43 protein-coding genes and 1 rRNA gene are annotated in these 51,780 nt (G+C 71.2%); 24 read left to right on the forward strand and 20 right to left on the reverse strand.

The genetic code is table 11. The annotated features are described in order from the left end of the window. The 5 genes from rrf to VF647_20780 all read left to right on the forward strand — a co-directional run bounded on the left by rrf (position 1) and on the right by VF647_20780 (position 3,157). Positions 1–117: ribosomal RNA gene (rrf, locus tag VF647_20760) — 5S ribosomal RNA — on the forward strand. Between the two features lie 314 nt (positions 118–431). Then, a complete protein-coding gene (locus VF647_20765) occupies positions 432–1,436 on the forward strand; it encodes a S41 family peptidase (GenBank protein ID HEX8454525.1) in 1,005 nt (334 codons plus the stop codon). Positions 1,437–1,464: 28 nt separating this feature from the next. Then, complete coding sequence (locus VF647_20770) at positions 1,465–2,052, forward strand: RNA polymerase sigma factor (protein ID HEX8454526.1); 588 nt, start codon at positions 1,465–1,467, stop codon at positions 2,050–2,052. Then, positions 2,049–2,498 carry a hypothetical protein gene (locus VF647_20775; GenBank protein HEX8454527.1) on the forward strand — a complete coding sequence of 150 codons (450 nt, stop codon included), beginning with the start codon at positions 2,049–2,051 and terminating at the stop codon, positions 2,496–2,498. The genes VF647_20770 and VF647_20775 overlap by 4 nt, the downstream gene beginning before the upstream one ends. An 11-nt stretch (positions 2,499–2,509) precedes the next feature. After that, positions 2,510–3,157: a hypothetical protein gene (locus VF647_20780; protein HEX8454528.1), complete on the forward strand. Its 648-nt coding sequence runs from the start codon at positions 2,510–2,512 to the stop codon at positions 3,155–3,157. A 27-nt stretch (positions 3,158–3,184) separates the two neighbouring features. On the opposite strand, the gene VF647_20785 is transcribed toward VF647_20780, so the two are convergent. Then, a complete protein-coding gene (locus tag VF647_20785) occupies positions 3,185–4,300 on the reverse strand; it encodes a sensor domain-containing diguanylate cyclase (protein ID HEX8454529.1) in 1,116 nt (371 codons plus the stop codon). Positions 4,301–4,545: 245 nt separating this feature from the next. Between VF647_20785 and VF647_20790 the strand changes: the two genes are divergently transcribed. After that, positions 4,546–5,976, forward strand: a complete 1,431-nt coding sequence (locus tag VF647_20790; protein HEX8454530.1) for a sigma-54 dependent transcriptional regulator — start codon at positions 4,546–4,548, stop codon at positions 5,974–5,976. A gap of 278 nt (positions 5,977–6,254) precedes the next feature. Here the strand turns inward: VF647_20790 and thiE are convergent, their stop codons facing one another. The 7 genes from thiE to VF647_20825 form a co-directional block, all read right to left on the reverse strand. Beyond that, the gene (gene thiE / locus VF647_20795) at positions 6,255–6,902 is read right to left on the reverse strand and encodes a thiamine phosphate synthase (protein HEX8454531.1); all 648 of its coding nucleotides are present in this window, start codon (positions 6,900–6,902) and stop codon (positions 6,255–6,257) included. Further along, positions 6,899–7,906: an endolytic transglycosylase MltG gene (gene mltG, locus VF647_20800; GenBank protein ID HEX8454532.1), complete on the reverse strand. Its 1,008-nt coding sequence runs from the start codon at positions 7,904–7,906 to the stop codon at positions 6,899–6,901. Before mltG ends, thiE begins: the two co-directional genes overlap by 4 nt. Beyond that, positions 7,903–8,352 carry a Holliday junction resolvase RuvX gene (ruvX, locus tag VF647_20805; protein HEX8454533.1) on the reverse strand — a complete coding sequence of 150 codons (450 nt, stop codon included), beginning with the start codon at positions 8,350–8,352 and terminating at the stop codon, positions 7,903–7,905. The genes mltG and ruvX overlap by 4 nt, the downstream gene beginning before the upstream one ends. A gap of 467 nt (positions 8,353–8,819) precedes the next feature. Beyond that, positions 8,820–9,356 (reverse strand): hypothetical protein, encoded by a 537-nt coding sequence (locus VF647_20810; GenBank protein HEX8454534.1) that lies wholly within the window; start codon positions 9,354–9,356, stop codon positions 8,820–8,822. A 26-nt stretch (positions 9,357–9,382) separates the two neighbouring features. Beyond that, on the reverse strand, positions 9,383–11,584 hold the full coding sequence (gene ligA, locus VF647_20815) for an NAD-dependent DNA ligase LigA (protein HEX8454535.1): 2,202 nt from the start codon (positions 11,582–11,584) through the stop codon (positions 9,383–9,385). Then, complete coding sequence (locus VF647_20820) at positions 11,581–12,567, reverse strand: diguanylate cyclase (GenBank protein ID HEX8454536.1); 987 nt, start codon at positions 12,565–12,567, stop codon at positions 11,581–11,583. The genes ligA and VF647_20820 overlap by 4 nt, the downstream gene beginning before the upstream one ends. Next, positions 12,564–12,959, reverse strand: a complete 396-nt coding sequence (locus VF647_20825; GenBank protein HEX8454537.1) for a response regulator — start codon at positions 12,957–12,959, stop codon at positions 12,564–12,566. Before VF647_20825 ends, VF647_20820 begins: the two co-directional genes overlap by 4 nt. A gap of 530 nt (positions 12,960–13,489) precedes the next feature. On the opposite strand from VF647_20825, the gene VF647_20830 reads away from it, so the two are divergent. Next, on the forward strand, positions 13,490–15,004 hold the full coding sequence (locus VF647_20830) for a trehalose-6-phosphate synthase (protein HEX8454538.1): 1,515 nt from the start codon (positions 13,490–13,492) through the stop codon (positions 15,002–15,004). Here the strand turns inward: VF647_20830 and VF647_20835 are convergent. Beyond that, positions 14,966–15,181 (reverse strand): DUF3343 domain-containing protein, encoded by a 216-nt coding sequence (locus VF647_20835; GenBank protein ID HEX8454539.1) that lies wholly within the window; start codon positions 15,179–15,181, stop codon positions 14,966–14,968. The two genes, VF647_20830 and VF647_20835, sit on opposite strands and share 39 nt — an antisense overlap. A 91-nt stretch (positions 15,182–15,272) precedes the next feature. On the opposite strand from VF647_20835, the gene tyrS reads away from it, so the two are divergent. The 9 genes from tyrS (at position 15,273) to VF647_20880 (ending at position 27,322) form a co-directional block, all read left to right on the forward strand. After that, complete coding sequence (tyrS, locus tag VF647_20840) at positions 15,273–16,514, forward strand: tyrosine--tRNA ligase (GenBank protein HEX8454540.1); 1,242 nt, start codon at positions 15,273–15,275, stop codon at positions 16,512–16,514. 401 nt (positions 16,515–16,915) lie between these two features. Next, entirely contained in the window at positions 16,916–20,041 is a 3,126-nt protein-coding gene (locus VF647_20845) for a SusC/RagA family TonB-linked outer membrane protein (protein HEX8454541.1), read from the forward strand. 8 nt (positions 20,042–20,049) lie between these two features. Then, positions 20,050–21,621: a hypothetical protein gene (locus tag VF647_20850; GenBank protein HEX8454542.1), complete on the forward strand. Its 1,572-nt coding sequence runs from the start codon at positions 20,050–20,052 to the stop codon at positions 21,619–21,621. 169 nt (positions 21,622–21,790) lie between these two features. Further along, positions 21,791–22,330 carry a 2-amino-4-hydroxy-6-hydroxymethyldihydropteridine diphosphokinase gene (gene folK / locus VF647_20855; GenBank protein ID HEX8454543.1) on the forward strand — a complete coding sequence of 180 codons (540 nt, stop codon included), beginning with the start codon at positions 21,791–21,793 and terminating at the stop codon, positions 22,328–22,330. A gap of 88 nt (positions 22,331–22,418) precedes the next feature. After that, entirely contained in the window at positions 22,419–23,003 is a 585-nt protein-coding gene (locus VF647_20860) for a hypothetical protein (protein HEX8454544.1), read from the forward strand. A 101-nt stretch (positions 23,004–23,104) separates the two neighbouring features. Continuing rightward, positions 23,105–24,268 (forward strand): YbdK family carboxylate-amine ligase, encoded by a 1,164-nt coding sequence (locus VF647_20865; GenBank protein ID HEX8454545.1) that lies wholly within the window; start codon positions 23,105–23,107, stop codon positions 24,266–24,268. After that, on the forward strand, positions 24,265–25,386 hold the full coding sequence (gene aroB / locus VF647_20870) for a 3-dehydroquinate synthase (protein ID HEX8454546.1): 1,122 nt from the start codon (positions 24,265–24,267) through the stop codon (positions 25,384–25,386). Before VF647_20865 ends, aroB begins: the two co-directional genes overlap by 4 nt. Positions 25,387–25,490: 104 nt before the next feature. Further along, positions 25,491–26,414, forward strand: coding sequence for an RluA family pseudouridine synthase (locus VF647_20875; protein ID HEX8454547.1), 924 nt, complete (start codon positions 25,491–25,493; stop codon positions 26,412–26,414). Positions 26,415–26,563: 149 nt separating this feature from the next. Beyond that, a complete protein-coding gene (locus VF647_20880; GenBank protein HEX8454548.1) occupies positions 26,564–27,322 on the forward strand; it encodes a TonB-dependent receptor in 759 nt (252 codons plus the stop codon). Between the two features lie 97 nt (positions 27,323–27,419). Here the strand turns inward: VF647_20880 and VF647_20885 are convergent, their stop codons facing one another. Then, positions 27,420–27,845, reverse strand: a complete 426-nt coding sequence (locus VF647_20885; GenBank protein HEX8454549.1) for a GNAT family N-acetyltransferase — start codon at positions 27,843–27,845, stop codon at positions 27,420–27,422. A gap of 347 nt (positions 27,846–28,192) precedes the next feature. Further along, positions 28,193–30,397 carry a UvrD-helicase domain-containing protein gene (locus VF647_20890; GenBank protein ID HEX8454550.1) on the reverse strand — a complete coding sequence of 735 codons (2,205 nt, stop codon included), beginning with the start codon at positions 30,395–30,397 and terminating at the stop codon, positions 28,193–28,195. 304 nt (positions 30,398–30,701) lie between these two features. Here VF647_20890 and VF647_20895 point away from each other — a divergent pair, with 304 nt between their 5' ends. The 5 genes from VF647_20895 (at position 30,702) to VF647_20915 (ending at position 39,774) form a co-directional block, all read left to right on the forward strand. Then, a complete protein-coding gene (locus VF647_20895; GenBank protein ID HEX8454551.1) occupies positions 30,702–32,303 on the forward strand; it encodes a class I adenylate-forming enzyme family protein in 1,602 nt (533 codons plus the stop codon). 172 nt (positions 32,304–32,475) lie between these two features. Beyond that, a complete protein-coding gene (locus VF647_20900) occupies positions 32,476–35,538 on the forward strand; it encodes an NYN domain-containing protein (protein ID HEX8454552.1) in 3,063 nt (1,020 codons plus the stop codon). Beyond that, the gene (locus tag VF647_20905) at positions 35,538–36,194 is read left to right on the forward strand and encodes a DNA-3-methyladenine glycosylase (GenBank protein HEX8454553.1); all 657 of its coding nucleotides are present in this window, start codon (positions 35,538–35,540) and stop codon (positions 36,192–36,194) included. Before VF647_20900 ends, VF647_20905 begins: the two co-directional genes overlap by 1 nt. A gap of 236 nt (positions 36,195–36,430) precedes the next feature. Further along, on the forward strand, positions 36,431–38,869 hold the full coding sequence (locus tag VF647_20910; GenBank protein HEX8454554.1) for a TonB-dependent receptor: 2,439 nt from the start codon (positions 36,431–36,433) through the stop codon (positions 38,867–38,869). A gap of 128 nt (positions 38,870–38,997) precedes the next feature. After that, complete coding sequence (locus VF647_20915) at positions 38,998–39,774, forward strand: inositol monophosphatase family protein (GenBank protein HEX8454555.1); 777 nt, start codon at positions 38,998–39,000, stop codon at positions 39,772–39,774. 420 nt (positions 39,775–40,194) lie between these two features. Here the strand turns inward: VF647_20915 and VF647_20920 are convergent, their stop codons facing one another. The 8 genes from VF647_20920 to VF647_20955 form a co-directional block, all read right to left on the reverse strand. After that, complete coding sequence (locus tag VF647_20920) at positions 40,195–40,896, reverse strand: ATP-binding cassette domain-containing protein (GenBank protein HEX8454556.1); 702 nt, start codon at positions 40,894–40,896, stop codon at positions 40,195–40,197. Beyond that, positions 40,883–41,848: a hypothetical protein gene (locus VF647_20925; protein HEX8454557.1), complete on the reverse strand. Its 966-nt coding sequence runs from the start codon at positions 41,846–41,848 to the stop codon at positions 40,883–40,885. Before VF647_20925 ends, VF647_20920 begins: the two co-directional genes overlap by 14 nt. Further along, positions 41,838–43,148 (reverse strand): gephyrin-like molybdotransferase Glp, encoded by a 1,311-nt coding sequence (gene glp, locus VF647_20930; protein ID HEX8454558.1) that lies wholly within the window; start codon positions 43,146–43,148, stop codon positions 41,838–41,840. Before glp ends, VF647_20925 begins: the two co-directional genes overlap by 11 nt. After that, positions 43,138–43,695: a molybdopterin-guanine dinucleotide biosynthesis protein B gene (gene mobB / locus VF647_20935; GenBank protein ID HEX8454559.1), complete on the reverse strand. Its 558-nt coding sequence runs from the start codon at positions 43,693–43,695 to the stop codon at positions 43,138–43,140. Before mobB ends, glp begins: the two co-directional genes overlap by 11 nt. Then, positions 43,682–44,332: a molybdenum cofactor guanylyltransferase gene (locus tag VF647_20940; protein HEX8454560.1), complete on the reverse strand. Its 651-nt coding sequence runs from the start codon at positions 44,330–44,332 to the stop codon at positions 43,682–43,684. Before VF647_20940 ends, mobB begins: the two co-directional genes overlap by 14 nt. Further along, positions 44,320–44,676, reverse strand: a complete 357-nt coding sequence (locus VF647_20945) for a YraN family protein (protein ID HEX8454561.1) — start codon at positions 44,674–44,676, stop codon at positions 44,320–44,322. The genes VF647_20940 and VF647_20945 overlap by 13 nt, the downstream gene beginning before the upstream one ends. Positions 44,677–44,679: 3 nt before the next feature. Beyond that, on the reverse strand, positions 44,680–45,708 hold the full coding sequence (aroF, locus tag VF647_20950; GenBank protein HEX8454562.1) for a 3-deoxy-7-phosphoheptulonate synthase: 1,029 nt from the start codon (positions 45,706–45,708) through the stop codon (positions 44,680–44,682). Positions 45,709–45,925: 217 nt separating this feature from the next. After that, the gene (locus tag VF647_20955) at positions 45,926–46,954 is read right to left on the reverse strand and encodes a hypothetical protein (GenBank protein ID HEX8454563.1); all 1,029 of its coding nucleotides are present in this window, start codon (positions 46,952–46,954) and stop codon (positions 45,926–45,928) included. Positions 46,955–47,127: 173 nt separating this feature from the next. On the opposite strand from VF647_20955, the gene gpmI reads away from it, so the two are divergent. From gpmI to VF647_20970, 3 genes are all read left to right on the forward strand, one after another. After that, positions 47,128–48,714: a 2,3-bisphosphoglycerate-independent phosphoglycerate mutase gene (gene gpmI, locus VF647_20960; GenBank protein ID HEX8454564.1), complete on the forward strand. Its 1,587-nt coding sequence runs from the start codon at positions 47,128–47,130 to the stop codon at positions 48,712–48,714. A gap of 464 nt (positions 48,715–49,178) precedes the next feature. Then, complete coding sequence (locus VF647_20965; GenBank protein ID HEX8454565.1) at positions 49,179–49,898, forward strand: hypothetical protein; 720 nt, start codon at positions 49,179–49,181, stop codon at positions 49,896–49,898. Positions 49,899–49,915: 17 nt separating this feature from the next. Further along, on the forward strand, positions 49,916–50,404 hold the full coding sequence (locus VF647_20970; GenBank protein ID HEX8454566.1) for a BON domain-containing protein: 489 nt from the start codon (positions 49,916–49,918) through the stop codon (positions 50,402–50,404). Positions 50,405–50,847: 443 nt separating this feature from the next. Here the strand turns inward: VF647_20970 and VF647_20975 are convergent. Further along, the coding region (locus tag VF647_20975) for a BON domain-containing protein (GenBank protein ID HEX8454567.1) at positions 50,848–51,780 on the reverse strand (933 nt) is incomplete at its 5' end.

Consider the following 51,780-nt stretch of genomic DNA (forward strand, 5'->3'; position numbering starts at 1 on the left):
GCCGGTGGCCATGGCGTGGGGGATCACCCGATCCCATCCCGAACTCGGAAGTTAAGCCCCACTCGCGCGGATGGTACTGCCGGGGCCACCCGGTGGGAGAGTACGGCGCCGCCGGCCTGCACATCAAGCCCCCCGATGCTCAGCACGAGCGTCGGGGGGCTTCTGTTTTGGAAATAGCCTCACACAGAGAACACAGAGGGAACCGCAAGAGGAAAACCTCTTCCTGTTCTTTCCGTGCCCCCTCTGTGGCTCTGTGTGAGGCCCTGCAGGTAAACGCAACGGGCTCAGCTCTCGTCTCAGGGCTGTTCACGTTGGTTCGGCCCCCTGCACCGCGAGCGATCATGTTCTCCTCCACACTCCGCATCCCCGCACTTGCTCTAGCCGCAGCACTCTCCTTTTTCAATCCAGCGAGCGCGCAGGAGCGGCAAGACATGCCGGTGGCGCCGGCCACGCGCGACTCGGTGGCGCTTGCCGCGGCGCTTGCGGTGGACACCGGGTACGTGTTCCCTGACACGGGCGCCGCCGCCGCGAGGGAGATGCGGCAGGGGGTGCGCGCCGGGCGCTACCGGCGGCTCGAGACCGCTTCGGCGCTGACGGACACGCTCACCGCCGACCTGCGCCGCGCGACAGGCGACAAGCACATGCGGGTGCAGTTCAGCGTCGCCCCGCGCACGGCGGCCCCCGATGCCGGACTCACCGCCGCCGACTCGGCGCGCGACCTGGAGAACGCGCAGTGGCGCAACTTCGGGCTTCATGCGCTCGAACGGCTCGACGGCAACGTCGGCTACCTGGAGATCGGGCGCTTCGACAACCCGGCGCTGGCGGGCGCCGCGCTCGCCACGGCGATGTCGTTCCTCGCGCAGACGGACGCGCTGATCGTCGATCTGCGGAACAACGGAGGCGGGTTCGCGACGATGGAAGCCCTGTTCGCCTCGTACTTCATCGCACAGCCGAGGCTGCTGAGCACGCTCCACCGGCGCGGAGGCGACACCGCGCAGATCTGGACGCCGGCGCAGGTGGCGGGGCCGCGCTACATCGACAAGCCCGTGTACCTGCTGGTCAGCGGGCGCACCTTCTCTGCCGCGGAGGGGTTCGCGTACGACCTGCAGGCGCTCGGCCGCGGCGTGGTCGTGGGCGAGCAGACACGGGGAGGCGCCAACCCGGGCGGGTGGGTCATGCTCGGGTCCCACTTCGGGGTGATGGTGCCCACGGCGCGCGTGGAGAACGCGGTGACGCATGGCAACTGGGAAGGAACCGGTGTGCGCCCGGACCTGTCGGTCGCCGCCGTCGGCGCCAAGAAGGCGGCACACCGCGCCGCGCTGCAGCGGCTGATGGCCGACAACGCATCGTCTCCGCGCGCGCCGCGCTGGCGCGAGGCGCTGGAGATGCTGCGCGCCGACGATGCGCGGACCGCCAGCGCGGCCACGCCCCGGTGAGCGCACCGTCCTCGCGGCCGCAGCGGGCGTGACCGAGCCCGCGCCCGGCGCCGACGCCGTCGACCGGATGGTGCAGCGCGCGCGCGCCGGCGACGAGGGCGCGTTCGCGGAGCTGGCGACGGCCGTGCGCGCCCAGGTGCGCCGCTGGGCCCTCGCCCGCACCGGCGACGCGGACGATGCCGAGGATGTGGCGCAGGCGGTGGTCATCCGCATGCACCGGGGCTTGCGTGGCTTCGAAGGGCGCTCGCGCTTCACCACCTGGCTGTACCGCCTGACCGCCAACGCCGCGGTGGAGTGGGCGCGAGGCCAGTCGCGGCACTGCCAGGCGCTGGACGAGCTCGCCGTGGCGGGCGAGCCGCGGGCCGGCACGGCGGACCGCATCGACGCGATGGAGAACCGGCGGGCGGCGGAGCTGGTGCGCGCCTTTTTGGCCGAGCTCCCGGGACGCCAGCGCGAGATGCTGGATCTGGTGGACCTGCAGGGCTTCACCCCGACGGAGGCGGCCGAGATGCTCGACATCGAGCCCCCCACCGCGCGCGTGCACCTGCTGCGCGCCCGGCGCGCCATCCGCGAGCGGATCCTGGCGGCGCATCCAACCCTGGCCGACGACCGATGACGAACGACTGCGAGCAAGCGCGCAGCTGGATGCTGGAGGCTGACCTGGCCGAGCTGCGGACCGCGGGAGGCTCACCTATGGCGGACCACCTCGCGGGATGCGAGGAGTGCCGCCGGCGCGCGGCGGCGATCGTGGCCGGAATGGCGGAGCTGGACCATGCCCTTGCCGAACTGGCGCGGCCGGCGGAGCCCAGCCGCACCGCTGTCCTCCGCCTCCGTCCGGCGCGGGCGTGGCGCTGGGCGGCCCCACTGGCGCTCGCCGCCGGGATGGCGGCGGTGATGCTGGCGCGGCGCCCGGCGCCCGCGGAGGAGCCACCCGGCGTGACGGCCGAGCGCATCGCGCGGGTGCTCTTTGCCCCCGCCCCCGTGGCGCGGTCGGTAGATGGGCGCGGCGTGGCCGTGCTGGAGACGAACGATCCCGGTGTAACGGTGGTCTGGTTCTACTAAAGGGGATGATGATGAAGCTGAAAGCGATTCTGGTGCTCGCCGCCATCCTGCTGGCCGCGGCGTGCGACAGCCGGCGGGGGATGGCCGTGCGCACGTACGAGCTGCACCGCCTGGACTATTCGGAAGCCGAGACGCTGGTAACGCCGTACGTGCGTGAGGGCGGGTTCATCAGCGGCAAGGGGCGGCTGCTGACCGTTCGCGAGTCGCCCGACCGGCTGGACAGCATCACCGCGCTGCTCAAGCGCTACGATGGCGTGCCGGCGGTGGTGACGCTCCGCTTCCAGGTGATCGAGGCGGGCGACTTCGAAGGGGGCGACTCGGCGATCGCTCGGGTGGAGGCGCCGCTGCGTGACATGTTCCGCTACCGCGGCTACCGCCTGCAGAACGAGCTGCTGGTGACGGCGCTCGAGGGCGTTCCCTTTCGATACCAACAGGGCGTCGTGCGCCTGTCCGGCACGGTACGCGCCGGCACCGCGGCGGGGGCACAGGCGGGCCTCACCATCCAGGTCGACTTCGAATCGGGAGGGGACGCGCTGAGCACGATCATCAACGCCACGCCGGGTAAAACCATGCTGATCGGCGTGCAGAGACGAACCGGTGGCGGGGGGCTGATCCTGGCGGTTCAGCCTACGCTCGGGGCGAACGCGCCGCAACCGTAGCGGGCGCGCTCCGCGTCCGGAGCCGGGTTACGGCGCGGCGGCCACGCGGTCCTTTCCCTGCGCCTTCGCCGCGTACATGGCGGAGTCGGCGTGGCGCAGGAGGATCGATTCGCGGTCGTGCACCGTGCCGCCCCAGTCGCCCGCGTGGTACGCCGCCACGCCCAGCGACGCCGTGATCGCGCCGCGCAGGAAGAGCGGCGGAAGGTCCGGCCCGTACTCGCGGTCCAGGTACGTCGCCTCGGCGATGGCGGCGCGGACACGCTCGGCCACCTCCGTCCCCTCCGCGAGCGTGGTGGAGGGGAGGCCGATCACGAACTCGTCGCCCCCGTAGCGGCAGAGGATGGCGCTCTCCCAGTCCACCACGCGGCGCAGGAGGAAGCCGATCTCCCGCAGGACGCGGCTCCCGGCCAGGTGGCCGTAGCTGTCGTTGACGCCCTTGAAGTGGTCCAGGTCCATGAAGACCAGGACGCACTCGCCCCCCTCCTCGTCGGTTTCCGCGATCATCTCGCCGATCCGCACGTGCATCCAGCGGTCGTTGTACAGCCCGCTCAGGTCGTCGCGCTTGGCGAGCTCGTTGGCGCGCTTGGCGTCGAGCGCGTTCTGCAGCGTGGACGAGGTGTAGCCCGCGAAGATCTCCAGTACCGCCAGGTCGTGCGGCGAAAAGGGGCAGCCCCCGTCCCGGTTCGCCAGCTCGATCACTCCGCACACCGTGCTCCCGATGGTGATGGGAACCGCGACCACGGACTCCGCCTCCCCCGCGCCGCCGGAGAGGTGCGGGCGCCCTGACCGGTACACCTCCCCCACCGGCGACTCCGCCCCCGCCGGCCGCCCGGGGAGCGTCTCCGCGTCCGCGCCGAACGCGGCCACCACGAACAGGTCGTTGGCGGCGCGGTCCTCCACCTTGCGCAGCGGATCGTCCAGGAAGACGGCGCCGCACTCCGATGGCACCAGCGCGCAAGCACGCTCCAGGATCTGCCCGAGCTCCGCCTCGAGGTCGATCTCCAGGAAGCGGCTCCCCGCCTTCTGGCGCTGGAGGAAGCGCTCCAGCTCGCGTCCCGCCAGCGCGTGGATCCCCAGCGCGGGGGCGTTGTGCGCGGCCTCCACCTGCGGCGCGTGGGACGTGTCGGACCGGACTTCGGTCATGGGGCGGGGCAGGGGAGCACGGCGGGCACACGCAGGCTGTGGAGGGGGCCGCGGAAGTGATGGCAGCGGAGGGTCGCGTTAATGATGTGCACAGCGCGCCTTTTGCGCGAGAGCCGCACGGGGCCGCACGAGCGGGGGGCTGTGGCGTTGCCTGGGAGGCGCGGGGCGCGTATACTGCTACCACCGCAAACATAATTGTCCGGCTTCGCTCCCGCTCCGCCCACGCACTCCCCCCGCTTTTTCCGATGAGCGACACTCCCGACAACGCTCTTCCCGTCAGCGTGCTGATCGTCGATGACGAGGAGCTGCTGGTCAAGAGCTGCGGCCAGATCCTGTCCAGCGAGGGGTACGCCGTCTACAGCGAGGGCCGCGGCCGCAACGCGCTGGAGGTCGTTCGGCGCCACCACCCGGACGTGGTGCTGACGGACCTGATGCTCCCGGACATGGACGGGCTCGCGCTCCTCAAGGAGATCAAGAAGCTCGCCCCCGAGACGCTCGTGGTGATGATCACCGGCTTCGCGACGGTCGATTCGAGCGTGGAGGCGATCCGGGCGGGCGCGTACGACTACATCCCCAAGCCGTTCACGGCCACGCAGCTGCGCATCCTCATCGGGCGCGCGGCGCAGCAGGTGCGCCTGGTGCGCGACAACGCGCAGCTCCGCGACCAGCTCAAGCGCCACTACAGCTTCGACAACATCGTCGGCACCAGCGAGGCCATCCAGAAGGTCTTCTCCGTGGTCAGCCGCGTGGCGCCGACGGATGCCAGCGTCTTCATCTCGGGCGAGAGCGGGACGGGGAAGGAGCTGATCGCGCGGGCCATCCACACGAACAGCCGGCGCTCGGCGCGGCCGTTCATGGCCATCAACTGCGCGGCCCTTCCGGACCACCTGCTGGAATCGGAGCTCTTCGGCCACGAAAAGGGCGCCTTCACCGGAGCGGACGTGCAGCGGCGCGGGCTGCTGGAGGTGGCAAGCGGTGGGACGTTCTTCATGGACGAGATCTCGGAGATGAGCATGGAGCTGCAGGCCAAGCTCCTCCGGGTGATCCAGGAGCGCCGCATCCGCCGCGTGGGTGGCGAGAGCGAGATCTCCATCGACGTCCGCTGGGTCTCCGCTACCAACCGCGATCCGGACCAGGCGGTGCGCGACGGCGCGCTGCGCCAGGACCTCCTCTACCGCCTCAACGTCGTCCCCATCCGCCTCCCCGCGCTGCGCCAGCGCAAGGAGGACATCCCCGCGCTTGCGCAACACTTCCTCCGCCGCTTCGCGCAGGAGTACGACCGCGACAACCTGCGCTTCTCCGCCGAGGCGCTGCGGGAGCTGTCCGAGTACGACTTCCCGGGCAACGTGCGCGAGCTGCAGAACGTGGTGGAGCGCATCGTCTCGATGTGCCTCCCCGGCCAGGAGATCGGCCTGGAAGAGATGCCGGAGGAGCTGACGCAGCGGGGCGGGGGCGGGGCGGGCGGGGTGCGGCCGATGAACATCTTCAACGCGGACCAGCCGTTCCACGACGCCAAGACGGACGCCATCACGGTTTTCGAAAAGGAGTACCTTCAGGACCTTCTCAAGCGCCACAACGGCAACATCTCCCAAGCCGCCCGCACCGCCGGCATCGACCGCAAGACGATCCACCGCATGCTCTCGAAGTACAACCTGGAGAGCCGCGTTCGGGAGTAGGGTCTGAGTGTGGGGATGAAAAGGGGTGGACACCGGCTGGGTGTCCACCCCTTTTTGCACAGGCCCCTGGTCGGGCGAGTGAACTCGCTGCAACAAAAGCACAAAGTCCGCCTGCGCGGACTCGCGGGCGAGATCCGCGCTTCACGAGACGGCTTCAGCCGTCTTCGCGTTGTTCCAGCCGGGGGATTCATCCCCCGGTTCCGCGCCGGTGCCCGCCCCCCGAACCTGCGAAGGCAGGTTTCCCGCGGTTGTTGCAGCGGTTTCAACCGCCGGCTCCACTAGCGCCAACCATCCTGCCCCTTCACCGCCTCCATCAACGCCCGCGCCGCCGCCTCCGCATCATTCGCGTGCATCACCGCGCTGATGACGGCCACGCCCGCGGCCCCCGCATGCACCACCGGGGCCGCGTTGCGCGCGTGGATGCCGCCGATGCCGACGATGGGGATGCGGACGGCGGCGGCCACCTCCGCAATGCGGGCGGTGCCGATGGGCGAGCCTGCGTCGGCCTTGCTGGCCGTGCCGTACACCGGCCCCACGCCCAGGTAATCGGCCCCGTCGCGCTCGGCCTGGAGGGCGAGCTCCACGCTGTCGGCCGACATCCCCAGCAGGAAGCCGGGGGGAACGATGCGGCGCGCGGCGGCCAGCGGGAGGTCTTCGTCGCCCAGGTGCGCGCCGTCGGCGCCGACGGCAAGGGCGACGTCGACGCGGTCGTTGACGAAGAGGAGGGCCCCGGCGGCGCGCGTCTCCACTAGGAGCTCGCGGGCGAGGAGGGCGGCATCGCGGGCGGAGGCGTCCTTGGCGCGCAGCTGCACCGCGGGCGCGCCGCCACGAAGTGCCGCGCGCACCACGTCCACCAGCGTGCGCCCGGCGGGGACGGCGGGGTCCGTGACGACGATCAGCCCCAGGCGCGCGGCGAGCGCGCTCATCGGGCCGGGGCGGCGGTACGGGCGCGGGCCTCGGCCTGGGATGCGCGCTTGGCGGCGTTGTGCTCGGCGAGCGAGCGCGTGAACACGTGCGTGCCGTTGGGACGCGCAACGAAGTACAGGAAATCGCCCGGCGCCGGGTTGAGCGTCGCCTGGATGGCGCCCGCGCTGGGGGAGGCGATGGGGCCCGGCGGAAGGCCGGCGTGGGTGTAGGTGTTGTACGGGTTGTCCTTGACGGCGTCGATGTCGCGGTACAGCAGCCGCGCGCGGTTGCCGCCGAGCGCGTACTGCACCGTCGGGTCGGCCTGGAGCCGCATCCCGACCCGCAGCCGGTTGTGGTACACGGCGGCGATGGTGGGACGCTCGCCCCACACCTTTGCCTCGCGCTCCACGATGGAGGCCAGCGTCACCACCTGCCGCTCGTCCATCTGCAGCGCCTGCGCGCGGGCACGCATGGCGGGGGTCCACACGCGGCGGTACCGGCCGACCATCGCGTCCACCATGCGGTCCACGGAGGTGCCGAGGGGGAAGACGTAGGTGGCGGGGTAGAGGTAGCCCTCCAGCGTGGGCCCGGGAACCTTGCGCCGCTTCGCCGCCTCGTCGATCGAGAGTAGGTTCAGCGCGCTGTCCGCGGGGATGCCGGCGGCCTTGGCCAGGCGCGGCGCGACCTGCATCACCGTCCATCCCTCGGGGATCACGATGCGCGTCTTGACCACGTCGCCGGTGGTCAGCTTACGGAGGATCTCGGCCCACTCGGTGCCGCGCCGCACCTCGTAGACGCCAGGCTGAATGCGCGCCGCGGCGCGCTTGCTCCGCGCGTACAGCTTGAACCTGCCCGCAGACTTGACGATCTGCCGCGCCTCCAGCGTATCCGCCACGACGGAGAGCCCGCTGCCGGCCGGGACGGTGAAGCGAATCGGCGGGCCGGACGGTCCGCCGCCTCCGCAGGCCGCGAGCAGGATCAGGGCGAGGAAGGCCGCGCAGTGGCGGATGGGTGCGTGCGTCACGGTTCGGGCTGCTGGGCCGCCTGGTTGCGGCGGAGGGTGAGGAAGCCTTCCAGGATCAGCGCGGCGGCTTCGGCGTCGATGCGCCCCTTCTCCTCGCGCTGGCTCTTCTTGAGTCCGCTGCCGCGCACGTTTCGCTCGGCGATGATGGAGGTCATCCGCTCGTCCATCCAGTGCACGGGAAGCTGGGTGCGACGCTCCAGTTCCGCGCCGAACGCGCGCACCTCGGCCGTCCACGCGCTCTCCTCGCCGCTCAGCTCCAGCGGCAGCCCGATCACCGCCTCGTCCACCTCGCGCTCCGCGATGATCCGCTGGATCTCGGACCACGGCGGCCTCTTCCCCATGCGCCTTTGCAGCGTGGGAAGCAGGGTCGCGATCGTCCGCGTCGGATCGGAGACCGCGACCCCGATGCGGCGCTCGCCGTAGTCCAGGGCAAGGGTGCGGGGCATGGTGGCGGCGGTGCGGGAGAAAGGGTGGTGGATGAGTGCGTTAGTGCGTTAGTGCGTTTGGATGCTGGCCGTCCGTCCGTGCGTCCGTAAGCGCCGACGGGCCCCCCCTTCTTGTCATCCTGAGCGACGCGCCGCACCGATCCAGCCTTCACGCTATCCTTTGGCGCGTAGCGAAGGATCTACTGTGCGTGGCGAGAGACCCGTGGGTGAACGCAGGCCTCCTGTTTCGCCGGCTAGATCCTTCGGTCGCCGCGCAAGTATGGTGGCACGGCGGAGTCCCGGTGGGCGGCTCCCTCAGGATGACAAAGGGTGGGGGCGCACTCACGCACTCACGCACTCACGCACTCACGCACTCACGCACCCACGCACTCACGCACTCACGCACTTCCGTTCCAAACTACACCGCGCACCGAAAACACGCACGGCCCGCCGGGTGGCGGGCCGTGCGCGATCCCCGTCCTGTCGGATCAGCCGAGGCGGGCGAGGGCGTCGTCGAGGGAGGCGCCGGTGCTGAGCGACTGGTAGACTGCGCCAAGCGTCTCGCCGGCGCCGAAGAGGAGGCGCGTGAGGCCGCCGCCCATCGGCACCTCCATCACCACCACGGCGCCGCCCGCGATGCGCCCCAGCAGGTCGGTGAAGATGCCGGTGGAGATGTGCGAGCCCTGCGGGCCGCCGTCCGCGCCGTTCTCGATCCACTCCACCAGGTCCAGCGCGCCCACGCCGGGGTGTATGCGCCGGTGCTCCACGCGGCCCCAGCCCAGGCGCTCGAAGTACGCGCTAGCCGTCTGCCAGAAGCGCTCGGGGTCCAGCGCGTACGGGTCCGCGCCGCCGCCGGCGTGCGACACGTGCTCGCGCAGCCCCGAGTCCACCGCGCCGCCCAGATCGAAGCCGACCTCGCGCAGCAGCGTGACGGCTTCCAGCGGCTCGCGGTCGCGGACCAGGGCCCGCCGCACGGACGAGAACAGCTCGGCGGGGACGTGCACGAAGCGGGCGGTGGCGTTCATGGCAGGTCGCGTGTGGCGGGTGGACTTCAGCCTTCGGTCTGTGCGTCCTCGGCGGGCTCCTCCGCCGGAACGGCCTTCGCCTTCTTTGCGCGCTTCGGCTTGACGGGCTCGAGCAGACCGGCGGCCGCGGAGGCTTCCGCTGATTCGGCATCGGCGGCGGCGGCTTCGGCCCTGGCCACGGCGGCGGCGGCGAGCTCCTCGGGAAGCGCGAGGAGACGCGCCTCGTCGATCTGCGGGATGTTCAGCTCCTGCGCCTTCGTGGCTTTGGAGCCGGCGTCGGCGCCCACCACCACGAAGCTCGTCTTTTTGGTCACGCTCCCCGTCACGCGCCCGCCGCGGCTCTCGATGAACTCCGTGGCCTCGTCGCGGGTGAGCGTGGGAAGCGTTCCCGTGATGACGAAGGTGTAGCCGGTGAACTCGCCGGTCAGTGCCTCGCCGCGTTCCTCGGTCAGCACCACGCCGGCATCCCTCAGCTTCCGCACGAGCTCGAGATTCGACTCGTGCTGCGCCCAGCCGTGCAGCGCCTCCGCGGTCGTGCGACCGATGCCGTGCACCGCCACCATCTCGTCCACCGAAGCGCCCAGGATGCGGTCGATGTCGCCGAAGTGGCGCGCCAGCAGCTCGGCCGCGTGCTGCCCCACGTGGCGGACGCCCAGGCCGAAGAGGACGCGCGCCAGACCGCGCGTTTTCGACTCCGCGATCCCGTCCAGCAGGTTCTGCGCGGACTTCTCCTTGAAGCCCTCCAGCGCCAGCAGCTGCTCGGGCGTCAGCGTGTACACGTCCGCCACGTCGCGGATGAGGCCCTGCTCCAGGAAGAGGCGGATGCGCTCCTCGCCCAGCCCGCGGATGTCCATCGCGGAGCGCGTGACGAAGTGAACGAGGCCCCAGTAGATCCGCGCCGGGCAGGCGGAATTGGGGCAGTACACCATCGCCTCGTCCTCCGGCCGCTCCACCGGGGTGCCGCAGGCGGGGCAGTGGTCGGGGAGCCTGTACGGCTCGCCGCGCGCCTGCCCCTCAGTCACGACGGCGGCCACCACCTGGGGGATCACCTCGCCGGCGCGCTTCACGATCACGCGGTCGCCGGCGCGGAGGTCCTTGCGCTGGATGTCTTCCTCGTTGTGCAGCGTGGCGAGCTTCACCACGACGCCGCCGATCTCCACCGGCTCCAGCACGGCGTACGGGTTGAGCGCGCCCGTGCGGCCGACGTTGATCTCGATGGAGTTGAGCGTCGTCTCGGCCAGGTCGGGCGCGTACTTGTACGCCGTCGCCCAGCGCGGCTCGCGTCCGCCCACCACGCCCAGCTCCTCGTGCAGGCGGAACGGCTCCACCTTCACCACCACGCCGTCCACCTCGTAGTCCAGCGTTCCGCGCGTGGTCTCGAACTTCGCCACGTACTCCAGCACGCCGTCCAGGTCGTCGCGATGCTCGGTGAGCGGGTTCACCGGGAGCCCCCACCCGCGCAGCGCGTCCAGCAGCTCGGTTTGCGTGTCTACCGGAAGGCGCTCGGCGGAGCGCGGGTCGAGCTGGACGGCGTAGGCGAAGAAGCGGAGCGGGCGCGTGGCGGTGACGCCAGGGTCGAGCTGTCGGACGGCGCCGGCCGCGGCGTTGCGCGGGTTGGCGAAGGTGGCCTGCCCCTCGGCGGCGCGGCGCACGTTCATCGCCGCGAAGCCGCCGAGCGGCATGTACACCTCGCCCCGCACCTCCATCCGCGGGGGAATCGCGACGCCGCCGTGCCGCAGCCGAAGCGGGATCTCGCGGATCGTGCGCAGGTTGCGGGTGACGTCCTCGCCGATGGTGCCGTTGCCGCGCGTGGCGCCCCGCACCAGCACCCCGTCCTCGTACGTCAGCGCGATCGCCAGCCCGTCGATCTTGGGCTCCACGTCGTAGCCGGCCGTGGTGACCTCGGCGGCCATGCGGGCGTTGCGCTGCTCCCAGGCGCGCAGCTCCTCGGGGGAGAAGGCGTTGTCCAGCGAGAGCATGGGGGCCAGGTGCGCCGTCTTCTCCAGGCGGCTGGCCGGCTCGGCGCCCACGCGCTGCGTGGGGGAGTCGGGCGTGCGGAGGGCGGGGTGCTCCTCCTCCAGACGCTTCAGCTCGTGAAAGAGCCGGTCCCACGCCTGGTCGCTCAGCGTGGGAGCGTCCAGGGCGTAGTACTCGTGGTTGGCTTGCTCGATCTGTTCGCGGAGCTCGGCGGCGCGCGCGGCGGCCTCCGGCGGAACGGGCGAGGTCATTCCGAGGCGGCGGGAATCTCCGACGAGCGGATCACGCGGTTGCGGCCGCTGGTCTTGGCGAGGTAGAGCGCCTCGTCCGCCTGCTTCAGCAGCCCCTCCGGCGAGTCCACCCCATCACGCGGCGCCGAGGCGACGCCGCAGGAAACGGTCATCTTGATCTCGTTTGACTCGTCGCGGAAGAGGTGCGCCTCCACCTCGGTGCGCACCCGCTCCGCGAAGGTGGCGGCGGCTTCCTCGTCCGTGTTGGGGAGGATGGCGATGAACTCCTCGCCGCCGTACCGGCCCACCATGTCGATCTCGCGCGCGGCCTCGCGGATAATGCGCGCGGTCTCGTACAGCACCACGTCGCCCGTGGGGTGGCCGTACGTGTCGTTGATGCTCTTGAAGCGGTCCAGGTCCAGCATGGCGACCCCGACCGGCTCGCCCCCGCGCAGCGAGCGCTCCCACTCGTCGCGCAGCAGCTCGTGCACGTGGCGGTGGTTGAAGAGCCCCGTGAGCCCGTCGGTGATCGAAAGCTTGCGGAGGCGCTTGTTGGCGTCCTCCAGCTCGCGGTTCTTCTGGTCGAGCTCGTCCTGCAGCCGCTTGATGCGGAGCATGGCGCGCACCCGCGCCTCCAGCTCCTTGAAGTTGTACGGCTTGCTGATGTAGTCGTCCGCCCCCGCCTCCAGCCCCTCCACGATGTCTTCCGCCGTGTCCTTGGCGGTCACCAGGATGATGGGGATGAAGGGAAGGGAAGCGTCGTTCTTGATGCGGCGCGACACCTCGAAGCCATCGATCACGGGCATCATCACGTCGCACAGGATGAGGTGCGGCGCCTCGCCGTGCACCCGGTCCAGCGCTTCCTGCCCGTTGGTGGCGGTTACGACGATGTACCCGCGCGACGAAAGGCGCGCATCCAGGATGTCGACGTTGTCCGGGACGTCGTCGACCACCAGGATGCGCGTGCGCTCCGGATCACCCGCCCCGATCGGCGGCTCGCTCAAGCGTTGGCCTCGCGCCCGGCGCCGATGAAGCGCTCCACCTCGGCCACCACGCGCCGCGGCTCGCAGGGCTTGGCCAGGTACCCGTCGCACCCCACTTCCTGCGCCTTGGCGCGGTCGGTGGCGAGCGCGTGCGCGGTGAGCGCGATGATGGGGATGGTGGAGGTCGCCGGATCGCCCTTGAGGATCCGCGTAGCCTCCCACCCGTCGATGAGGGGGATGGAGATGTCCATCAGGATCAGGTCGGGATGGTCCTCTCGGGCCATCCGCACACCGTCTTCGCCATTGCGTGCCTCGATCACCCGGTAGCCGAAGTGTTCGAGGATGGTACGGTAGACCGTCCGGTTGTCCTCGTTGTCCTCCACGAGGAGCACCGTCTTGCTGGAGTCGGCCATGCCGAGAGCCTCCTGGTGTGATTCGCCGCCCCGCGCGGCGCGCCAACGCGGGGAGTGGATAATGTATACGCCGCCGCGCGCGTGCCGCAACCCGACACAAGTGCCCGCGGGCCCCCTCCCCCGCTCGTTCCTCGCGGCCCCTCCCCCAAAACAACCTGGGGGAGGGGCGGGCGCGCGCATCCGCCCTCGCTCGCACCGATCCGGTAGGGGCGCGATTCATCGCGCCCACCCTCTCCCGCACCCCAACGCCCGCCCCGCGCACCGACACCCGTAGGGGCAGACCTGCGTGTCTGCCCGCCCTCGCCGCACCTCCGACGCCCGCCTCTTCGCACCCAAACCCGTAGGGGCCGCCCCGCGTGGCTGCCCGTGTCCGCCCGCGCGCCGCCCCATGCCCCCGCACGCAAAACACTGCGTCCCCGTTCCCGCACTCACGCACTCACGCACTCACGCACTCACGCACTCACGCACTCACGCACTCACGCACTCACGCACCCCTACCCTGGCACGCCCGTTGCCGCTCGCCCGGCCCCATGTCCATCTCCCCCGACGCCCTGGGCCCGCTCTTCCGCACCCTGTTCGGGGGGCGGCGGCTGGTGGTGGTCTCCAACCGCGAGCCGTACGAGCACCGCTGGTCGGAGGAGGTAGGCGAAATGGAGGTCGGCCGGCCCGCCGGCGGCCTGACCTCGGCGCTCGACCCGCTGATGCAGGCGCTGGGCGGGACGTGGGTGGCGTGGGGGAGCGGCGAGGCGGACGCCCAGGCGGTGGACGCCGGTCAGCGCGTGCGCGTGCCCCCCGAAGACCCGGGGTACACCCTCCGCCGCATCTGGCTCACCCACCACGACGTCAACCGCTACTATCTGGGCTTCAGCAACCAGTTCCTGTGGCCCATCTGCCACCTGCGCCCCGACCTCACCCGCGTCCGCTCGCGCTACTGGGAGCGCTACCGCCGCGTAAACCGCCGCTTCGCCGAGGCGGTGCTGGAGGAGGTGAGCGGCAACGACGCGGTGGTCTGGTTCCAGGACTACCACCTGGCGCTCGCGCCGCTCCTGGTGAGGGCGCGGCGGCCGGGGCTGGCGCTCGCCCACTTCTGGCACATCCCCTTTCCCCCGTACGACGTCTTCCGCCTGGCGCCCCAGGCCGGCTTCCTCCTGCGCGGGATGCTGGCCAACGACCTCATGGGATTCCACCTGTCGGGCTTCGCGGACAACTTCCTGCGCTGCGCCGCGGAGCTGGCCGGTGCCACGGTGGACATGGAGGCGCGCACCGCCACCCTCGAGGGGCACACCTGCCACGTGGGCGCCTTCCCCATCTCCATCGACGTGGAGCAGTTCCGCGCGGCGGCAACCGCGCCCGGCGCCGAGGCGGCGATGGAGCGGCTGCGTGCCCGCTACGCGCCCGGCGGCGGGATGGTGGGGGTGGGGGTCGACCGGATGGACTACTCCAAGGGGATCCCCGAGAAGCTCAAGGCGCTGGAGCTCCTCTGGGACCGCTACCCCGAGCTGCGCGGGCGCTTCACCTTCGTGCAGGTGGCCGTACCCTCGCGCAGCGACATCGCGGCGTACGACGAGCTGAGCCAGAAGGTGGACCAGCAGGTGTGGCGGATCAACGAACGGTTCGGCACCGCGGAGTGGCGACCCGTGCACCTCCTCAAGCAGTCGCTGCCGCCGGAACGGCTGGCGGTGCTCTACCGCATGGCCGACGTGTGCATCGTCTCGTCGCTGCAGGATGGGATGAACCTGGTGGCCAAGGAGTTCGTCGCCAGCCAGACCGACACGCGCGGGGTGCTCGTCCTTTCCCGCTTCGCCGGCGCGGCGGAGGAAATGGAGGGCGCCGTGCTGGTGAACCCGTACGATCCCGAGGCGTGCGCGCTCCAGATCCGCGACGCGCTCCTTCTTCCGCGCGAGGAGCGCGAGCGGGCGATGCGGCCGATGCAGGAGGGGATGGCGTCGATCTACGACTGGATGGAGTCGTACTTCACCGCGTGGAGCGCCCACGCGGGGGAGGCGTCAGCCGAAGAGGGCGAAAGGGACGCCCCCGGCGCGTAGCTCCTCCGCCAGCCACGGCACGTCCCCCGGCTGGGTGGCGAGCGCCAGGCTGCAGCGCGCCTGCGCGGCGGGCGGCGCGGGGATCACCTCCACCGGGATCCCCGCCTCCCCGGCGACCTCCTCGGCCCAGAGCGCGTGGTGCGTGGTGTCGAAGGTGAAGACGGAATCGTTCGCCATATGTTCCCCCTGGGGTTGCGCGCGCCGCACGGCACCGGCTACACTGACGGGCTCCATTCCAACCGATCAACCGCGTCTGACCCGGCCACCCATGTCCACCCACCGGTTCGCCCCGGCCAACGAGCAGATGGACGAGATCCGGCGCGACACGCTGGAGATCGTTCCCGAAAGCGAGCTGGCGCGCAAGGTGGAGCGCTCGGTGCGCGAGGGGAAGCCCATGGTGGTGAAGCAGGGCTTCGATCCCACCCGGCCGGACCTCCACATCGGGCACGCTGTCTCATTACGCAAGCTTCGAACGTTTCAAGAGTTAGGGCACGACGTGGTGTTCGTGATGGGCGACTACACCGCCCTCATCGGCGACCCCACGGGGCGCAACGACCAGCGCCCGCCCCTGACCGAGGAAGAGGTCCGCGAGAACGGCCTCACCTACGCCGAGCAGGTGCACCGCGTGCTGGACCCGGAGCGGACGCGCATCGAGTACAACTCGAGCTGGCTCCGCCCGCTGCGGCTCAAGGACCTGCTGGAGCTGACCGCCAAGTACACGGTGGCGAGGATGCTGGAGCGCGACGACTTCAGCAAGCGCTTCAACGAGGGGCGGCCCATCTCGGTGGTGGAGTTCATGTACCCGCTGATGCAGGGGTACGACTCGGTGGCGCTGCGGGCCGACGTGGAGTTGGGCGGGTCCGACCAGAAGTTCAACCTGCTGGTTGCGCGCGACCTCCAGGAGCGGTACGGGCAGGAAGCGCAGGTCTGCCTCCTGATGCCGCTGCTGCGAGGGACGGACGGGGTCCACAAGATGTCGAAGAGCTACGACAACTACGTGGGGATCGCCGACGACGCGGACAAGCAGTACGGCCGCACGCTTTCCATACCGGACACGCTGCTGGAGGAGTGGTGGCGGCTGGCGGCGGGGCTCCCCTCCGTGGAGCTGGAGCGGGCGCTGGCGGGGGTCAGGGAGAACCCGTACACCTCCAAGCGCGCCCTCGCGGCGCGAATCGTGGAGCTGTACCACGGCGCCGAAGCGGGGCGCGCCGCTTCCGACCGGTTCGACCAGGTCTTCAGGCGCCGCGAAGTGCCGGAAGACATCCCACTGCACGAGGTGGCCGCTGATGAGCCCTCGCTCGCGGTGCAGGACGGCCAGGTCTCGCTGTCTCGTCTCCTGGTGAGGGTGGGGCTCGCCTCCTCCAACGCGGACGCGCAGCGCCAGATCGAGCAGGGCGCGGTCCAGGTGGACGGCGAAAAGGTGACGCCCCGCGATGCCCGCGTAGCAGCCAGGGGGGAGGTGGTGTTGCAGAAGGGGAAGCGCCACTTCGCCCGGGTGCGCTGGAGCTGACCGGCAGGGCGCGCGCAAGTTCAACAATCCGTTTGCTTTGCGCGTCCGTGGCAAAACGTTTGTGTCGCATACTGCACGAGCGTCACGCAAATTGCGTGTGGGCGATTGACGGAAATCTGATACGGCGCTAACGTAACAGTAATCTGGATCATACAAAGCTTGCAGGACTCCCGGCAGGAACCCTTTCACGCTCGGCTTCGGTCATACGAACGTCCGCTCGAAAGAGGACCCCCACCCGCCGGGAGGCAGGTCGCGGTTGCAGGTGCAGGGCATTTGCGGGTCCCGTTCCCACTCTTTTGACAGGAGGTGTGCGCGCGGGGTCGGGCAGGTGAGTACGCGGGCGGGCCGCCCGGACACTTGGGTCAGGGTGGCCGCAGGAGAAAACGATCAGGAGGATACACATGGGTAAGCTTCGTACGCTTTGCGCGTCGCTGCTGCTCGCGCTGGTCACCCTCCCCACCCTGGCGCAAGCCCAGGGTCGTGGTGAGGTGACCGGGCAGGTGACGGCGGCGGAGAACGGCGCCGCGATCAGCGGTGCACAGGTTCGCATCGGCGGAACGGCGCGGCAGACGGTGACGGACGCCGCCGGCCGTTATCGGATCACCGCCGTGGAGCCCGGCTCGTACACGCTCACCGTGAGCGTCATCGGCCGCGCCGCGGGCAGCCGCTCGGTCACGGTGACCGCCGGCCAGACCACCACCCAGAACTTCTCGCTGGCGGCCTCGGCCGTGGCGCTCGAAGGCGTGGTGGTGAACGCGGTGACCGGCCAGGCCGAGCGCCGCCGCGAGGCCGGCACCAACATCACCAGCATCGGCGTGGCCGACCTCAACCGCGGCCCCATCACCAACGTCGCGCAGGTGCTCACCGGCCGTACCTCGGGCGTGACGCTGCAGGGCACCTCCGGCACCACCGGCACCGCCCAGCGCATCCGCATCCGCGGCGCCAACTCGCTGTCGCTCTCCAACGAGCCGCTGATCTACGTTGACGGCGTGCTCGCGAGCAACGGACGCGGCGGCATCGGCTTCGGCGGCCAGTCGCCGAGCCGCCTGAACGACCTCAACCCCGAGGACATCGAGAACGTCGAAGTCCTGAAGGGGCCCGCCGCCTCCGCGCTGTACGGGACGGCGGCCGCCAACGGCGTGCTGCTGATCACCACCCGCCGCGGGCGTGCCGGCAAGACGACGTGGCGCGGCTACGTCGAGGGCGGGCGCATCAAGGACGAGACGGACTACCCGGCCACGTACACCGCCGTGCAGGTGGTGAACGGCGCCGTTCCCGTCTACAACGACACGACCGGCCTGCTCAACTCGGCGGCCTACACCTTCTGCGCCAACGAGTCGCGCGCGCGCGGCCTGTGCCGCCAGGACCAGGCGTTCCGGTTCAACTCGCTGCTCGACCCGCGCACCCGGCCGTTCGACACCGGCAACCGCCTGAAGACGGGCGTGAACGTGTCCGGCGGAACCCAGGCCGTGACGTACTACCTGTCGGTGGACCGTGACGACGAGCAGGGCGTGATCAGCGTGAACACGCTCGGCCGCAACAACCTTCGCGCGAACCTGAACGCGCAGGTCCGCCCGGACCTGACGGTGCAGGTGAACGCCGGCTACATCCAGAGCCAGGCGTCGTTCAACCAGGGCGACAACTCGTCGTTCAGCCCCCTGATCGGCGGCCTGCTGGGGCCGGCGGTGTACACCGCCAACCTGCAGAACCAGGCGGTCGGCGGGCCGGGCAGCCGCCCGGGCACGCGCTTCGGCCTGAACACGGCCGACGTGACGCAGCTGACCACCAAGCAGGACCTGGACCGCTTCATCGTGGGCGCCAACGGCAACTACCGCCCGCTCTCGTGGCTGTCGGTGAACGCCAACACGGGGCTGGACTTCTACACCCGCTACGACCACGAGAACTTCGGTCCGGACGCGACGTTCGCGGCGATCAGCCCGAGCTACGGCCGCGGCTACCGCTCGTCGCAGCGCTACAACAACTACCAGTACACGGCCAACCTGACGGGCGTGGGCAACTTCGACCTGTCGTCGGCGCTGACCGCCACCACCACGGTGGGCACCAGCTACCAGCAGCAGCGCTTCGAGGGCACCACCTGCTACGGTGAAGGGTCGCTGGCCGGCACGGCTTCGTGCAGCGCCACCACGCAGCTCTTCAGCGTGAGCGAGACGCTCACGAACGACAAGATCTTCGGTGCGTTCGCGCGCCAGGAGTTCGCGTTCCGCGACCGGCTGTTCGTTGCCGCCAGCATCCGCGGCGACCAGAACAGCGGGCTGATCAGCGACTTCATCCTCTACCCGGCGGCGAACATCTCGTGGGTGGTGAGCGAAGAGCCGTTCTTCCCGGAGCTGGGCTTCCTGAGCAACCTGCGCTTCCGCGCGGCGTACGGCGAGTCGGGCCTCCGCCCGACGTTCGGCCAGGCGGAGACGTTCTTCTCCAGCACGCCGGTGCAGATCGGCGGGACGGACGTGCTCGCCGCGGTCATCAACCAGACCGGCAACGCGAACCTGCGTCCGGAGCGCACCCGTGAGTACGAGGCGGGCGCCGACCTGGGCTTCTTCGAGGACCGCCTTTCCGCTGACTTCACCTACTTCACCAAGCGCTCGACGGACGCGCTCGTGGCGCGCCCGCTGGCCGCTTCGCTGGGCGTGGGCGGCAGCGTGTTCGAGAACCTGGGCAGCGTGCGCAACTGGGGCACGGAGCTCGGCCTGAACGCGCTGATCCTGGACCGCGCGAACTCGCGCCTCAACATGCGCCTTTCGGCGACGACGCTGCGGAACAAGATCGAGGAGCTGGGTGCGGGGATCGCCCCCATCCTGATCAACCGCGGCGAGCAGGCGCACCGCGAGGGTTACTCGGTGGGCGGCTTCTTCCAGATTCCGTACCGCTACGAGGACATCAACCGCGACGGCCGGATCTCGCGGACCGAGGTGTTCGTGGACACGTCCGCGTTCAACGTGACCGAGCGCAACGCGATCACGGGCAAGCTGGACACGGTGGCGCTGCAGTACCTGGGGCCGCAGCTCCCCACGAACTCGCAGTCGCTCTCGGCCGACCTGACGCTGTTCAAGAACGTGACGATCTCCACGCTGTTCGAGCGCCGCGCGGGCAACAAGGTCGTCAACTACACCGAGTACTTCCGCTGTGCGCAGGCCGATCCGCGCCTGGGCACCTGCGCGGCCGTGGCCGACACGATGGCTTCGCTGGACGACCAGGCCCGCTACGTGGCGGCCAACCTGATCCCGGCGTCGAGCCGCACGCGTGAAGGGTACGTGGAGGACGCGGACTTCCTGAAGTGGCGCGAGCTCTCGGTGCGCCTCGGCACGCCGGAGGCCCTCGGCCGGAACCTGCCGTTCCTTCGCGGGGCCAGCCTTACGCTCTCGGGCCGTAACCTTCGCACCTGGACGAACTACACCGGGCTCGACCCGGAGGGCAACGAGGCGGGCGGTAGCAACTTCACCCAGGGTGAGTTCAACACGCAGCCGCCGGTGCGCACGTTCAGCGCGCGCGTCGACCTCACCTTCTAAGGATGCCAATGCGAAACAACTTCAACTTCCGGAAGGGGCTTCGGCCCCTTCCCCGGCTCCTTGCGGTGGGGGCGGTCGCCCTTCCGCTGGCTGCCTGCGACCTCGACGAGATCCTGGACGCTCCGGATCCGGCGCGCGTGACCCCGGAGCAGGTGGACAACCCGCAGTCGGTGCAGTTCCTGGTGGCGGGCGCCATCCGGCAGTTCACCGGCGGGTACAGCGGGCTGGGCGACGACTCGTTCCTCAGCTCCTCGGGCAACCTGACGGACGAGATGTACCACGGTGACACGTTCACCACCCGCCAGGCCGTGGACCAGCGCGAGATGCAGGCGCCGCTCGCGGGGAACACGTCGGACGCCGCGTACGCCCGGCTGCAGCTTGCCCGGGTGGCCGCGCGCCGTGCCGCCGCGACGGTGAACCGGGTGTTCCCGGACAGCGCGGGCACCTTCGCCCGCATGCGGGCGATCGAGGGGATGACGTACGTCACCCTGGCCGAGGGCTGGTGCGGCAACCTTCCCTTCGGCAACGTGCCGGAGTCGGGTCCGCTGGATCCGTCGACGGTGACGTCGGGCCCCGGCTTCACCACGGCGGCCACGCTGGACTCGGCGATCGTGCGGTTCAACGATGCGCTGGCGCGCAGCCCGAACGACAACCTCGCGCGCATCGGCAAGGCGCGGGCGCTGCTCGGGCGGGGCGGCGACGCGAACATCGCCCTCGCGGCGTCGACGGTGGCGGGCGTGCCGGACGCGTACGTGTTCTTCCTGGAGCACTCGTCCAACCAGTCGACGCAGTACAACCCGATCGCGTCGCTGCAGCAGGGCGGCCGCTACGGTGTGTCGAACCTGGAAGGCGCGGACTCGTCCGGCATCGCGATTCCGCCGCACAACTTCTTCCTGCGCACGAACAACCCGGGCGCCAACCCTCCCGGCCCGCGCGACTCGGCGACCGCACGCGTGACGGCTCCGAACGCGGAAGGGCTGAACTACCGCGGCGCGATGGATCCGCGCGTGTACTGGGCGTTCGGCGGTCCGGCGTTCACCACCACCCTCCCGAAGCACGTGGACCTGCGGTTCGCGCAGTTCCCGGACGACGTGCCGGTTGCGTCGGGCGTGGAGGCTCGCCTGATTCAGGCCGAGGCGGCGCTGCGCACGGGTGACGTGGCGGGCTACCTGACGTTCATGAACAACCTGCGCGCGAACGCGACTGCCCGCATCGCGACGCTGTACCCGTCCACGGCGGCCAACGTAACGGACAACCGCCGCCGGATGTTCGCCACGACGCTTGCGCCGCTGACGGACCCGGGGATCGGCGCCGCGACGCCGGCCGCGGCCCGTGACGCTCGCCTGCGTCTGCTGTTCCGCGAGCGTGCGTTCTGGCTGTTCAACACCGGACACCGCCAGGGCGACCTGCGCCGGATGATCCGCGACTATGGCTACACGCAGGCGCAGGTGTTCCCGACCGGCCCGTACTACCGTACCGCGGGCTCGTTCTACGGGGACGACGTGAACTTCCCGCTCCCGCAGCGTGAAGAGAACAACCAGGAGTACGATCCGACTGCTTGCCTCACGAACGAGGCGTAAGCTCGCGCGGGTCGTGATGGGCTGAGGAGAAAGGGAGGGCGCCGAAGCCGGCGTCCTCCCTTTTCTTTTTACGTTGCGGGCGGGCCCCTCTTTGCACCCGCCCCGCAAGGATGTATCGTGAAGAAGGAGTACGGGGCCGCGGCCCCGGCGCCGTCCACCCGGAAGCTGGATGAGCAGGATGTCGGCCGAGGGCGCCGCGCGCGCGATCGTGGGGCTCGGCGCCAACCTGGGAGACGCTCCGGGCCAGCTGCGCGCGGCGGTGCGCAGCCTGGCGGGGCACGCGAAGGTGGTGCGGGTGTCTTCCCTCTATCGCACCGCGCCGGTGGGCGGGCCGCCGCAGCCCGACTTCTCCAACGCCGTCTGCGTGCTGGAGGCGGGCGGCACCGCGCACGAGCTGCTCCGGCGGCTGCTGCGGGTGGAGCTGGAGCTGGGCCGCGTGCGCGCGGAGCGGTACGGGCCCCGGACGATCGACCTGGACCTGCTCGACTTCGCCGGCGAGGTGCGCAACGATCCCGAGCTGGTGCTGCCGCACCCGGAGATCGCGCGGCGGGCCTTCGTGCTGGTGCCGCTGGCCGAGGCGGCGCCGGAGTGGCGCCACCCGGTGCTCCACCGAAGCGCGCGCGAGCTCCTTGCCGCCCTTCCCGACGCGGGCTCCGTCCGCCGGCTGGGGCCGCTGCTCCCCGGCGGCGCGGACGACATGAACGGCTGAGCAGACAGTCTCCCGCGGCGCGCGGCGCCGCACCCCTCCATCCGCTGGATGGACCCGCAGAGATCCCCTTACCTCTCTTGGAGGCCGAATGCGTGTTTTTGCCCTTTTCCTGGCCGTGACCACCGCCACCGCCTGCGCGACCACGGGCGATCCCGGGACCACCACCTCCGTCGACCGGCGGACCACCAGCGTCAGCTACGGGACGGGGAGCGGGGAGACCTCCATCAACCTGGAGACCGCCAACACCATCCAGAAGCGGACCACGCCGATCGCCGCGAACGCCAAGACGCTGTGGGGGGTGCTTCCGGGCGCGTACCAGGACCTGGCGCTGGACCTGGCGGTGTACGACAGCACGCTGATGGTGATCGGCAACCCGGGGCTGCAGGTGAACCGCGGGCGGCTGGGCGAGGTCCGCGTGTCGCGCTACCTCAACTGCGGCACCGACCCCATGGGCTCGGCGCTCGCGGACCGCTACAACGTGCGGATCTCGGTGGTGTCGCGGGTGCGCGAGACGGGGGCCGGCGCTTCCGTGCTGGAGACGGAAGTCTCCGGCGACGCGGCCCAGCGCGCCGTTTCGTCCGTCGCGGTGAGCTGCGCCAGCACCGGCGTTCTGGAGGAGGCGGTCGCCAACGCGGCCAAGATGCGCCTGGCGGGAGTGCCCCCCCGCGGCTGACGTGCCGCGGCGCGAAGGTTGCTCGGTGGGTGCCGGTCGAGAGGGGGTGCGCGCGCTCCCCCTCCCGCACGGCACCGCGAACTCTCTGAAAGGCTTTCCGTTTGCTCCACCGCACCGCATCCGCAGAAGAGCTGACCGTAGGGGTTGAGGAGGAGTACCAGCTCGTCGATCCGGACTCGGGGGAGCTGAAGGGGCGCGCCCGCTACGTCATCGCCGCGGACTGGACGGACGACGTCAAGCCGGAGATGCAGGAGCACACGGTGGAGGTGGAGACCCGCGTGTGCGAGGGCACCAGCTGCGTGCGCGACGACCTGGCCCGGCTCCGCTTTCAGGCGGCCGTGGCGGCGGAGGCGGCGGGGGTGAGGATCGCGGCGGCGGGGGTGCACCCCTTCAGCCCGGCCACGGGGTACGAGTTCACCGCCGCGACCGTGTACCAGGAGATCCGCTCGGAGTACCGGGCGCTGGCGGAGACGCAGGCGATCTTCGGGATGCACGTGCACGTGGGGGTGCCGCCGGAGGTGGACCGGGTGCGGGTGGCCAACGTGGCGCGCCTCTACCTTCCCTGCCTGCTGGCGCTCACGGCGAGCTCGCCCTTCCACGACGGGCACGACACGGGGTACGCCTCGTTTCGCGCACTGATCTGGCGGCGCTGGCCCCGCTCGGGCCCGCCGCCGCGGCTGGAGGGGAGCGAGGAGATGGATCTCCTCCTGCGCTGGATGACGGAGACGGCGTGCATCGACGCCCCCGGCCGGCTGTACTGGGACCTGCGCCCGCACCACCGGTACCCCACCGTGGAGTTCCGCGTGACGGACGTGACGCCCCGGCTGGACGACGCGGTGGCCGCCGCCGCGCTGGCCCGCGCGATCGTGGCCGCGGTGGTGGACGGCACGCTGGTGGAGCCCGCGCTCCCGCCGCCGGTGGTGCAGGCGCTGCTCGGCGAGAACTCGTGGCGCGCCTCGCGAGACGGCACGGAGGCGGAATTCGTGGACCTGTGGTCGCCGGCGCCGCGGGCGGAGAGTGCCCGCGCGGCGATCGAGCGCCTGGTGGAGCGCGTCTGGCCCCACGCCGAGCGGCTGGGCGACGCCGCGGAGCTGGAGCGCATCGCCGCCCTGCTGGACCGGGGCTCCGCGGCGCACACCATGCGACGCGTCGCCGGGGAGAGCGGGGGCGACCTCAAGGAACTGGTCCGGTGGATCGCGGACGAAACGGTGCTGGGGGTGGGGCTGGACCGCCGTACCCTGCAGCGAGCGGAGACTACCGGATGAGCATCAAGCAGAGAATCGCCGTATCCTCCTCGGATGGCTCCGCCCCGGGCTACGAGGTCCTGGTGGGGCCGGGGATCTTTGGCTCCATCGGCACCATCCTCTCCAAGTTCTGCCCCGCGCAACGCTACGCGGTGGTGACGGACGACCGGGTGGCGGAGCTGTACGCCGTGCGCCTTTCGCGGATGCTGCACGCCGCCGGCTACCGCGCGGACGTCTTCGCCTTCACCGCCGGCGAGGCGCGCAAGACGCGCGAGACGTGGGCGCTGGTGTGCGACGCCATGATGGAGGCCGGGCTGGGGCGCGACACGGCGGTGGTGGCCTTCGGCGGCGGGGTGCCGGGCGACCTGGGCGGCTTCGTGGCGGCCACCTACATGCGCGGCCTCCCCCTGGTGCAGCTCCCCACCTCGCTGCTGGCGATGATCGACTCGTCGGTGGGGGGCAAGACGGGGGTGGACACGCCGGCGGGGAAGAACATGGTGGGCGCCTTCCACCAGCCGCGCTGCGTGGTGATCGACCCCGACCTGCTGCGCACCCTTCCCCCCGAGCACCTGCGCGCGGGGATGGCGGAGGCGGTGAAGCACGGCGCCATCGCGGACCCTGAGTACCTGGACTGGATCGAGCAGTCCGCGCACCGGCTGCTGGCGGGGGACCCCGAGGCGCTCTGCCGGATGATCGTGCGCTCGGTGGAGATCAAGGCCGAGATCGTGAAGCGCGACGTGCGCGAGGCGGGGCCGCGTAAGCTCCTCAACTTCGGGCACACGCTGGGGCACGCGGTGGAGTCGCTCTCCGGCTACACGCTGCTGCACGGCGAGGCGGTGGCGATCGGGATGGTGGAGGAGGCGCGGCTGGGCGAGCGCATCGGCGTGACGGCCGCGGGTACGGCGGCGCGGCTGCGGCGCGTCCTCACGCGCCTTGGCCTTCCCGCCTCGCTCCCGCTGGAGTACGCCGCGGCGGACGTGATCGGCTGGACGCGCGGCGACAAGAAGTCGCGCGACGGGCGTGTGGAGTACGCGCTGATCGAGGGCGTGGGCACCCCCGCCATGCGCGACGGCCGCTGGGGCGCCCCCGTGGCCGACGAGACCGTCGCGGCCGTTCTCGCCGGGGCCGGGCGCTCGTGAACCGCCGAACTGCGATCTCACGCGGAGACGCGGAGACGCGGAAGAGGGGGCGGAGTTCTCTCCGTGTCTCCGCGCCTCCGCGTGAGCCCTGCGGTTCATAGGACATGAGCGAAGAACGGAAGCCGGCGCCGCCACGCAGATGGGCGCAGCACACGGTGCGCGAAGAGGAGGCCGGGCGCACGGTGCAGGAGATCCTGACGGGGACGCTGGGGATCTCGCGGCGCATGATCCAGCGGCTGACGCGGGCCAAGGGGGTGCTGGTGAACCGCAAGCCCGCATACCTGGCACGGGAGGTGCGCGCCGGTGACGTGGTGGCGGCGAAGCTGGGGGAGCGGGAGGGCGCGGGCGTGGAAGCGGTGGAGATGGAGCTGGACGTGGTGCACGAGGACCGCGACGTCCTGGTGCTCAACAAGCCGCCCTTCCTCCTGGTGCACCCCACCTCGCCCGAGCACACGCGCACGCTGTCGCACGGCATCGCGCACCACTTCCTTACGCAGGAGATCGACGCGCGCGTGCGGCCGGTGCACCGCATCGACCGCGACACGTCGGGGCTCCTGCTGGTCGCCAAGAGCGCGTTCGCGCACCAGCACCTCGACCGGCAGTTGCGCGAGCGCACCCTGCGGCGCGAATATCTGGCGGTGGTGCGCGGAAGGGTGGCGGAGGAGGAGGGGACCATCGAGGCGCCGATCGGGCGTCACCCGCGCAACTCCAGCCTGCGCGCGGTGCGGCCCGGCGGCGAAGCGGCGCGGACGCGCTTCCGGGTGCGCGAGCGGTTCTCCGATGCGTCGCTGCTGGAGCTGGAGCTGGACACGGGGCGCACGCACCAGATCCGCGTGCACGTGGCGCACCTGGGCCACCCCGTGATCGGTGACCGCGCGTATGGCGGAGCCGCCCCGGCGCTCATCCGGCGGCAGGCACTGCATGCTTGGCGGCTCACCTGCGTCCACCCCGCCACCGGGGAGGCGCTGGCGTTCGAGGCCCCGCTCCCACCGGACATGGCCTCGCTGCTGGAACGCCTGCGCGGGTGAAACGGCGGGCCCGCGCTCCCCGCGGGCTCGCGCGAGGAGGTGCCGATGACGCTAGACCTCGTTCGCCTGTCCGACCTTCCCACGCAGTGCCGGCGAGCCTTCCGGATCCGGGCCGCCCGATCTCCGCTGTGCCCGCCCCAGGAGGACTCATGATTCGGAAACGTTTTCCGGTACTCGCCCTCGCGCTCCTGACGGTTCCCGCCGCTCTCCATGCGCAGAGCGTGAGCGGCCGCGTGGTGGACCGCGCGACGGAGCGGCCGATCCCGGCCACCTCGGTCGTGGCCGTAAACGGGTCGGGCAGGGTGATCGGGCAGGTGCTCGCGGACTCGGCGGGGCGCTTCACCGTCGCGCTGCGCGGGGCGGGGAGGTACCGCCTGCGCGCGGACCGCATCGGGTACCAGCCGGTGACCAGCGCCGAGTTCGACGTGGGCTCCGCCGAGGCGCTCGCGGTGGACCTGCACCTCTCCGCCGGCGCCGTGGAGCTGGATGCCCTCACCATCACCAGCCGCGCCGAGCCGCCGCACGTTCCGGGGCTGGAGCGCGCGGGCTTCTACCAGCGCGAGCGCACCTCCCCGGGTGTCTTCATGCGCCGCGAGGATGTCATCCGCAAGGGCGGCACCCGCATGTCCGAGCTGCTGTCCCGCGTGCCGGGGGTGCGCAGGGTGGTGTCACAGGGGAGGGCCGGGGTGACGCTGGGGCGCGTGGGGCCGAGCGCGCGCACCTGCTCCCCCGCCGTCTTCCTGGACGGGCAGCCTGTTTCCCGCCCCGAGGGAATCGACGACATCATCGCGGTCTCGGCCATCGAGGCGGTGGAGGTCTACCGCGGGCCGAGCCAGACCCCGCCGCGCTTCGCGGGCCCGGAGGTCGGCTGCGGCGTCATCGTGATCTGGACGCAGCAGCAGGCGTGAAAAGCCTCACACAGAGAACACAGAGGGAACTGCAAGGCACAGAGAAAACCTTTGAGGTTCTCTCTGTGCCTCTGTGTCTCTCGGGTGAGCGATGGGATCACTCGGCCAGCGGCTTCCACAGGAAGTGGCGCGCGTGGCCGGGCGGGTAGTCGTCGAGCCGTCCGAACTCCTGGAATCCGAGGCGGCGGTAGAAGGCGGGGGCCTGGAAGCTGAAGGTGTCGAGCCAGACGGCGTGGCAGCCGCGGGACCGTGCCTCGTCCTCCGCCTCGCGCAGCAGGCGCTCGCCGTAGCCGCCGCCGCGGTGCTCCTCCGCCACCCACAGGTAGCGCACGAAGAGCCATCCGAAGTACACGTCCCCCGCCAGCCCGCCCCGCACCTCGCCTCCGTCGTCGCGCAGCAGGACGTGGATCTGCGAATACCCCGGATCGCCCACCCGCGCCTCGTTGTGCGCGCGCAGTCCCTGGTACACCGTGTCGAGGTCGGCGTCGCTGGCGGGCCCGCGTGAGATGGTGAGGTTCGGCATGCGTGGCTTCGGAGGCAAGTGAACTCGCTGCACCAACACCACACCTTCGTGGACCCGGAGCACCCTTATGTCATCCTGAGGGAGCCGCCCGCACGTATGCTGGCGTCGCACGCGATTCTCCCTGCGGCGACCGAAGGATCTAGCCGGCGAGGCAGGAGGACCGCGGTCACCAACGAGCCCCTCGATACGCGCAGTAGATCCTTCACTCCGCGCCAGGGGATGGAGACGGGGAAAGGATGGAGAGGCGCGTCGCTCAGGATGACTAGACGGCTTCAGCCGTCTTCGCGTGGTTCCAGCCGGGGGATTCATCCCCCGGTCCTCATCCCCCGGTGCCCCAGTGCCCCCCCTCACCCCCCCTGCGCCAGCATCTCCTTCATCCGCGCAAAGAAGTTCTCCTTCATCTCCTTGGCCTCCTCGGGCGCCAGCGAGGTGCGCGTCTGGCCGGAGCGGTGCTCGATGAGGTCCACCGGGATCTCCTTGAGGAAGCGCGACGGTTGGCGCGGGATGGAGCCGCCGCGCTGCTGGCGGGTGGCGCAGCCGGAAAGCGTCAGCCGGTGACGCGCCCGCGTGATCCCCACGTAGAACAAGCGCCGCTCCTCCGCGATCGGGTCGATCCCGTTCTCCTCCGTCTCCTCCGTCACGGCCTTCACGCTGCGCGAGTGCGGGAGGATCTCCTCCTCAAGGCCGATGATGAAGACGTGGGTGAACTCCAGCCCCTTGGCCGCGTGCATGGACATCAGCGTGACGCGGTCCGGCTCGTCCTCATCCTTGTCCTTTTTGTCGTCGTCCTCGCTGAGCGAGATGCGCTCCAGGAAGTCGCGCAGGGCGGGCGGGCTCCAGTCGTCCTCCTCGTCGGGGAGGGGCTGCGCGGTCCAGGTGCGCTCCTCGTAGGTGCCGATGGAAGCGATGAAATCGCGCAGGATCTCGACGCGCACCTCGGCGGCGCGCTCGCTCTTGGCGTTGTCGGCGCGCACGGCTTCTTCCAGGCGCAACCGCTTGACGGCGTCGCGGGCGAAGCCGCAGAGGGTGCGCTCCTCCACCTGGCCGGCGGCGATGGCGGCCTCGGTGGCGCGGTACTCCACCTGCAGCTCCTCGATGGTCTCCACGAAGTGCTTCACCGGCTCGCGCTGCGCCCGGCTCACCGCCGCCACCTCGTCCACGTGCCGCATCGTCTCCCAGAGCGAGCGGCGGGCGTCGCGGGCGTCCTCCACGAGCTTCATCAGCGTGGTGCGCCCCACACCGCGCGTGGGGTAGTTGATGATGCGGCGGAGCGAGACCTCGTCGGCCGGGTTGATGATGACGCGCAGGTACGCCACCGCGTCCGCCACCTCCTTGCGGTCGAAGTAGCTCTGCCCGCCGATCACCCGGTAGGGGATGTTGGCCACGCGCAGCGCTTCCTCCACCGGCTTCGCCTGCAGGTTGGTGCGGTAGAGGACGGCGAAGTCGTTCCACTTGAGCTGCTCGTGCCAGCGGCGCACGCCGATCTCGCGCGCAACCATCTCCGCCTCCAGCTCCTCGGCGGTGCGCGCGGCCTCGTTGAACTCCCACAGGTCCACCTTGGGGCCGGGGCCGTTTCCCGTGCGCAGCGTCTTCGCCTTGCGCGTGGCGTTGTTGCGGATGACGCCGTTGGCCGCCTCCAGGATGCGCTGCGTGGAGCGGTAGTTCTCCTCCATGATGACGACTTTGCACCCCGGGAACTGGCGCTCGAAGTCGAGGATGTTGCGCACGTCCGCGCCGCGCCAGGCGTAGATGGACTGGTCGTCGTCGCCCACCACGCACAGGTTCTTGAGGGGACCGGCCAGGAGCCGCGCCATCTCCAGCTGCGCGCCGTTGGTGTCCTGGTACTCGTCGATCATGATGTAGCGCCACCGCTTCCAGCACCGCTCGCGCACCTCGGCATCATCCTGCAGCAGCTTCACCGGGAGCAGAAGGAGGTCGTCGAAGTCGCAGGCGCCGGCCGCGCGCAGCGAAGCCTCGTAGCGCGGGTAGACGGCGGCGGCGAGCACGGCGTAGTCGTCCGTGCGGTTCCCCTGCACCATCCCCTCGGACACTTCGCGCGCGGCCGTGGCGGGGTCGATCATGCGGTTCTTCCAGTCGCCGATCTGGAAGAGGATCTTCTTGGCGTCGTACACGTCCTCGCCCGCGGTGGCGACGACGTGCACCTCTTCGGCGATGATGCGCTTGACGATCTGCGCCTGGTCGCCGGTGGGGTAGATGGAGAAGTCCTTGGGGAGCCCGATGCGCGTGCCGTGCTCGCGCAGGAGCCGCGCGCCCAGCGAGTGAAAGGTGGAGAGGAGGACGCCCTTGGCCTCTTTCCCCACCAGCTTCGCCACGCGCTCCCGCATCTCCAGCGCGGCCTTGTTGGTGAAGGTGACGGCGAGGATGCTGCGCGGGTCCACCCCGGTGCGCAGCAGGTGCGCGATGCGGAAGACCAGCGTGCGCGTCTTGCCCGAGCCGGCGCCGGCCAGGATCAGGACGGGTCCCTGCGTGGCCAGCGCGGCCTCTCGCTGCTCGGGATTCAGGTCGCGCAGGTAGTGCGGAACGTGCTGCAAACGGGGCCGTGCGGTGCGGGATTCAAGGCTCTGGAACGGGGGCGGAAGATAACCCCCGCACCAGCGCGGCGGGTAGACCCGAACAGCAGTCTCACGCAGAGGCGCAGAGGCGCAGGAGAGAACAGCGGCGCCTTTCCCTGCGTCTCTGCGTCTCTGCGTGAGCCATGCAGTTACGTCAACGCGCCTCCATGTGGGACCCGCAGTTTCACACGTTGGACAGCGGTTTGACGCGAGCGGGGGCGGGCGTGTATGTTTGTCGCGTTCCGAACCCGGAACATGGCCGTATCACCCGCACGGAGGATCCATGGCGCTACGCGACCGCTTCGGTGAGCTCACGGTGGCAGACAGCCTTGCGCTGCGAGCCCGCGAGAACCCGCAGCGGCCCTTTGTCGCCTTCGGAGACCGACGGCTCAGCTACGCGCAGGTGGACGCCGGCTCGGACGCGCTCGCGGCGGCCCTGCACGAGCTGGGGATCGAGGCGGGCGACCGCGTGGCGCTCACCCTGCCCAGCTGGCCCGAGTTCGTGGTCGCCATCTTCGCGGCGGCCAAGCTGGGCGCCGTCATCGTGCCGCTCAACCCCAAGTTCACCTCGCCGGAGCTGCAGTACATGCTGCGGCACTCGGAGACGGCCGCCGTCATCACGGCCGAGAACTGGGACGGGGTGGACTACCTGGCCCGCTTCGAGGGCTTCCTGGCCGCCCTGCCGGACCTGCAGTACGTGGTCTCGGTGGGGGAGGAAGACCTCTGGTACGACGACCGGATCCACCAGTTCGAGGACCTGGTGTCCAGCGGCGAGGGGCGGCCCTACCCGCGCCACGAGGGAACGGCGGACGAGCTGTTCGCCATCCTGTACACCAGCGGCACCATGGGCAAGCCCAAGGGGGTGAGCCTGTCGCACCGCAACCTCCTGGCGACCGCCGCGGCCACCGCGGACGTCATCGGGGTGGAAGAGGGCGACGTGGTGTTCGGCGTGGGCTCCGTCTTCAACGCCTTCGGGCTGGGGATGGGGGTGCTGGGGACGATGGCCGCCGGTGCGTCGCTGGTGCTGCAGGAGCGCGACGACCCGGAGGAGGCGCTGCGCCTGCTGGAGAGCGAGCGGGTGACGGTGTACCACGGCGTCCCCACCTCGTTCATCATGGCGATGCGCGAGCCCACCCGGGGCGAGCGCGACCTGGGCACGCTGCGCACGGGCGTGGTGGCCGGGGCGCCGGTTACGGAAGAGGTGGTGGGGCGCATCCGCGGCGGGCTGGTGCCGGGGATCTGCGTGGGGTACAGCCTCACCGAGACGGGGACGCTGGTGAGCGTCACCCGCCCCGGCGACCCGCCGGCCAAGCAGCTCACCACCGTTGGGCGCCCGCTGGACGGCACGGAGGTCGTGATCCTGGACACGCAGGACCGCAGCGTTCTCCCCGAAGAGTCGGTGGGGGAGATCGCGGTCCGCGGGCCGGGGGTGATGCAGGGGTACTACCGCCAGCCCGGCGAGACGGCCCAGGTGCTCACCGAAGACGGCTTCTTCACCACCGGCGACCTGGGGATGCTGGACGAGGAGGGTTTCCTCCACATCCTGGGGCGGCGCAAGGAGATGATCATCCGCGGCGGGTTCAACGTGTACCCCCGCGAGGTGGAAGACCGGCTCCACGCTCACCCCGCCGTGCTGGACGTGGCGGTGGTCGGGCTCCCGGACGAGGTCTTCGGAGAAGTATCGTGCGCCTGTATCGTTCCCGTCGAGGGGGCGATCGTTACCGGCGGAGAGATCAAGGATTTCTGCCGTGAGGTGCTCGCGGACTACAAGGTCCCGGACCTGGTCCGCTTCCTCGACAGCTTTCCCATGACGGGGAGCGGCAAAGTGCGGCGCGTGGAGCTCGCGCGCATGATAAGCGCCGGCGAAAGCAGCCGACCACGATGAGCGCGCCGCACGCCGCCCCGTCGCCCTGAACCGACCTGGCCCCTCCCGCCGTCCCTCCGCGCCGCCCTTTAGCGCGCGGGTGCGAGGCGGAGGGGTCTCGTCGCATCAAACGACGAACTGAATCGAGAGCATGAACAGTCCTTACAACAGCTGGTCCCCGCAGGCACAGCCCATGCAGCCGCCCACGCGCAGCGCGGCGCTGCTGATCGACTTCGACAACGTGACCCTCGGCGCCCACGGCGACCTGGGACGCGAGCTGCAGACCCTCCTCAACAACGAGGTCTTCCGCGGCAAGATCGCGGTACGCCGCGCCTACGGCGACTGGCGGCGGTACCCCAACTACGTGGTGCCGCTTACCGAGGCCAACATCGACATGATCTGGGCGCCCTCGTGGGGGTCGTCCAAGAAGAACACCACCGACCTGCGCATGGCGATGGACGCGATGGAGCTCTGCTTCACGCGCCCGGACATGGGCACCTTCATCCTGCTGACCGGCGACAGCGACTTCTCGAGCTGCGTGATGAAGCTCAAGGAGTACGGCAAGTACGTGATCGGCGTGGGGATGAAGGAGTCGGCCAGCGACCTGATCGTCAAGAACTGCGACGAGTACTACTCGTACCACGCCCTCACCGGCCTGTCGCGCGCCAACATGGGCGAGGGGCCCACCGAGGACCCGTGGGTGCTGGTGGGCCGCGCGGCGCGGATGATGACCACGCGCGGCGACTCGATGCGGGTGGACCGCCTCAAGCAGGTGATGATCGAGCTGGATCCCGGTTTCGACGAGAAGAACGCGGGCTTCGGCAAGTTCAGCAAGTTCGTGCAGCGCGCGGGCGAGCGCGGCCTCATCCGCCTGCGCCGCGACGACGCCGGGCAGTTCGAGGTGATCGCGGTGGAGGACGAAGGCACCGGCAGCGGCTTCGCGTCGCCGGTGGCGCCGCCGCGCGACCGTGATCGCGAGCGTGACCGGGACCGAGTGCGCGGCCGTGGACGCGACCGTGACCGTGGCCGTGGCCGCTCGGACCGCCCGCGCTTCGCAGACGCCCCCGCCGCCGACGCGGGTGCAGCGACGGACGAGCCGGATCTCGACTTCACGGTCGAAGTCCCGCGCCCGGCTGTTGCCGCCGAGGCGCCGCCGGTGGACCGCGCCGCGGAGCTGGATGCCGCGCCGCTCCCCCCGCGCGCCGCTCCCGCCGCCGAGGCCGCTCCGGCCGCCGCTCCCGCGGGTGGTCGCGGGCGGGGCCGTGGCCGTGGCCGCGCCGCCGCGCCAGGGATCACGCCGCCGCTCCTCCCGGGCCAGGTGCTGGACCTGACCGAGGTCGCCGGTGCCGTTCCGGAGACGGCTGCTCCGGCGGCCGAGACGCCCGCCCCAGCGCCCGCCGCCGTGGCCGCACCCGCCGAAGCGCCGGCCGCTCCCGAAGCGCCGCGCGCGGAAGCTCCCGCCGCCGAGGCTGCCGCACCGGCCGCGCGTGCCGAGGCTCCGGCCACGGGCCGCGCCGCCGATCCGCTGCGCAACGCGTACTCGCTTCTCCAGCACGCCACGCGCGCGCTGGTCCGCGGCCCCGGCCAGGCCGCGCGCGACGGCGACGTCAAGCGCCGCATGCTGGAGATGCAGGCGGACTTCGACGAGGCGCCGCTCGGCTTCAGCAAGTTCAGCCGCTTCCTGCGCCAGGCCCACGAAGACAACGTGGTCGACCTGCGCCAGGTGGCGGAGGGCCGCTATGAAGTGGCGCTCCCGGCCGGCGGCGGGCGTCTCCCCGCGCCGGTGCTGAGCGCGGCGGCGGAGGGTGCTGCTCCCGCCGTCGCCGCCGAAACCGCTGCCGCTCCCGAGGCGGCTCCGGCCGGCGGACGTGGACGCGGGCGGGGCCGTGGACGCGGTGCGGCGGCGGGTGCTCCGCCGCTCCTCCCCGGCCAGGTGCTTGGCGGGGAGGCGGCCGCCGAGGCACCGGCTGCGCGCGTGGAAGAGGCTCCGGCTGCACCGGCTCCCGCGCCGGCCGCTGCCGTGCCCCCTGCACCGGGGCCCGCGCCGACGGCTCCGGCCGAGGTGGCGGCGCGCGGTGGGGTGCGTGGACGCGGACGCGGCGGGCGTGGTGCGCCGTCCGGCCCGCCGCCGCTCCTTCCGGGGCAGGTGATCGACGTCGCGGGGCTGGCCACGGCCGCCCCGCAGCCCGAGCCCGCCGCACCGGCCCCCGAAGCTCCCGCGGTGCAGCCCGCCGCGGCCGGCTTCGAGTTCCCCACCGACCGCGACGGCGCGCTGGCGTACCTGGGCGCCTACAAGGGCGTGGGGCGCAAGACGGCCGAGGCGCTGGTGGACACCTTTGGCGAGAACGTCTTCCGCGCGATGGAGGAAGACCCCGACGCCGTCCGCCAGCTCCTGGGCGACCGCCGTTCGGGCACCGTGCTCGACCAGTTCGCCGCCGATCCCAACCGTGCGCAGGCCCCGGAGGCTCAGCCGGAAGCCGCGCAGGCCGATTCCGCTGTGTCGGTTGCCGATACAACGGCGGCGGATACACCGGCTGATGATGCAGCGTCCGTTGATGTATTGGCCGACGAGGCACCGGTTGCTGGGGAGCCCTCGGGTGACGAGGGCGGTGAGGAGGACGCGCGTCCGGCGCGCCGTTCACGCGGCCGCCGAGGCGGACGCGGGCGTGGGCGCGCGGCGGGCGAGGAGAGCGCCGCCGCGCCGGCGGAGGAGCCCGGCGAGACCGCCGCGGAGACCCCAGCTGCACTCGCCGAAGAGGTCATCGGCGACACCGATCCCACGCTGGTGGGCGAAGCGGTGACCGACGAGGCCACGACGCCCGTCCGTGCCGGTCGTGGCCGGGGTCGGGGCCGTGCGCGCGTGGACGAGGCGCCCAGCCCCGCCGCGCTCGCGGACGAGGTGGTGGGCGACACCGATCCCACGCTGGTGGAAACGGCCACCGTCGCGGACGATGCTCCCGCGGCCGAAGCGGCACCGCGCCGCCGGGGCCGGGGCCGTCCGCGCGCCGAAGCCGCTCCGGCAGCCGAGGCTCCTGCCCCGCCGGCCGAAGAACCGGCCGCTGCGGCACCCGCGGCCAAGCGCGGCCGTGGGCGGCCCCGTGCCGCGGCCGCTCCGCCTCCGGGTGAAGCGCCCGCGCCGGAGGCTCCGGTCCCCACTCCTCCCGCGCCCGAGGGTGACGCCGCCGCGCGTCGTGGGCGCCGAGGCGGGCGGGGGCGTGGCCGTGCGCGTGGCGGCAACGGCACGCCGGCGGAGTGATGCACGACGGCACTGAACGGAGCGCCGCGTCCGGGTCCGCCCGGGCGCGGCGCTCCGCCGTTGTGGAGCCGGCGCCGCTCCCCCTCTCCTTCTACGACCGCCCCGCCGACGTCGTCGCGCGCGAGATGCTCGGCGCGCTGATCGTGTCGGAGGTGGGCGGGCGGCGCGTAGCGGGCGAGATCATGGAGACGGAGGCGTACACGGGTCCCGACGACGAAGCCTCGCACGCGCACATCCGCTTCGGGCGCACGGAGCGCAACGATCCGATGTTCGGGCGCGCCGGCACCGCGTACGTCTACCTGATCTACGGGATGCACTGGTGCATCAACGTGGCGACGGGCGCGGAAGGCTTCCCCGCCGCCGTGCTGATCCGCGCCGCGCGTCCGGTGGAGGGGGTCGAGATCGCCCGCGAGCGGCGCCCCGGCCGGCCCGACCACGAGCTGATGCGCGGTCCGGGCAATCTCGCCCGCGCCCTCGCCATCGACCGCACGCAGAACCGCGGCATGGTGGACGGTCCGCCCCTCTGGTTCGCCCCGGGCACACCTATTCCCGACGCCGACGTGGCGGCCGGCCCGCGCATCGGCATCAAGCGCGCCGCCGATGCCCCGCTGCGGTTCTGGCTGCGCGGCAGCATCTGGGTCTCTGGCAAGCGGTAAGATGACATTGCCATTAGGGCAACGGCCAAGCGCTTCTCCCCGGCGTTCCAACCTTGTAGCATCCCCCGCTGTCTCATCTCCATCGCGCCTACCCTACCACTGCCTCGACGCCGGCTCGATCACCCGGATTCCCGTAGGGGCAGACCCACGTGTCTGCCCGTGCCATCCGCCGCGCCGTCGCCAGGGGGTCCATCGGGATCTCCGCCGTGCACACGAACGCACCACCGCGATCCACCATGAAGATCCTCGCCCGACTTCTTATCCCCTTCCTCCTGGTGCTCGCGGCCAGCGCTTCGGCCCAGGAGCGCCCCGTGGCCGGCATCCAGGGGCGCGTCGTGGCGGCGGAGACGTCGCGGCCGCTGGCGGGCGTGGCGGTCGTGGCGCGCCTGCAGACGGATACGGTGCCGGCGGGGCGCGGCGTGTCCGGGGCGGACGGGCGCTACCGGATCGCGGGGCTCGCGCCGGGAAGCTACGTGGTGCGCGCCACCCACACCGGCCGCCAGACCACGCAGTCGGAGCCGGTCGTCGTCTCCGCCGGGATGGCGGCCGCGGGCGACCTGAAGATGGCGGCCGTGGTGGCGCTGGAGGGGCTGCAGGTGCGCGCCGAGCGGCCTCCCGTGGTCCACGCCGAAGACCGCAACGTGTACAGCGTCAAGGACATGCCCGCGGCTGTCGGCGGCGCGGCGGACGTGTTGCGCACGCTGCCGGAGCTGGAGGTGGACCTCAACGGCAACATCAAGATGGTGGGGAACCGCCCCGTCACCATCCACATCAACGGCCGCCCCTCACCCCTCAGAGGCGAGGCGCTCACCGAGTTCATCCGCAACCTCCCCGCGGACCGCATCGACCGCATCGAGGTGATCCCCAACCCCTCCGTCCGCTTCGAGGGCGGCGACGGGGCCATCGTCAACATCGTGCTGCGCAAGGGCGTGGAGCTGGGGCTGGGCGGAAGCGTGTCGCTGAACGCAGCCACCCGAGGCGGCAACGGCCTCTCGGGGCAGATCGCCTATCAGCGTGGCAAGCTGACGCTGTTCGGCGGCGGGAGCAGCCGGTTGATGAACTACGACGACGCCTCGCGCGAGCTGCGGCAGAACCTGCTCGCCACCCCCGTCACCTTTCTGGACCAGGACCGGCGCGGCTCCGGCAACAACTTCCACGGAAGCGCGGACCTCACGGCCGAACTCGCGGTGGGAAAGATCGAGACGCTCTGGGCCTCCGCCAGCGCGTACCGCGGAGGATGGGGCAACGAGAGCTTCTCGCACAACCAGATTCTGGACGCGGACAGCGCCCCCACGCGCATCTACGACCGCGTGGGCGACTACGAGAGCGACTTCCTGGCGACGGATCTGGCGCTCGGCTTCCGGCGCATCGTGGAGGCGCAGCGGCACGAGCTCTCGGTGGAGGTGCGCAGGAGCGGCTCCGGCGACGAGAACACCGGGCGCGTGGAGGAGATCACCACCATGCGCACGGTGGAGACCGGCGACCCCCTCTCCGAGCTGCGCCTGACGGGCGGCGGCGAGGACCGCACGAGCCTCACGGCCAAGGCGGACTACATGCGCCCGCTGCCGGGGAAGGGGCGCGTGGAGATCGGGGTGCGCACCAGCCTCGAAGACCAGGCGAACGAGCAGACGCTGCGCCACTTCGCCCCCTTCGACGCGGGCGATCCGCGCCAGGTGACGGACGTGTCGTACACCTTTGGGCAGACGCAGCACTCGGCCTACACCAACCTGAGCCACAAGATCGGGCGCCTGTCGCTGCAGGGCGGCCTGCGCGCGGAGATGACGACGCTGGACCTGGCGCCGCGGCTGGAGAACGCGCAGCCGGGCTTCGAGCGCGACTTCTTCTCCATCCTCCCGAGCGCCAACCTGAGCTTCGAGTTCAAGCCGGGGCGCACGATGCGGGTCAACTACTCCCGGCGGGAGCGCCGCCCGTGGATCTGGGACCTCAACCCGTACGTCACGCAGAGCGATCCGCTGAACGTGCGCCTGGGGAACCCCGACCTGGAGCCCGCCGCCACCCACTCGCTCGGCGGCGACCTGAGCTGGCGCACGCGCGTGGCGACGCTGCGCCTGGCGCCGTACTTCCGCCGCACCAGCAACGAAGTGGAGTACATCCGCACCGTGAGCGCGGCGGGCGTGGCCACGACCATCCCGCAGAACCTGGCGGTGGTCGAAACCTACGGCGGCAGCCTCAACGCGTCGCTGTCGCCGGCGCGGTGGGGGAACGCCTCGGCATCGGTAGGCGCGAGCCACGACGAGCGCGACGCCGGTGCCCTCGGGAGCGCCTACTCGCGCAGCGGGAGCAACTACTTCTTCACCGCCAACTCCACGCTGCAGCCGGGGCGCGGCTGGGGGATCCAGGCGTCGCTGCGACTCAACTCGCCGCGAGAGTCGGTGCAGGGGCGCTATTCGTCGACGCCCTGGACGGAGCTGGGGATCCGCAAGGAGCTGTTCAACCGCAAGGCATCGATGAACATCCGCCTCGCGGACCCCTTCGACATCTACCGCACGCGCTTCACCTCGCGCGACCCCAGCTTCGCGGGAACGTCGCAGAGCCGCTCGTCGTGGGGCGGGCGCAGCGCGAGCCTGAGCCTGACCTACCGCTTCGGCAAGCCGCCGGAGCGCAAGAGCACCCAGACCGACGGCCCGCCGACGGGCGGCGGCGGGCCGCCCTGAACGGATTGGGCTCACGCGGAGACACGGAGGCACAGAGAGAAGGTCATCTCTGTGCCTCGTCTTTTGCGTGGTCCACTGCTACTCTGTACGCCGCGAACCATCCAGCACCCGAACCCGGCACCGATCGAATGAACGACCGCGACAACCTGATGGACTTCGCCGTACGCACCGCGACCGGGGCGGGGGAAATCACGCTGGAGCACTTCGGACGCGCCGCCGTGGAGTTCAAGGGCGACGGCAGCGAGGTGACGATCGCGGACCGCGCGGCCGAGGAGTTCATCCGCGCCGCCCTCCACGACGCCTTCCCCGACGACGGCATCGTGGGCGAGGAGGGCGAGGACGTGCCCTCGAAGAGCGGGCGGCGTTGGATCGTGGACCCCATCGACGGCACGCGCTCGTTCAGCTCCGCCGTCCCCCTCTACGCGGTCCTGATCGCGCTGGAGGAGGAGGGCGTGCCTACGCTCGGCTGCTGCCACTTCCCCGTCCTCAAGGAGACACTGGTCGCCGCCGATGGCGCGGGAGCGTGGCTGAACGGCCGCCCCGCCCGCGTCTCCGAGTGCGACGACCTGCGCGACGCGCGCCTCGTGACGAGCGGCCTCGAGCACTGGCGCGACCGCTCCACCGACGAGGACCGCGCCGGCTTCGACCGCCTGCTGCGCGCCACCCGTTTCGCCCGCACCTGGGGCGACGCCTACGGCTACTTCCTGGTGGCGACGGGCCGCATGGACCTCCTCTGCGACCCCATCTCCGGTGCGTACTGGGACTACGCCCCCATGAACGTCATCCTGCGCGAATCCGGCGGCCGCTACACCCAATTCGACGGCACCCCCGTCGGCGCCTGGACCCCGGCCCTCGCCACCAACGGCCGCCTGCACGACGCGGCGGCGGGGGTGTTGCGGGGGTAGAGGCCGGCGAGTGAACTCGCAGCAACAACAGCACAAAGTCCGCCTTCGCGGACTCGCGGGCGGGATTCGCCTGTTTCCCACAACCCCGTCGCCGCCGCCGCACCGTAGGGGCGCGATTCATCGCGCCCGCCCTCTCCCGCACACGAACTCCCGCCCTCGAAACCGATCCCGTAGGGGCAGCCCCGCGTGGCTGCCCGTGCCACGGGAATGCACCGTCCCCCGCCATCCCACGCGGCGTTCGAGGTGCCCCGTTCCCAAAGCCCCGCGTACCAGAGCGAATAAATTCGCCGTTGGAACCACGCGAAGTCCGCCTTCGCGGACTGGCCGCGGCCTACGAGCCCACTTCAGTGGGCTTCGCGTAGTTCCAGCCGGGGGATTCATCCCCCGGTGCTGTTCGGGACCCAACCGGATTCGCCACCCTCACCCCCCTCGATCCACCAGCCTCCGCACCAGATCCAGCTTCCCCGCAACCTCCCCATCCAGCAGGTGCGCCTCGATTCCATCGAACTCCCCCGCGCGAAAGGTGCGCTCGATTCGCCCCGCGGACAGCAGGTGCACCGCGTCGCAGCCGGTGGTGAGCGAGGCGAGGATGTGCGAGGTGAGGAGCACCGTGTGCCCCGCGTCCGCCAGCTCGCGGAAGAGACGGGTGAGGATCTGGTTCGTTTCCAAGTCGAGCCCGTTGAACGGCTCGTCCAGGATGAGCACCGGCCGTCCCAGGCTCAGCACCCCCAGCAGCGCCAGCTTCTTCCGCATCCCGAGCGAGTACGTCTCCACCAAGCGCTCCAGCGGGAGGTCGAAGACGCGATTCCACTCCGCGACGTCGAAGCCGGCGTGGCCCGCGCGAAAGACGCCCAGGTACTCCCGCCCCGTGATCTTGGGGTAGAAGAAGCTCTGCGCGGGGAGGTATCCCACCACCTCGCGGCTGCGCAGCGGCTCGCCACGGAAGCGGATGACGCCTCCGCTCGGACGCACGAAGCCGTAGAGCGCATCCAGCAGCGTCGTCTTGCCTGCGCCGTTGCGGCCGGCGAGGCCGTGGACCTGCCCGCCATCCACCACGAGGTCGACGCCGTTCAGCACCGGCGTTGATCCGTAGCGCACGGTCAGCTTCTCAATCGAGATCATCCAGGTAGGCGCCGAGGTTGACCACGCCGATCCGCCAGAACCGGAACAGCAGAAACGCCGCCACCGGGGGCAGCGCCAGCGACGCCGTGAGCACCAGCACCGCGAGCGGACCGACCACGGCCGCCCGTCCTCCCTCGCGGTACACGGCGTACTTGGTGAGGATGGCCCCTGCGACGATCGCGGCGCTCCCCGCGAGCACCAGTGCCAGCATGCCGGCGAGCGCGGGGTGCCGCACCATGAACAGCACGACGAGCGGCAGGCAGAGCGCCGCGTACAGCGCCAGCCCCTGCATCACCTTGAAGCGCAGAAGCTCCGCCGCCGGCCGCCGAAACGCCTCCAGCAGCTCGTGCCCCTCGCCGTCCAGGTAGAACAGCGAGACGCACCAGGCGAGCAGCACGATCCCTCCGAGCGCCACGGCAGGGTACCCGGAAAGCACCGCGGCAGCCAGGTAGGCGACCGTGATCGCGCCGCCGTAGCGCCTCACCCCCGAGGTCCACTCGAACGCGCGGGCGGGGAGGGGGAGCCGCTGCACCGGCCGGCTCCGGCTCCACGTCACCAGCCGCTGGGCTCCTCCGGCCGGGAGCCACGCAAGGAGCAGCGGAGCACCCGCGCTCGCGGCTAGGAGGGCGGGGACGGGCGCGATCAGGCCAAGGAGCCAGAAGGGGAGCGAAAGGGTGATGTACTCCAGCAGATAGGTGCGATGCGGGTCGCGGCCGGCGAGCCTCAGGAAGCGCGCATCCTGGCGGCCCGTGTGCACGAGGGCGAGCAGGACGATCTGCGCCGCGAGGATGGCGCGGGAGCCCCGCGCGCTCCCCATCCACCCCCAGAGCCGGTAGCCGCCCATCGCGAGCAGGAGCGCGAAGAGGAGCGCCGTCCCCGGCTCCGCGCGCGCGAGGCCGGCCAAGGCGCGCCGCAGGGTGCGAACGTGCAGGACGAGGATGTCAGGCATCATCGTCTTCGAAGGGCGGCTCCTCCACCAGCGGCGCGCCGCCGATCCACACAACGCGCACCACGTCGCCGGCGCGAGGGCCGGGGCCGGGCGGGATCAGCGCCAGCCCATCGGCCGCGGCGAGGGAGCTGGAGACGCCGGAGCTCTGCGAGCCGGTGAGGCGCGCGTGGAAGTGGCGGTCCTCCTCGCGCCGGATGGAGACGCGGGGGAAGTGCATCAGCTCGCCGCGCATGGGGTAGGCGTTGTCCAGCACCGCGTACCTCCAGGGCGCGTGGATGCGGGTGCGGCCGCACATGCGCATGAGGGCGGGGCGGACGAAGAGCTCGAACGTGACGCCGGTGGAGACCGGGTTCCCCGGCAGCCCGAACCAGGGGATGCCGCCGAGCGCACCCACCCGCCCGAACGCCATCGCCGAGCCGGGGCGGATGCGCACGCGCCAGAAAGCCACCGCGGTGTCCAGCTCCGCCATCACGCGCCGCACGTGGTCGTGCTCGCCCACGCTGATGCCGGCGGTGGTGATGACGGCGTCGCACCCGCGCGCGCGCTCGAGGTGCTCGCGTAGAGCCGCGGGGTCGTCCGGCGCGATGCCCAGGACGCGCGCCTCCAGCCCCGCCTCCGCGAGGGCGGCGGCGAGCGAGTAGCTGTTGGAGGAGACGATGCGCCGCCCGGCCTCCACCTCCGCGAACTCCTCCACCGGCACCAGCTCGTCGCCCGAGGCGAGCACGGCGACGACGGGGCGCCGCACCACCCGTAGCCGCGCCCTCCCCAGCGACGCGGCCACGCCGATCTCCGCCGCGCGCAGCACGGAGCCGGCGCGCAGCACCACCGCCCCCCGCCGCACGTCCTCGCCGCGCGGGCGTACGTTGCGCCCCGCGTCCGCATCGGAGAGGATGGAGACGCGGCCCTCCGCCGTCCCGATCCCCGAGCCACCATCGGTGTGCTCCACGCGGATCACGCCGTCCGCGCCGTCGGGGACCGGAGCGCCGGTCATGATGCGGATAGCCTCGCCCGGACCGACGGGGCGCGCGGCGAAACGGCCGGCGGGGACGTCGTCGACCACGCGCAGCACCACGGGACGCGCGGAAGATGCGCCGCGCACGTCCTCCGCGCGCACCGCGAACCCGTCCATCGCGCTGTTGTCCCACGGCGGCAGATCGACGGTGGACGACACGTCCTCCGCCAGCACCGAGCCGAGCGCGTCGAGCAGCGGGCGCTCCACGGCCTCCAGCGGCGCCACTCCGCCGAGGATCGCCCGCAGCGCCTCGCTCGCGGAGAGCCAGTCGGCCGGCCGCTCAGCGCTCATGGGCGATCACGCATCGCTCGATCAACCGCGCCACCGCGTCCACGTGCGTCCCCGCGTGGTCGAGCGGGATGACGGCGGAACCGGCCGCGGCCGCGCGCATCTCCAGGTCCAGGTCGTCAGTGACGAAGGCGAGCACGTCGGAACTCCCCGGCTCGTGGACGGGATGCGCGTGCACGCCGCGGCGAAAGATCTCGATTTTTGGAAGCGGCCCGTGCTTGAAGCCTTCCACCAGCACCACGTCGTAGCCGCGCCCGGTGTAGAAGTCGCGGATGAGCTGCGCGGGGTCGGGCTCGCCGTCGATGCGCATCGTCAGCGCAACCTTGCCGGAACCGCACATGATGCTGGCCTCGGCCTCGCCCTCGTTGAAGTGGCGCCAGCTGTCGCGGCCGGGCTCGTCGGACTCGAAGGCGTGGTGGCCGTGCTTGATGGTGGCCACGCGGTACCCGTCGCGCTTCAGCCGCGCCGCGAGTGCGACCACCAGCGTCGTCTTGCCGCTGTTCTTCTTGCCGACGATGGCGACGGCGGGGGGAATCTCAGGAGGGGACATCGGCCGCGATTCGTTGGGCAAGCGCGTGGTCCGCGGGGGTGTTGACGTTGAGGAAGAGGACCTCGGGATCGCCGAACCGCTCCACCTCCGCCAGCAGCACGCGCTCGGCCGGGAAGCGCTCCAGGAGCGGGTGCAGCGCCCACGATCCCTCCGCCATCATCCGCTCGGCCACCGCGAGGCACTCCACCGGATACCACGCGCAGAGCGGCTCCACGCCGCGCCGCCCGCGGCTCTCCGGCACGACGATGACGGGCCGCGCCCCCTCCGCGATCCTTCGCAGCAGCGCAGCGGGCAGAAACGGCATGTCGCACGCCACGCACAGCGCCCCAGCGTAGCCTCGCTCCGCAGCCCACCGCACCGCCGCCACGATCCCCGCCAGCGGCCCCACCCCGGCCACATCATCCGCCCGCCGTTCCAGCCCCAGATCCGCAAACAGGGAAGCATCGTTGGCGATCACGACCACCTCCGCCCCGGCCTTCGCCAGCGCATCCCGCACCCGCTCCACGATCCGCCGCCCGCCGACCTCCGCGAGCGCCTTGGGAGCCCCGAACCTGCGGCTCGCCCCGCCGGCCAGAATCGCCCCGAAGCACGATTCCCCATTCCCCATTCCCCATTCCCCGCCGTTCACATCCGCCACGCATCCTCCACGTGCTCCACCTCCGGCTCGCCGCCGCGCACCAGCACGGCCACGGCGTCAAAGCGGTACACGTCGCCGTCCGCGCCGTGGCGCTCGATCCAGGCGGCGGCGACCTGGGCGATCTCGCGGCGCTTCTTCGCGGTGATCGCCTCCAGCGGGTGCCCGTATCCCAACCCCGCGCGCGTCTTCACCTCCACGAACGCGACGACCTCGCCGCGGCGCGCGACGAGGTCGATCTCCTTGTGCCCGAGCCGGAAGTTGCGGTGCGTCACCGTCCAGCCGGCGCGGGCCAGGTGGCGCGCCGCGATCTCCTCGCCGCGGTCGCCCAGGGGCTTGTTGGACACAAGCTAGCGCGCGGCGGCCAGCGGCTCCGCCATCTCCCGCCCGATCGCCTCGGCGATGGTGCCGATCTGGTCCATCAGCGTGTCGAACTGGTCCGGGAAGAGCGACTGCGCCCCGTCGGACATGGCGCGCTCCGGGTCCGGGTGCACCTCGATCATCAGCCCGTCCGCGCCCGCTGCGACGGCGGCGCGCGCCATGGGGATCACCTTGGCGCGCAGCCCCGTGCCGTGGCTGGGGTCCGCGATGATGGGGAGGTGCGAGAGCGACTTCACCACCGGGATGGCGGTGAGGTCCAGCAGGTTGCGCGTGTGCGTGTCGAAGCCCTTCACCCCGCGCTCGCACAGGATCACCTTGCCGTTCCCCTCGGCAAGGATGTACTCGGCGGACATCAGCAGGTCCTTGACCGTGGCCGCCATGCCGCGCTTGAGCAGGATCGGCTTGCCGCTGCGGCCGGCGCGGCGCAGCAGCGAGAAGTTCTGCATGTTGCGCGCGCCGATCTGGATGATGTCCGCGTGCTCGGCCACCAGATCCAGGCTCTCGGGGTCCACCGCCTCGGTGACGATCGCCATCCCCGTCTCCTCGCGGGCGCGGTCCAGCAGGCGCAGCCCCGGCTCGCCGAGCCCCTGGAAGGCGTACGGCGAGGTGCGCGGCTTGAAGGCGCCGCCGCGCAGGATGGTGGCCCCCGCCGCGCTGAGCCGGCGGGCGACGCTCAGGATCTGCGCCTCGCTCTCCACGGCGCACGGCCCGGCCATCACCACCACCTCGTTGCCGCCGATGCGGGTGCCGTTGTCCAGCGTGATGATGGTGGGCTCCTCCCGCCACTCGCGCGACACCTGCTTGTACGGCTGCGAGACGTGGATCACCTCCATCACGCCCGAGAGCGACTCCAGCCGGTCCGCGTTGACCTTGCCGTCGTTCCCCACCAGCCCGATGGCGGTGCGCTGCTTGCCGGGCATGGGGCGCGCCTCGTAGCCCATCTCTTCCATCATGTCGACGACGCCCTGGATGTCCTCGGGGGTCGCATCGTGTCTCATCACGACCAGCATGGCCGGCTCGTCAGTTCGGGTTGCTTCGCTCGATGCACTTCCGCACGCAATCTACCCGCGCCGCGACCGAACGTCCACCGGCAGGAACGGAAAAACAGATGGCCTCACACAGAGCCACAGAGGAACCTGCAAGAACACCGGGAGAGGTTCTCCGTGTTCTCGCTTTACCCTCTGTGTCTCTGTGTGAGGCTTTTTGGAGGCGCGGCTACCAGCGCGAAAAGGTGCCGCGCGCGTCGATGTGGATGAACGGTCCGTGGGCGCCGTTGTCCGGGTACACGCCGGCGCCGCCCTTGAGCTCGGGATAGCGCTCCTCCACGCGGTCCACGGCCCGGCGGATCACCATCACGTCGTCCGTGTCGCGGCGGCCGTCGCCGTTCAGGTCGTCCATGTAGCCGTCGCGGTCGTTGTCGATCCACATGTCCGACGCGTCGCCGTAGGTGTGGCGGCTGAGGAGGGCACGTCCCTGTTCGAGGCCCTGCACGTTGTACGCGGGGGTGCGGAAGCCGCTCATCACCGCCACGTTCTCCGCGCGCACGCCCATCGCGTTCAGCTCCTGCATCACCAGCTCCAGCTTGTCGATGAGGCGCATGTCCAGCGCCAGGTACTTGGGCCACACGCCGAACTGGTCCTTGGTGAGGAAGTTCCGCAGGCGGAAGTGCGTGGACACCTGCAGGTCCTGGTTCTCGGGCGTCACCTCGATGAAGCCGGAGGGCGGCGCGTACGCGTCCACGATCCCATCCGTCTCCGTCTCGTACGCCCCGATGCGGTAGCCGTTCAGGTAGCCGCCGCGCTTCTCCGAGAAGGGGACCAGCGTGATGACCTGCAGCTCGTTCATCACCTGCTGGATGCCCGGCGCGCTCAGCGACAGCCGGTAGATGCCGGGGTCGGCGGGGGCGACCAGTCCGACGGCCAGCTTCGCCTCGCCGCCCAGGATGCCGGTGCGGACGGGGGTCACCGGGAGCCAGCGGTAGACGGCCTCGGGCGCGGGCTCCGCCGTCCACTCGATGGGGAGGCTCAGCGGCCGGCGCGGGTCGGTCGTGACCACCCGCAGCGCGCCGCTGCGCCCGAACGCCTGCTGTCCCAGCCGCACGGCGGCGTCCGGATCGGGACGCGCGGCGGCTTCGCTGCTCCAGGTAACCGGCGCAAGCGAGCGCGCCGGCGGCGACATCCCCAGTGCGGCGGCGGCTGCGGCAATGGCGGCGGGGACGGCGAGGGCACGAACCGGAACGGGCATGGAAGGCTCCTGCGGGGGGTGTGCGGCGGATGAAGCGGGTGCGGGCCGGAGGCGGCCCGCCGGGGTGGCGGACGCGGCCGGGCGCGGAGTAGATTTGGCTGTCCAACGGGATGGAGACAAAGGTAGGCAGTCTCCACCCTGCCCGTCAAGCCAACCGTATGTTCCCGGCCCACATGCGCGATCCGAGCGACCTCTCCGCACCCCGTCCCCGCGCCGCCCTGGTGATCCTGGACGGGTGGGGGCTGCGCGAGCCCGCGGACGACAACGCGGTGACGGTGGCGAACGCCCCCACCTGGCGCCACCTGTGGGAGGAGGGCGACTATCCTCGTGCCCGCCTCACCACGCACGGCCCGGCCGTGGGGCTGCCGCCGGGGCAGATGGGGAACAGCGAGGTCGGCCACCTGAACCTGGGCGCCGGCCGCGTCGTCATGCAGTCGCTGCAGCGCATCGCCACCGCCATCGAGACGGGGGAGTTCGCGGCCAACGAGGCGTTCCTCCACGTGATCCGCGGGGTCAAGGAGCGCGGGGCCACTCTGCACCTGATCGGCCTCATCGGCCCGGGCGGGGTGCACGCGGTGGACGAGCACCTGCTGGCGCTCTGCGAACTGGCGGATCGCGAGCAGGTCCCGAACGTGCGCGTCCACGTCTTCCTGGACGGCCGCGACACGCCGCCGCGCTCGGGGCGCGACTACCTGACGGAGCTCTTTGGAAGGGTGGGGGAGCGGGGCGCGTGCCGCGTGGCCACCCTCTGCGGCCGCTACTGGGCGATGGACCGCGACCGCCGCTGGGACCGTGTGGAGCGTGCGTACCGCGCGATGGTGTACGGCGAGGGCCTCCCCATCCGCGATCCCATCGAGGCGATCGAGGATGCGTACGAGACGGGCGAGACGGACGAGTTCGTGAACCCGCGCGTGCTGATGGATGCCAGCGGCGCGCCCGTGGGCCTGATGCGCGACGGCGACGGCGCCATCTTCTTCAACTTCCGCGCGGACCGCGCCCGCCAGCTCTCCCGCGCCCTCGCCGACCCGAACTTCACGGAGTTCGACCGCGGACCGGGCGCGCCGCGCATCGAGCTCGTCACCATGACACAGTACGACGAGGAGTACCCGTTCCCCGCGGCCTTCCCCCCGCAGCCGCTGCAGGACAAGCTGAGCGACGTGCTGGCGGCGCACGGCCTGGCCTCCTTTCGCACGGCGGAAACGGAGAAGTACCCGCACGTCACCTACTTCTTCAACGGCGGTGCCGAAGACCCTCCCCCCGGCGAGGACCGCCGCCTGGTGCAGTCCCCCAAGGTGGCCACCTACGACCTGCAGCCTGAGATGAGCGAGCCGGAGGTGGCGCGCGGTCTGGTGGAGGCGATCCGGTCGATGAAGTACGACGTGCTGGTGTGCAACTTCGCCAATCCGGACATGGTGGGGCACACGGGTGTGATGGAAGCCGCGGTGCGCGCCGTGGAGGCGGTGGACGAGGGCCTGGGCCAGGTGCTGGCCGCCTGCCGCGAGACGGGTACCACCCTCCTGGTGACCGCCGACCACGGCAACTGCGAGCAGATGTGGGACCCCACCACCAACGGCCCCCATACGGCACACACCACCAATCCGGTCGGCATCATACTGGTGGAGCCGGAGGGCCGCCGCACCGCCACCGCCCTCCACGACGGCGCCCTGTGCGACGTGGCCCCCACCATCCTCGGCCTCATCGGCGTCCCGCAGCCCGCGGCGATGACGGGCCGGGATCTGCGGGGAACAGAAGTGCGTTAGTGCGTTAGTGCGTAAGTGCGGGCCCCCTCCCCGCTCGTTCCGACAACCTGGGGGAGGGGCGCACGGATGGGTTCGTGCTCGATTTTCTGTCATCCTGAGCGACGCGCCTCTCCGTCCTCTCCCGTGCTCCATCCTGCGGCGCGGAGCGAAGGATCTACTGTGCGTACCGAGGGCACAGCTACGCTGCGCGGTCCCCGGCCCGGCTCCGGCTACATCCTTCGATCGTCGCAGCAGGCTGGAGCGCACCGCGTGGGGTCGGCCGGGCGCTTCTCTCAGGACGACCACAAGCGCACTAACGCACTAACGCACTCACGCACTTCCGTCCCTCGCACCCAACTCCGCCCACCGCAGCGTCTTGCGCGCCCAGTGGAACAAACGGTAGCTTGCCCCGCCTATAACGGTCCCGTGACGGCCGCCGTCCGGGGCCGTTGGCGTATAGAAAACAAACCTTCTCCGTCATCCCGATGAACCGACTCTCGCGGACCTTGCTTCCCGCGCTCGCGCTGCTCGCCCTGGCCGCCGGCGCCGCGCAGGCGCAGACCGTGCCCTCCCCATTCCGCTACATCGATAAAAAGTCGTCGGTGGAAGTCACGGGCGGCTACCTGTTCACCGATCCCGAGCTGGCCGTCAACGACTCCATCACGGCGGAGTTCGGGCCGCGCTCGGCGCCCATGATCACGGCGCGCTACAACCGCCGCTTCGGCGGGCCGATCTCGGGGAACGTGGCGCTCAGCTTCGTCCCCAGCGAGCGCAGGGTGATCTCGGCGGCCGAGGGGCAGGACTCGTCGTTCGTGGGCGTCATCGACACGGGCGAAACGGTGAGCGCGCCCATCGCGATGCTGGAGGCCGGCGTCCGCTTCCACCTCACCGGCGACCGCACCTGGCGCGGCCTGGCGCCGTACCTGATGGGCACCGGCGGCGTCGCCGCGGAGATCGGCGGCGCGGAGGGCGGGGAGAAGGATCTGCCCGACGACGAGCGCTTCGACTTCGGCCCCGCCTTTGCGGTAGGCGCCGGCACCGGAATCGACTGGTTTCCCACGCCGCGCTTCTCGCTGCGCACGGAGCTGAGCTACCGGATCTGGCGGCTCGCGGTGCCCGAAGGCTTCGCGGCCAACCGCAACGCAGACATCAACGAGTGGAACGGCAACGCCGGGGTGAGCGTCGGGGCGGCGTTCCACTTCTGACCCGCACGGAGGGGCGCATGGCTCAGGAGTTCAACCCGTTCGACCTTACGGACATGACCGACGACGAGATCTACGACGTCGTCGTGCAGCACCTCGGCGAGTATCCCGAGCTGGACATGGGGTGGATCAACGTCTCCGTGCAGGGCGGCCGCGTGACGCTCTCCGGCCGCGTCTCCAGCGACGGCGAGGCATCCATCGCCGCGCAGGCGCTGACGGACGTGGTGGGCGTCGCCGAGCTGGACAACCAGTTGATCGTGGACGAGCTGCACCGCGGCGAGGCCCCCGAAGCTGCCGACGACGCCTTCGTGCAGGACGTTGAGGTGGACGACCAGCTGGGCGAGCCCGACCTCCACTACCAGTCGGACACGGCGGGCCACCTGATGGAGGACCTGGAGCAGCAGACCTACGGCACCCACGACGCCGGTCTCGCCGCCGAGGAGGGCATCCCCTACGAGCCCCCCACCCGCCCCGTCCCCGACGGCTACGGCAGCCGCGAAGACCACTGACGAAAACCGGGCCCCGGCTGAAGAGCCGGGGCCCGGTTTTGTTTCCGGGTGCCCAGGGGGTGGTCCGGGGTGGCCCGGGGTGGCCCGGGCGAGTAAACTCGCGGCAACAACCGCACAAAGTCCGCCTGCGCGGACTCGCGGGTGAGATCCATTTCCTAAGCGGATGTCCTGTAGGGGCGCGATTCATCGCGCCCACCCTTGCCCCGTCCTCGATGTCCGCGGCACCCACCGAATTCCGTAGGGGCAGCCCCACGTGGCTGCCCGTGCTCTGCCATGCGCCGCGACCTGCCCCCCGGAGCGAATGAATTGGCGGCTGGAACCACGCGAAATTCGCCGTCGCGGATTGGCTTCGGTCCCCAGACGGCTTCAGCCGTCTTCGCGTGTTTCCAGCCGGGGGCTTCAGCCCCCGGCGTCTCAGCCTCCGGGCAATACGGCGCCCGGCTTCACCCACCCCCTGACCCATGCCCCCCCGCCGACTGCGGCACCACGTCCCCATGCGGATCGTGGGGGAGGTCGGTGCGCACGTTCAGGGAGTTGACCACCCCGTGCACACCGGGCGTCTCCCACGCGTCGTCCCAGGCGTAGCGGGCCTCCATGAAGTCGCCCACCTCGCCGGTGAGCGTCACCACCCCGTCCTCCACCTCCACGTTGATGCGGCTGGCGTCCACCCAGCGGTCCTGCTGGAGGCGCGAGCGCACCGCGTGCAGCACCTGGTCGTCGGACAGGTCGTCATCCGGCCCGGAGTAGCCGTAGCCCATCGTGTCCATCCCGCGGCGCTGCGACGGCTGATTGTACTCGGGGTGGCGGCTGTACGCTTCCTCGGGCATGAAGGGCCCACGCGCGTAGCCGGCGTACCCGCCATCGTACCCGCGCCCGCCGCCGTACCCGCCCCCCAGCCCGCCGCCGCGCGCGCCGAAGCCGCCGTACCCGGCATCGTAGCCGCCGAACGCGCCGCGCGAGACGCCGCCCATGAACGAGCCGCCGTAGTCCACGTCGTAGCGGCCCATGTCCAGCCCGTAGTCGGCGCCGTAGCCGCCGTACCCGCGCCCGGCCGCGCCGCGGAAGCCGCCGTAATTGCCGGCCTCGTAGTCGCCGCCGAACGCGCCGCGCTGGAAGTCGCCGTAGCCGCTGCCGCCGTCATACCCGCGCGGGCCGCGTGCGAACCCGCGCCTGAACTGCTGGTCGTAGCCCTGCGGCGTGAACCCCCGCGCGTACCCCTGGCGGTTGACCCCGGACCCGAAGCCGCCGGAGTAGCCGCCCTGGAAGCGCTCGTCCTGCCCAGCGAGGTCGTCGTCGTCGCGCCCGTACCCCGCGCTCGCGCCACCCTCGGCCCCGATGAAGGTGCCGCCGCCGAAGCCCTGCCCGTACCCGCCGCC

Origin of the sequence: Longimicrobium sp. (assembly GCA_036387335.1) — a bacterium.
In the GTDB taxonomy this organism is placed as follows: Bacteria; Gemmatimonadota; Gemmatimonadetes; order Longimicrobiales; family Longimicrobiaceae; genus Longimicrobium.

Bases quoted from the DNA above. Each gene is read 5' to 3' on its own strand.
- VF647_20765 (HEX8454525.1), top strand. From the start codon at position 432: ATGCCGGTGGCGCCGGCCACGCGCGACTCGGTGGCGCTTGCCGCGGCG.
- VF647_20775 (HEX8454527.1), top strand. From the start codon at position 2,049: ATGACGAACGACTGCGAGCAAGCGCGCAGCTGGATGCTGGAGGCTGAC.
- VF647_20780 (HEX8454528.1), top strand. From the start codon at position 2,510: ATGAAGCTGAAAGCGATTCTGGTGCTCGCCGCCATCCTGCTGGCCGCG.
- VF647_20785 (HEX8454529.1), bottom strand. From the start codon at position 4,300: ATGACCGAAGTCCGGTCCGACACGTCCCACGCGCCGCAGGTGGAGGCC.
- VF647_20790 (HEX8454530.1), top strand. From the start codon at position 4,546: ATGAGCGACACTCCCGACAACGCTCTTCCCGTCAGCGTGCTGATCGTC.
- thiE (HEX8454531.1), bottom strand. From the start codon at position 6,902: ATGAGCGCGCTCGCCGCGCGCCTGGGGCTGATCGTCGTCACGGACCCC.
- ruvX (HEX8454533.1), bottom strand. From the start codon at position 8,352: ATGCCCCGCACCCTTGCCCTGGACTACGGCGAGCGCCGCATCGGGGTC.
- VF647_20810 (HEX8454534.1), bottom strand. From the start codon at position 9,356: ATGAACGCCACCGCCCGCTTCGTGCACGTCCCCGCCGAGCTGTTCTCG.
- ligA (HEX8454535.1), bottom strand. From the start codon at position 11,584: ATGACCTCGCCCGTTCCGCCGGAGGCCGCCGCGCGCGCCGCCGAGCTC.
- VF647_20825 (HEX8454537.1), bottom strand. From the start codon at position 12,959: ATGGCCGACTCCAGCAAGACGGTGCTCCTCGTGGAGGACAACGAGGAC.
- VF647_20830 (HEX8454538.1), top strand. From the start codon at position 13,490: ATGTCCATCTCCCCCGACGCCCTGGGCCCGCTCTTCCGCACCCTGTTC.
- VF647_20835 (HEX8454539.1), bottom strand. From the start codon at position 15,181: ATGGCGAACGATTCCGTCTTCACCTTCGACACCACGCACCACGCGCTC.
- tyrS (HEX8454540.1), top strand. From the start codon at position 15,273: ATGTCCACCCACCGGTTCGCCCCGGCCAACGAGCAGATGGACGAGATC.
- VF647_20845 (HEX8454541.1), top strand. From the start codon at position 16,916: ATGGGTAAGCTTCGTACGCTTTGCGCGTCGCTGCTGCTCGCGCTGGTC.
- VF647_20850 (HEX8454542.1), top strand. From the start codon at position 20,050: ATGCGAAACAACTTCAACTTCCGGAAGGGGCTTCGGCCCCTTCCCCGG.
- folK (HEX8454543.1), top strand. From the start codon at position 21,791: ATGAGCAGGATGTCGGCCGAGGGCGCCGCGCGCGCGATCGTGGGGCTC.
- VF647_20860 (HEX8454544.1), top strand. From the start codon at position 22,419: ATGCGTGTTTTTGCCCTTTTCCTGGCCGTGACCACCGCCACCGCCTGC.
- aroB (HEX8454546.1), top strand. From the start codon at position 24,265: ATGAGCATCAAGCAGAGAATCGCCGTATCCTCCTCGGATGGCTCCGCC.
- VF647_20875 (HEX8454547.1), top strand. From the start codon at position 25,491: ATGAGCGAAGAACGGAAGCCGGCGCCGCCACGCAGATGGGCGCAGCAC.
- VF647_20880 (HEX8454548.1), top strand. From the start codon at position 26,564: ATGATTCGGAAACGTTTTCCGGTACTCGCCCTCGCGCTCCTGACGGTT.
- VF647_20885 (HEX8454549.1), bottom strand. From the start codon at position 27,845: ATGCCGAACCTCACCATCTCACGCGGGCCCGCCAGCGACGCCGACCTC.
- VF647_20895 (HEX8454551.1), top strand. From the start codon at position 30,702: ATGGCGCTACGCGACCGCTTCGGTGAGCTCACGGTGGCAGACAGCCTT.
- VF647_20900 (HEX8454552.1), top strand. From the start codon at position 32,476: ATGCAGCCGCCCACGCGCAGCGCGGCGCTGCTGATCGACTTCGACAAC.
- VF647_20905 (HEX8454553.1), top strand. From the start codon at position 35,538: ATGCACGACGGCACTGAACGGAGCGCCGCGTCCGGGTCCGCCCGGGCG.
- VF647_20910 (HEX8454554.1), top strand. From the start codon at position 36,431: ATGAAGATCCTCGCCCGACTTCTTATCCCCTTCCTCCTGGTGCTCGCG.
- VF647_20915 (HEX8454555.1), top strand. From the start codon at position 38,998: ATGAACGACCGCGACAACCTGATGGACTTCGCCGTACGCACCGCGACC.
- VF647_20920 (HEX8454556.1), bottom strand. From the start codon at position 40,896: ATGATCTCGATTGAGAAGCTGACCGTGCGCTACGGATCAACGCCGGTG.
- VF647_20925 (HEX8454557.1), bottom strand. From the start codon at position 41,848: ATGATGCCTGACATCCTCGTCCTGCACGTTCGCACCCTGCGGCGCGCC.
- glp (HEX8454558.1), bottom strand. From the start codon at position 43,148: ATGAGCGCTGAGCGGCCGGCCGACTGGCTCTCCGCGAGCGAGGCGCTG.
- mobB (HEX8454559.1), bottom strand. From the start codon at position 43,695: ATGTCCCCTCCTGAGATTCCCCCCGCCGTCGCCATCGTCGGCAAGAAG.
- aroF (HEX8454562.1), bottom strand. From the start codon at position 45,708: ATGAGACACGATGCGACCCCCGAGGACATCCAGGGCGTCGTCGACATG.
- VF647_20955 (HEX8454563.1), bottom strand. From the start codon at position 46,954: ATGCCCGTTCCGGTTCGTGCCCTCGCCGTCCCCGCCGCCATTGCCGCA.
- gpmI (HEX8454564.1), top strand. From the start codon at position 47,128: ATGCGCGATCCGAGCGACCTCTCCGCACCCCGTCCCCGCGCCGCCCTG.
- VF647_20965 (HEX8454565.1), top strand. From the start codon at position 49,179: ATGAACCGACTCTCGCGGACCTTGCTTCCCGCGCTCGCGCTGCTCGCC.
- VF647_20970 (HEX8454566.1), top strand. From the start codon at position 49,916: ATGGCTCAGGAGTTCAACCCGTTCGACCTTACGGACATGACCGACGAC.